Source organism: Mesorhizobium sp. M1307 (assembly GCF_040318155.1).
GTDB lineage: Bacteria > Pseudomonadota > Alphaproteobacteria > Rhizobiales > Rhizobiaceae > Mesorhizobium.
In genome coordinates this window covers 1-56482 of record NZ_JAMYLR010000028.1, presented here as the reverse complement: position 1 = coordinate 56482, position 56482 = coordinate 1, and the positions used below count along the sequence as shown (strand labels likewise).

General features: G+C 61.7%; 50 protein-coding genes and 8 pseudogenes. 37 read left to right on the top strand and 21 right to left on the bottom strand.

What is annotated here, in order from left to right:
- Positions 1-121 precede the first annotated feature (121 nt).
- From NKH16_RS24540 to NKH16_RS24495, 10 genes are all read left to right on the top strand, one after another.
- Positions 122-826 (top strand): gamma-glutamylcyclotransferase, encoded by a 705-nt coding sequence (locus NKH16_RS24540; protein WP_352902266.1) that lies wholly within the window; start codon positions 122-124, stop codon positions 824-826.
- A 273-nt stretch (positions 827-1099) separates the two neighbouring features.
- Complete coding sequence (locus tag NKH16_RS24535; protein WP_352902263.1) at positions 1100-1282, top strand: hypothetical protein; 183 nt, start codon at positions 1100-1102, stop codon at positions 1280-1282.
- A gap of 219 nt (positions 1283-1501) precedes the next feature.
- Complete coding sequence (locus NKH16_RS24530) at positions 1502-2434, top strand: sugar ABC transporter substrate-binding protein (RefSeq protein WP_352529689.1); 933 nt, start codon at positions 1502-1504, stop codon at positions 2432-2434.
- Positions 2435-2501: 67 nt separating this feature from the next.
- Positions 2502-3557: an ABC transporter permease gene (locus tag NKH16_RS24525; RefSeq protein ID WP_352450301.1), complete on the top strand. Its 1056-nt coding sequence runs from the start codon at positions 2502-2504 to the stop codon at positions 3555-3557.
- A 6-nt stretch (positions 3558-3563) separates the two neighbouring features.
- Positions 3564-4343: an ATP-binding cassette domain-containing protein gene (locus NKH16_RS24520; RefSeq protein ID WP_352902259.1), complete on the top strand. Its 780-nt coding sequence runs from the start codon at positions 3564-3566 to the stop codon at positions 4341-4343.
- Positions 4340-5299, top strand: coding sequence for a cyclase family protein (locus tag NKH16_RS24515; protein WP_352902256.1), 960 nt, complete (start codon positions 4340-4342; stop codon positions 5297-5299). The genes NKH16_RS24520 and NKH16_RS24515 overlap by 4 nt, the downstream gene beginning before the upstream one ends.
- A gap of 23 nt (positions 5300-5322) precedes the next feature.
- Positions 5323-6798: an amidase gene (locus tag NKH16_RS24510; RefSeq protein ID WP_352902253.1), complete on the top strand. Its 1476-nt coding sequence runs from the start codon at positions 5323-5325 to the stop codon at positions 6796-6798.
- A gap of 1270 nt (positions 6799-8068) precedes the next feature.
- Positions 8069-8647, top strand: a complete 579-nt coding sequence (locus NKH16_RS24505; RefSeq protein WP_352902251.1) for an OsmC family protein — start codon at positions 8069-8071, stop codon at positions 8645-8647.
- Positions 8648-8735: 88 nt separating this feature from the next.
- Positions 8736-9977 carry an NAD(P)-binding domain-containing protein gene (locus tag NKH16_RS24500; protein ID WP_352902248.1) on the top strand — a complete coding sequence of 414 codons (1242 nt, stop codon included), beginning with the start codon at positions 8736-8738 and terminating at the stop codon, positions 9975-9977.
- Between the two features lie 109 nt (positions 9978-10086).
- Positions 10087-10386, top strand: a complete 300-nt coding sequence (locus tag NKH16_RS24495; protein ID WP_084643204.1) for a YjiS-like domain-containing protein — start codon at positions 10087-10089, stop codon at positions 10384-10386.
- A 17-nt stretch (positions 10387-10403) separates the two neighbouring features.
- Here the strand turns inward: NKH16_RS24495 and NKH16_RS24490 are convergent, their stop codons facing one another.
- The 5 genes from NKH16_RS24490 to NKH16_RS24470 form a co-directional block, all read right to left on the bottom strand.
- Positions 10404-10604, bottom strand: coding sequence for a hypothetical protein (locus NKH16_RS24490; RefSeq protein WP_352902245.1), 201 nt, complete (start codon positions 10602-10604; stop codon positions 10404-10406).
- 553 nt (positions 10605-11157) lie between these two features.
- Positions 11158-15876 (bottom strand): alpha/beta fold hydrolase, encoded by a 4719-nt coding sequence (locus tag NKH16_RS24485; protein ID WP_352902242.1) that lies wholly within the window; start codon positions 15874-15876, stop codon positions 11158-11160.
- A 243-nt stretch (positions 15877-16119) separates the two neighbouring features.
- A complete protein-coding gene (gene cysK / locus NKH16_RS24480) occupies positions 16120-17613 on the bottom strand; it encodes a cysteine synthase A (RefSeq protein ID WP_352902239.1) in 1494 nt (497 codons plus the stop codon).
- A gap of 122 nt (positions 17614-17735) precedes the next feature.
- Positions 17736-18914: an MFS transporter gene (locus NKH16_RS24475; protein WP_352902236.1), complete on the bottom strand. Its 1179-nt coding sequence runs from the start codon at positions 18912-18914 to the stop codon at positions 17736-17738.
- A gap of 207 nt (positions 18915-19121) precedes the next feature.
- The gene (locus NKH16_RS24470) at positions 19122-20408 is read right to left on the bottom strand and encodes an ROK family protein (protein WP_245278794.1); all 1287 of its coding nucleotides are present in this window, start codon (positions 20406-20408) and stop codon (positions 19122-19124) included.
- 324 nt (positions 20409-20732) lie between these two features.
- Between NKH16_RS24470 and NKH16_RS24465 the strand changes: the two genes are divergently transcribed.
- The 10 genes and pseudogenes from NKH16_RS24465 (at position 20733) to NKH16_RS24420 (ending at position 30344) form a co-directional block, all read left to right on the top strand.
- Positions 20733-22136: a recombinase family protein gene (locus NKH16_RS24465; protein WP_352450311.1), complete on the top strand. Its 1404-nt coding sequence runs from the start codon at positions 20733-20735 to the stop codon at positions 22134-22136.
- Between the two features lie 603 nt (positions 22137-22739).
- Complete coding sequence (locus tag NKH16_RS24460) at positions 22740-22973, top strand: hypothetical protein (protein ID WP_352902232.1); 234 nt, start codon at positions 22740-22742, stop codon at positions 22971-22973.
- A gap of 287 nt (positions 22974-23260) precedes the next feature.
- Entirely contained in the window at positions 23261-23830 is a 570-nt protein-coding gene (locus NKH16_RS24455; RefSeq protein WP_352450313.1) for a hypothetical protein, read from the top strand.
- Positions 23827-24534 carry a hypothetical protein gene (locus tag NKH16_RS24450; protein ID WP_352749895.1) on the top strand — a complete coding sequence of 236 codons (708 nt, stop codon included), beginning with the start codon at positions 23827-23829 and terminating at the stop codon, positions 24532-24534. Before NKH16_RS24455 ends, NKH16_RS24450 begins: the two co-directional genes overlap by 4 nt.
- Positions 24535-24921: 387 nt before the next feature.
- Entirely contained in the window at positions 24922-25227 is a 306-nt protein-coding gene (locus tag NKH16_RS24445; protein ID WP_352902229.1) for a hypothetical protein, read from the top strand.
- 434 nt (positions 25228-25661) lie between these two features.
- Positions 25662-26864: a plasmid partitioning protein RepA gene (gene repA, locus NKH16_RS24440; protein ID WP_352450316.1), complete on the top strand. Its 1203-nt coding sequence runs from the start codon at positions 25662-25664 to the stop codon at positions 26862-26864.
- A gap of 74 nt (positions 26865-26938) precedes the next feature.
- Positions 26939-27904 carry a plasmid partitioning protein RepB gene (gene repB, locus NKH16_RS24435; RefSeq protein ID WP_352450317.1) on the top strand — a complete coding sequence of 322 codons (966 nt, stop codon included), beginning with the start codon at positions 26939-26941 and terminating at the stop codon, positions 27902-27904.
- A gap of 155 nt (positions 27905-28059) precedes the next feature.
- Positions 28060-29265, top strand: coding sequence for a plasmid replication protein RepC (repC, locus tag NKH16_RS24430; RefSeq protein WP_352902225.1), 1206 nt, complete (start codon positions 28060-28062; stop codon positions 29263-29265).
- Positions 29266-29441: 176 nt separating this feature from the next.
- Positions 29442-29861 (top strand): antitoxin Xre/MbcA/ParS toxin-binding domain-containing protein, encoded by a 420-nt coding sequence (locus NKH16_RS24425; protein ID WP_352902288.1) that lies wholly within the window; start codon positions 29442-29444, stop codon positions 29859-29861.
- Positions 29827-30344: pseudogene (locus NKH16_RS24420) on the top strand (RES family NAD+ phosphorylase). The gene NKH16_RS24425 and the pseudogene NKH16_RS24420 overlap by 35 nt, the downstream one beginning before the upstream one ends.
- Positions 30345-30476: 132 nt before the next feature.
- On the opposite strand, the gene NKH16_RS24415 reads toward NKH16_RS24420, so the two are convergent.
- Genes NKH16_RS24415 through NKH16_RS24405 form a run of 3 tightly spaced genes read right to left on the bottom strand, consistent with a single transcriptional unit; the run spans position 30477 to position 32250 of the window.
- Entirely contained in the window at positions 30477-31610 is a 1134-nt protein-coding gene (locus NKH16_RS24415; protein WP_352902222.1) for a site-specific integrase, read from the bottom strand.
- Positions 31607-31993: a type II toxin-antitoxin system VapC family toxin gene (locus NKH16_RS24410; protein WP_352467886.1), complete on the bottom strand. Its 387-nt coding sequence runs from the start codon at positions 31991-31993 to the stop codon at positions 31607-31609. The genes NKH16_RS24415 and NKH16_RS24410 overlap by 4 nt, the downstream gene beginning before the upstream one ends.
- A complete protein-coding gene (locus NKH16_RS24405; protein WP_031195575.1) occupies positions 31993-32250 on the bottom strand; it encodes a type II toxin-antitoxin system VapB family antitoxin in 258 nt (85 codons plus the stop codon). Before NKH16_RS24405 ends, NKH16_RS24410 begins: the two co-directional genes overlap by 1 nt.
- 169 nt (positions 32251-32419) lie before the next feature.
- On the opposite strand from NKH16_RS24405, the gene NKH16_RS24400 reads away from it, so the two are divergent.
- Positions 32420-33424, top strand: a complete 1005-nt coding sequence (locus NKH16_RS24400; protein WP_352693241.1) for a DUF1403 family protein — start codon at positions 32420-32422, stop codon at positions 33422-33424.
- Positions 33425-33426: 2 nt separating this feature from the next.
- Complete coding sequence (gene scpB, locus NKH16_RS24395) at positions 33427-34164, top strand: SMC-Scp complex subunit ScpB (RefSeq protein ID WP_352902219.1); 738 nt, start codon at positions 33427-33429, stop codon at positions 34162-34164.
- Between the two features lie 32 nt (positions 34165-34196).
- Here the strand turns inward: scpB and NKH16_RS24390 are convergent, their stop codons facing one another.
- Both NKH16_RS24390 and NKH16_RS24385 read right to left on the bottom strand, forming a co-directional pair.
- Positions 34197-34721 carry an RES family NAD+ phosphorylase gene (locus NKH16_RS24390; RefSeq protein ID WP_352725956.1) on the bottom strand — a complete coding sequence of 175 codons (525 nt, stop codon included), beginning with the start codon at positions 34719-34721 and terminating at the stop codon, positions 34197-34199.
- A complete protein-coding gene (locus tag NKH16_RS24385; RefSeq protein ID WP_352450324.1) occupies positions 34718-35104 on the bottom strand; it encodes a hypothetical protein in 387 nt (128 codons plus the stop codon). The genes NKH16_RS24390 and NKH16_RS24385 overlap by 4 nt, the downstream gene beginning before the upstream one ends.
- 140 nt (positions 35105-35244) lie before the next feature.
- On the opposite strand from NKH16_RS24385, the gene NKH16_RS24380 reads away from it, so the two are divergent.
- Positions 35245-35376, top strand: coding sequence for a CBS domain-containing protein (locus NKH16_RS24380; protein ID WP_352902216.1), 132 nt, complete (start codon positions 35245-35247; stop codon positions 35374-35376).
- A gap of 417 nt (positions 35377-35793) precedes the next feature.
- Here NKH16_RS24380 and NKH16_RS24375 read toward each other — a convergent pair whose 3' ends face one another.
- Complete coding sequence (locus tag NKH16_RS24375) at positions 35794-36966, bottom strand: MFS transporter (RefSeq protein WP_352725954.1); 1173 nt, start codon at positions 36964-36966, stop codon at positions 35794-35796.
- A 357-nt stretch (positions 36967-37323) separates the two neighbouring features.
- On the opposite strand from NKH16_RS24375, the gene NKH16_RS24370 reads away from it, so the two are divergent.
- Positions 37324-38412, top strand: coding sequence for a glycosyltransferase family 4 protein (locus tag NKH16_RS24370; RefSeq protein WP_352725952.1), 1089 nt, complete (start codon positions 37324-37326; stop codon positions 38410-38412).
- A gap of 236 nt (positions 38413-38648) precedes the next feature.
- A complete protein-coding gene (locus NKH16_RS24365; protein ID WP_352902212.1) occupies positions 38649-40817 on the top strand; it encodes an amylo-alpha-1,6-glucosidase in 2169 nt (722 codons plus the stop codon).
- An 86-nt stretch (positions 40818-40903) separates the two neighbouring features.
- On the opposite strand, the pseudogene NKH16_RS24360 reads toward NKH16_RS24365, so the two are convergent.
- Positions 40904-41014 (bottom strand): annotated as a pseudogene (locus tag NKH16_RS24360) (integrase); the annotation flags it as partial.
- Between the two features lie 25 nt (positions 41015-41039).
- Positions 41040-41633, bottom strand: coding sequence for a Crp/Fnr family transcriptional regulator (locus NKH16_RS24355; RefSeq protein ID WP_352450329.1), 594 nt, complete (start codon positions 41631-41633; stop codon positions 41040-41042).
- Between the two features lie 55 nt (positions 41634-41688).
- On the opposite strand from NKH16_RS24355, the gene NKH16_RS24350 reads away from it, so the two are divergent.
- From NKH16_RS24350 to NKH16_RS24340, 3 genes and pseudogenes are all read left to right on the top strand, one after another.
- A complete protein-coding gene (locus NKH16_RS24350; protein WP_352749330.1) occupies positions 41689-42114 on the top strand; it encodes a LysR substrate-binding domain-containing protein in 426 nt (141 codons plus the stop codon).
- 498 nt (positions 42115-42612) lie between these two features.
- The gene (locus NKH16_RS24345; protein ID WP_352902209.1) at positions 42613-44133 is read left to right on the top strand and encodes an FAD-dependent oxidoreductase; all 1521 of its coding nucleotides are present in this window, start codon (positions 42613-42615) and stop codon (positions 44131-44133) included.
- Between the two features lie 306 nt (positions 44134-44439).
- A pseudogene (locus tag NKH16_RS24340) lies at positions 44440-45307 on the top strand (ferritin-like domain-containing protein).
- Between the two features lie 180 nt (positions 45308-45487).
- On the opposite strand, the gene NKH16_RS24335 reads toward NKH16_RS24340, so the two are convergent.
- Complete coding sequence (locus NKH16_RS24335) at positions 45488-45721, bottom strand: hypothetical protein (protein ID WP_352450333.1); 234 nt, start codon at positions 45719-45721, stop codon at positions 45488-45490.
- Positions 45722-45732: 11 nt separating this feature from the next.
- Here NKH16_RS24335 and NKH16_RS24330 point away from each other — a divergent pair, with 11 nt between their 5' ends.
- Positions 45733-46239, top strand: coding sequence for a DUF899 family protein (locus NKH16_RS24330; protein ID WP_352902206.1), 507 nt, complete (start codon positions 45733-45735; stop codon positions 46237-46239).
- Positions 46227-46956, top strand: a pseudogene (locus tag NKH16_RS24325) (cupin domain-containing protein); the annotation flags it as partial. The gene NKH16_RS24330 and the pseudogene NKH16_RS24325, both read left to right, overlap by 13 nt.
- 40 nt (positions 46957-46996) lie before the next feature.
- Here NKH16_RS24325 and NKH16_RS24320 read toward each other — a convergent pair.
- Positions 46997-47887, bottom strand: a complete 891-nt coding sequence (locus NKH16_RS24320; RefSeq protein ID WP_352902203.1) for a LysR family transcriptional regulator — start codon at positions 47885-47887, stop codon at positions 46997-46999.
- A 106-nt stretch (positions 47888-47993) separates the two neighbouring features.
- Between NKH16_RS24320 and NKH16_RS24315 the strand changes: the two genes are divergently transcribed.
- The 3 genes and pseudogenes from NKH16_RS24315 to NKH16_RS24305 all read left to right on the top strand — a co-directional run bounded on the left by NKH16_RS24315 (position 47994) and on the right by NKH16_RS24305 (position 50112).
- Positions 47994-48863: an SDR family oxidoreductase gene (locus NKH16_RS24315; protein ID WP_352902200.1), complete on the top strand. Its 870-nt coding sequence runs from the start codon at positions 47994-47996 to the stop codon at positions 48861-48863.
- A 37-nt stretch (positions 48864-48900) separates the two neighbouring features.
- A pseudogene (locus NKH16_RS24310) lies at positions 48901-49373 on the top strand (SRPBCC family protein).
- A 70-nt stretch (positions 49374-49443) separates the two neighbouring features.
- Positions 49444-50112 carry an NAD(P)-dependent oxidoreductase gene (locus NKH16_RS24305; protein WP_352902197.1) on the top strand — a complete coding sequence of 223 codons (669 nt, stop codon included), beginning with the start codon at positions 49444-49446 and terminating at the stop codon, positions 50110-50112.
- A gap of 304 nt (positions 50113-50416) precedes the next feature.
- On the opposite strand, the pseudogene NKH16_RS24300 reads toward NKH16_RS24305, so the two are convergent.
- Positions 50417-50788: pseudogene (locus NKH16_RS24300) on the bottom strand (hypothetical protein); the annotation flags it as partial.
- A gap of 261 nt (positions 50789-51049) precedes the next feature.
- On the opposite strand from NKH16_RS24300, the pseudogene NKH16_RS24295 reads away from it, so the two are divergent.
- A pseudogene (locus tag NKH16_RS24295) lies at positions 51050-52237 on the top strand (Y-family DNA polymerase); the annotation flags it as partial.
- Positions 52237-53505, top strand: a pseudogene (locus tag NKH16_RS24290) (error-prone DNA polymerase family protein); the annotation flags it as partial. The pseudogenes NKH16_RS24295 and NKH16_RS24290, both read left to right, overlap by 1 nt.
- A gap of 318 nt (positions 53506-53823) precedes the next feature.
- Here NKH16_RS24290 and NKH16_RS24285 read toward each other — a convergent pair.
- Genes NKH16_RS24285 through NKH16_RS24265 form a run of 5 tightly spaced genes read right to left on the bottom strand, consistent with a single transcriptional unit; the run spans position 53824 to position 55104 of the window.
- A complete protein-coding gene (locus NKH16_RS24285; protein ID WP_352596114.1) occupies positions 53824-54144 on the bottom strand; it encodes a hypothetical protein in 321 nt (106 codons plus the stop codon).
- A complete protein-coding gene (locus tag NKH16_RS24280; protein ID WP_352902194.1) occupies positions 54141-54383 on the bottom strand; it encodes a hypothetical protein in 243 nt (80 codons plus the stop codon). The genes NKH16_RS24285 and NKH16_RS24280 overlap by 4 nt, the downstream gene beginning before the upstream one ends.
- A gap of 25 nt (positions 54384-54408) precedes the next feature.
- Positions 54409-54552, bottom strand: a complete 144-nt coding sequence (locus NKH16_RS24275) for a hypothetical protein (protein ID WP_352699084.1) — start codon at positions 54550-54552, stop codon at positions 54409-54411.
- A complete protein-coding gene (locus tag NKH16_RS24270) occupies positions 54527-54844 on the bottom strand; it encodes a hypothetical protein (protein WP_352902191.1) in 318 nt (105 codons plus the stop codon). The genes NKH16_RS24275 and NKH16_RS24270 overlap by 26 nt, the downstream gene beginning before the upstream one ends.
- Complete coding sequence (locus tag NKH16_RS24265; protein ID WP_352902285.1) at positions 54841-55104, bottom strand: hypothetical protein; 264 nt, start codon at positions 55102-55104, stop codon at positions 54841-54843. Before NKH16_RS24265 ends, NKH16_RS24270 begins: the two co-directional genes overlap by 4 nt.
- 493 nt (positions 55105-55597) lie before the next feature.
- Here NKH16_RS24265 and NKH16_RS24260 point away from each other — a divergent pair, with 493 nt between their 5' ends.
- Both NKH16_RS24260 and NKH16_RS24255 read left to right on the top strand, forming a co-directional pair.
- Positions 55598-55912: a co-chaperone GroES gene (locus NKH16_RS24260; RefSeq protein ID WP_352542955.1), complete on the top strand. Its 315-nt coding sequence runs from the start codon at positions 55598-55600 to the stop codon at positions 55910-55912.
- Positions 55913-56024: 112 nt separating this feature from the next.
- A partial coding sequence (locus NKH16_RS24255) for a TCP-1/cpn60 chaperonin family protein (protein ID WP_352902188.1) occupies positions 56025-56482 on the top strand: 458 nt, incomplete at its 3' end.

Genomic DNA, 56482 nt, shown 5'->3' with positions numbered 1-56482 from the left:
TGTCATCGGTGAAGGGGCAAAGACTCATTCACGCCGTGCATCGGTTCGTATCTTGCAACGCCCGTAGTATCTGCCAAGGATACGCGATCCTGATCCGATGGAGCACGGGATGCCGAGCCAAATGAGAAAGCTGACCTTGACCGCGGACCACGTCGCGCGGGTCCACAAGGTCGTTCAGGACCAGGGTTTGACGCCAGGTGCCGAGCTACACACCGATGCCGACTACGACAGCTGGGTCGAGCAAATGATCCGAACTCATCCGGCCCCGAAAGCACCGACCCGCCTGTTCGCCTACGGCTCCTTGATCTGGAAGCCGGAGATCGAGCATGTCGGTGAGCAGGTAGGCCTCGCTCGTGGGTGGCATCGCGCTTTCTGCTTTCGCATGACCCGTTTTCGGGGCACGCCGGAGCAGCCAGGCCTTATGATGGCCCTCGATCGTGGGGGGCAATGCAGCGGCGTCCTGTACGACCTGCCAAAGGACAACCTCGAACGCCAATTCGGCAAACTCTTTCGACGCGAATTCACCTACAAGCCGGCCAACAGCATGCCCCGGTGGATCACGGTGGCGACCGCCTCGGGAGCCACGCCGGCGATGACCTTTGTTATGAACCGCGCCTCGCCTCTTTATGCCGGTCGTCAGTCGCTTGAAGCCGTTGCCGATGTCCTGGCCCTGGCCTGCGGTCATTGGGGAAGCGGGGCCGAATACCTGTTCAACACGGTTTCTCACCTCGAAGCCAAAGGCATACATGACAGCAGCCTCTGGCGGCTTCAACGCCTTGTGGCGGAGTTGATAGAACGAAACCCGGCGGAGCGGAACGTTCTTTGAGCCGACGGAGCGGTCGCTTCAGACATCCGCAGTTGGCGCGAACATGACCTCCAGCATTGTCACCCGCGATGTCCGCTTCCGGGCGGAGGCTGAAGAGACTGCCACCGCACTTTTCAACAAGGAACACCTCGAACAGATCAATGCGAGGCCATCGACTTAAGCCTAGCTGTGCGTGTTTCGACATTTCGACGTCGCGGTGTCGGATTATTTGCATGCAAACCAGTTTTACGACGCTGTCCTCCCATCCTCAACGGAAGGTTCTGGGAGGAATGCATGGCTGCGCTTGAGCAACATGCCGTTGAAATCATTAGGGACAAAGAGTGGTCGGTTCGCGTGACGGTCAACGGCACCACCACCACGGTCCCTTTTACATCTGAGAGCTACGCGCGTTCGTTCGCAGACGGTCAGGCGTTCCGACTGGGCGTTCAGGTCGCGGAGATCAAGAAGGCGGCCTAGCTGCGCGCTTGCCCCAAGAGCCCCACAGCGATTGAACCTCGAGTGACCAAAGCCGGTTGAAATTAGCCGTTGCGCGGCATAAGAGCTTGTGCCTATAGTTAGTACGTGGCTCGCACGAACAAACAGACTGACTGTGACGACCTGTAGATGGCGCCCAAGCTGGGCTGCTGCGCGGTCTGGAGGTGAGCCGGAACACTCGGTCAACAGGGGATACGCACAGTGAACCGCTTTCAGAAACTCTCGACCGCAGCGCTCGTCGCAGCATCCTTCACGTCGGCCGCCCTCGCCGCGAATGACAAGCTGACGATCGGCATCGTCACCTTCTCGACATCCGACGTCGACACAAACCAGATGGTCGACACGATGAGCCAGGAAGCCAAGTCTAAGGGTTGGTCGGTGGAAACGCTCAATGCCAATGGCGATCCTTCGCAAGCGATCACCAGCATCAAGCAGCTGGCAACCAAGAAGGTGGACGCCATCATCGTCACGGTCTTCGATTCGACGGGCCTGGCGGCCGGGCTCCAGGCGGCGGCGGACGCAAAGATCCCCGTGCTTTCGGCCGGCGGCGGCATGGCAGACGGGATCGCGCTATCTGCAAGTACCGGTGCTGCGCAACCGCTGATCGACTTGATGCTGAAGGACATCGGCAAGTCCGGAACTGTACTCGACCTCACCTACCATCCCGGCATTCCGTGCCGCGAACGAGCCGACGCCTTCGATGCGGCGGTCAAGGCAAATCCGGGGCTCAAGGCGACCTCGCACGAGATCAGCATCCCGGGTGCTGCCGAATCCTCGCAGGCCGCGACCAGCGCCTGGCTTGCAGCCAATGCCAACGCCAAGGGGCCGTTCGCCATCTTCAACTGCTATGACGACAACGCTATGGGCGCGATCGCGGCGCTGAAGCAGAACGGCCGCAGCGACGTGAAGGTCTATTCGTTCAACGCCACGGCGCCCGCTGTCCAGGCTGTCAAGGACGGGACGATGACCGCCACGCTCGGTGTCGATCTGACTTCGGCAGGCAAAATGCTAGTCGATCAGATTCCCGACATCCTGGCAGCCGGCGACCAGTGGAAGCCCAAATCCTTCGTGCCAGGCTATACGCTCGTCACCAAAGAGAACGTCGACAAGTTCATCAAGGACAATCCGCAGTAAGGTCTCCTGATTGTGGGTCTGGGCCGGACGTGCCTGGCCGGGCCGGAGTGCTGTCATGAGAGCCGCCATGTCCGCTGATCATTCCCTGCCCGAAACCCACGCTCCGGCAGAGGCGCCCCGCGTCCTGCCGTCAACGCAGACCGGCTATGCCTCGCCCAATGCCCGACAGCGGCGCGCGTTGCTCATGCGCCTGCTTGGAACCTACGGCACCATCATCGTGCTGGCGTCGATGCTGGGAATCTTCTCGGTGCTGGAGCCGGGGACCTTCGCAACCATCGGCAATTTTCGCAATATCGTAAACGACATGGCGATCGGCACCATTGTCGCGGCCGGCCTCACCGTGCCACTCGTCGCCGGTGATTTCGACCTCAGTATCGGCTATGTCGCGAGTTTCTGCGGGCTGCTCGTGGTCGGGCTGTTGAGCAGCAGTGGCTTGCCGATCCTACCCGCCATCTTCCTTGTCGTCGGCCTCGGAACGGTCATCGGCATTGTCAACGGCATTGTCGTTTCGAAGATCGGGGTGAACGCCTTCATTGCCACGCTTGGCACGGGCACCATCGTCGTCGGGCTGAACTACGCCTATTCGGGCGGAATTCCGCTGCAGCTCACCCAGTCGCGCGAATTCACCAATATCGCGATCGGCCGGATTGCCGGAGTGCCGCACCTCGTCATCATCATGGCCGTCGTGCTTGCGCTGCTGTGGGTGATCCTCAACCGAACAGTGCAGGGCCAACACATCAAGGCCATCGGCGTCAGCCCGGAATCAGCGCGCCGCGCCGGCGTCGCCGTCGATCGCAGCCGCATCGTTGCCTTCGCCATCGCCAGCACCTGTGCTGCTATCGGTGGCGTGCTGATGGCCTCCAATCTCGGCTCCGGCCAGGTGACGGCGGGTGACAGCTTCATGCTGACGTCGTTCTCGGCCGCCTTCCTCGGCTCGGCGGCGCTGCGAGAGGGTCAGTTCCATATCCTCGGCACCTTGATCGGCGTGCTGACGGTCGCCGTCGGCAACAATGGGCTGGCCATGATCGGCGCGCCGATCTTCACGCAGTTCCTGTTCACCGGCTGCCTTCTCGTCGTCGCCGTAGCGCTCGGCGGTATTGGCCGCCGCTATGCGAGGGGATAGGCCGCCATGGCGCAGAAGATGCTGCTCAGCCTGAGCCGGATCTGCCGCAGCTTCGGCGGCATCCAGGCACTCGATGACGTTTCGCTGGACATCGCCAGGGGCGACATACTCGGCCTCGTTGGCGACAATGGTGCCGGCAAGTCGACGCTGATCAAAATCCTGGCCGGCGCGCATGACCCGACTTCCGGCGACGTGATCCTCGAAGGGCGGCCGCAAAAGTTGTCGCCGCCGTCCGAAGCGCAACGCCTCGGCATCGAGACGGTCTATCAGGACCTGTCGCTGATCGGCACGTTCACTGCCGCCGAAAACTTCTTTCTCGGCCGCGAGATTGCGCTTGGCCGCGGCCCGGCGCTGCTGCGCTGGATCCGCCGCAAATCGATGGGCGACATCGCGATGCGCGGCCTCGAGGAACTGCACATCGATATCCCCGCGGTGCGCAGCAAACCGGTGGATCGCATGTCCGGCGGCCAGCGCCAATTGGTGGCGATCGCGCGCGGTGCCTTTTGGGGCCACAAGCTGCTGCTGCTCGACGAGCCCACCGCGGCGCTCGGCGTACGCGAATCCCGTGAGGTGCTCGACCTCATCAAACGACTCGGCGCCCAGGGGCTGACGATCGTCATGGTCACCCACAATCTCGATCATCTCTGGCAGGTGTGCAACCGCGTGGTGGTGATGCGCAGGGGCCGCAAGGTCGCCGATCTCGCAAGTTCCGGCACCAACATGGAGGACGTCGTCGCTTATATCACCGGCGCCAGGCAGCCGGCGACCGCGCAGGCGGAAGCATGAGCGCGACTGAAACGATGACGCTGCGCCGGCTGCTGGGCAATGCGCCGAGCCGCTGGGGGCATTGGGGTGCCGACGACGAGATCGGAGCGCTCAACTATCTGACCGCCGACGAGGTCAAGCGCGGCCTGGCGTCGGTGCGGGACGGCCGCACCTTCACCCTCGGCGTGCCGGTCGGGACCTCTGAGGGCGATGCCGTCTTTCCCGGCCGCTGGCCGGCGAAGCATTTCATGGTCGCCGACAAGGCCGGCTTCGAGAACGGCCACTGGCAACCGCTTGCCGGCGGCCTCGAATTCGCAGACGACTATGTCACCGGCTTCGCACAGGCCGGCACGCATTGCGACGCGCTCGGCCACATGTGGTTCGACGACACGCTTTGGAACGGCTTCGCGGCAAGCAGTACCAATGGCGGAATGACCAAGGCCAGCATCATGCCGATCGCGGAGCGCGGGATCGTCGGACGCGGCGTGCTGCTCGACATCGCCCGGTTCCGCGGCAAACCGGCCCTGGAGCGCGCTGAAACATTCACGCATCGCGACCTCATGGAATGCGCCCGGGCCCAGGCGGTCGATATCCTGCCGCGCAGCATCCTTCTCGTTCGCACGGGCTGGGTCGGCGCACTGGCGGCGGGAAGCCAGTGCGTCGGCGATGGATATTGGGAACCCGGACTGACCTTCAGCCTCGACCTCGTGCGCTGGTTCGACGAGATGCAGATCCCCTGTCTAGTTACCGACACACTGGCCAACGAGACAACCTACGAGCCCGAGACCGGGTTGATGCTGGTTCTGCACGCCGCGCTGATGCGCAATCTGGGCGTGGCGTTCACCGAAATGGCATCGCTCGACCTGCTGGCCGCCGACTGTGCCTCGGACCGCCGCTACGAAGGCTTCTACTGCGCCAGTCCGGTCAAAGTGAGCAAGGGCACCGGCGGCGCGGCAAATCCAGTGTTCATCAAATAGCACCCAACAAGGTGGAACGGCTTATGACTTCTGCAGACGACCAGATCTGTTTCCTGCCGGCCACGGAACTGGCCCAGCGCATCCGGCGCCGCGACCTGTCGCCGGTCGAAGTGACCGAGGCCTATCTGCGCCGCATCGAGGCGCGCAACCCGGTGGTCAACGCCTATACGCTGGTTCTTGGCGACCAGGCGATGGAAGCTGCGCGGGCCGCCGAAAAGGCCGTGATGGCAGGCGGTCCGCTTGGACCACTGCATGGCGTCCCCGTCGGCATCAAGGACCTCGACGATATGGCCGGCGTGCCGACCTCGATGGGATCGTGGGCGGTGCACGACCGGGTGCCCAAAACAAGTGCCGTGGCGGTCGAGCGCCTGCTCGACGCAGGCGCCATCGTGCTCGGCAAGACCAACACGCCGGAGTTCGGCCATAAGGGCATCACCGACAATCTGCGCTTCGGGCCGACCAGCACGCCCTTCGCGATCGGCTACAATTCCGGCGGCTCGTCCGGCGGCAGTGCGGCAGCGGTCGCCGACGGCATGGCGGCCCTGGCGCAAGGCACGGACGGCGGTGGTTCGGTCCGCATCCCCGCCTCGTTCAGCGGCACCGTCGGCTTCAAGCCCTCTTTCGGCCGCATTCCTTCGGTGACTCGCCCCGACGCCTTCCTGTGGGGACATCCTCTGGTCCATATCGGACCGCTGACCCGCACCGTTGCGGACGCCGCGCTGATGACCAAGATCATGGCCGGGCCACACAACCGCGACCCGTTCTGCCTGGCGGATGACGGCGTCGACTATGTCGGCGCCGTTGCCGGGTGGACGCCGAAACTGCGCGTCGCCTACAGCCCGCGACTAGGCAATTTCCCGGTCGACGCTGAGGTCGCCACCGTCGTTGCCCGTGCCGTCGATGTCATGCGAGGACATGGCATTGAGGTTGATGAGGTCGAGCTCGATTTCAGGGCCGATCACAAGGAACTGGCGGCGCTTTGGGTGCGCACGATCTCGATCCACTATGCTGCCATCGCCGTGTACTTGAAACAGGAGGACATCGACCTGATGGGCAAGCACGCCAAGGTGCTCACCCCGCAGTTCCTCGCCATGCTGGAGGGCGCCTACAAGGTGTCCGCCATCGACCATGCGCTCGACGATCTTTTGCGCACCGGCGTCCATGAGGGCCTCGAGGATGTATTCGAAACCCATGACCTGATAGTCTCGCCGACGCTGGCCGTTCCGCCCGTCAAGAATGCCACGGACGGCAACACGATCGGGCCGACATCGATCAATGGCGAGGCGGTCGATCCGCTGATCGGCTGGTGCATGACTTATCCGATCAACTATACCGGCCACCCGGCGATTTCGGTTCCGGCCGGCCTTACGGCGCGGGGCCTGCCGGTCGGCCTGCAGATCATCGGGCGGCGGCACGCCGACGAAACCGTTCTGGCGATGGCGGCTCAGTTCGAAGGCATGCAGCCCTGGTTCCTAAGCTATCCGGGGCTCGCTGGATAGTTGGGTGTCGGAATACCCTAGGTCGTGAACCCATAAATCTGAGAGAAGGATGGGTTCACGCTGTTGGCGTAAAAATAGGCCTCAAGGGGGAACCGATCTCCCTCGCACATCAGCTTTCCGCCGCTCTCTTCGGCCGTCGGCTGGGATTTCGAGTTCCACGGCCGCTGATACGCTGATATCGGCCCGCAAGTGCGGGCTGATACATACTTGCCTGAACTAAGTAATCGCAGAGGCAGACCCCCCTTTACCGGACTGGTCGGCGTGCTAAGCAAAGCCCCCCATATGTTACGTTGAGTCAGCAGCCCACATCAGCTCCTCTGATAACAGTATTCACCTCGTCGACTGAGCTCGCATCGGCGGGCGTACGTCGGAAACCCACCGCGAACCCGAGAAGCGAACAGGCGGATAACGGGATGAGAACTGGCCCGACTAGCGAATAGCTGGCGAAGCAGCTTGGTAGGCCGTTGCCAACCTGACTGCGAGGTCATCCAGCGCGACCACATCGACTTCTGTGGGAGGCGTGTCGGTCGACGACCTCGGCGTTGGAGCCACCACCTCCAACTCGGGTGACCGAGTTGAAACCGGACAGAGCGGCAATCTCAGGTTGGGCGCCGAGCATCTCCGGGAATTTTGGGCAAGACCGGGCACGACGCAAGTTGATCGTAATGCGGTCATTCCCGAGTGCGGGCTGGCTCCTCGAAGCAGGCGTCGAGCGAAAATCCCGACATTCGCCGGACGTGTTCGGGCGCGGTCTTCTTTGCCTGGCTGGACGTCGACCGAAAACATTATTCCGACAAGTGTTGTCGAGGGGGCCGATCGGCACTCCCGCCGCAACAAGCCTCATGTGGTTTTTTCGCGGCCGTGCCGATTCAGGGTGCTCGCGTATGTGTGAGTCTTCGCGATATGGGCAAGCACCTCGGCTTTGCTTGGCCCGCGAACTATCACTGCCCAGTCGGTCGAGGACGGGCGGGTATCCATTCCAAACGAACGAGACATGGTCTGATCTCCTGTGGTTTCGGTTGTGACGCCTTCTCGGCGCTTACGGGAGGATCGCAGCGTGGCGGCGAAGCAAGCGTTTGAAGGCCCGTCGTTTTGCTGACTGCAGACCAGCGCGGCTCACCGTTGGCTGACGCAAAAAACCTCTCGTTTTCCCACTGTCGTTCCCACTGCACGTCAAACGCTGCCGCCCGAGGGTTAGCCGTCCGGGACGATCCCGGTCGCGCAACATCCGAACCCAGGAGTGAATGACATGCACGACGATACAATGGTCATGGAAAAGTCTGCCGTTAAGAAGGCGCCGCGGGAGCCAAGGAACGGCGTCGACACGCCCACCCTTCTGGCCACCATCAACGCCGTCGCGGGGCAGCCCGAGCTTGCCAAGTTCCAGTTCCGTGCCAAAAGCCGCTGGATTGCCGGCACGCACAGCAGCAGCACGATGGCCAACTTCTTCGGCGCCGGCACCGAGCAGTCTCACAAGACGGCATACCAGGCCGACAGCGATCATCCGGCGGTCCTGTGCGGCGAAGACAACGGCCCGACGCCGATCGAATACCTCCTCCACGCGCTTGCTTCATGCCTCACGGCCGGCATCGCGAACATCGCGGCCGTGCGCGGGGTGACGCTGCATGAGGTGGAATCGACCGTCGAAGGCGACATCGACCTTCGCGGCATCCTCGGCATCTCGAATGAGGTCCGCAACGGCTACCAAGGAATCCGTATCTCCTTCAAGATCAAGGGCGATGCTCCCGCTGAGAAGCTCGAGGAAATCGTGATGCAGTCGCGCACCCGTTCCGCCGTGTTCGACATGCTGACCAACGGCGTGCCGGTCTCGGTTGCCGTCAAAGGCTGACTTCGGTCCGCAAGAGCAATATCGCCGGCCTCGTCCTGGAAAGGATGGCGCCGGCGATCTGTTGCCCCTGCTTACAAGGCGCGAATCCATGCAGCGTACAGACGTAGCCATTATCGGCGCCGGACAGGCGGGTCTCGCCATGAGCCGGTGCCTGTCCGAGCGCGGAATCTACCACGTCATTCTGGAGCGCGGCCGGATCGCGGAGCGCTGGCGCAGCGAACGGTGGGATTCCCTCCGCCTGCTGACGCCCAACTGGATGACGCGCCTGCCCGGCGGCGGCTATCGCGGGGCCGATCCCGATGGCTTCATGACAATGGCCGAGACCGTCGGGTTCCTGGAGGACTACGCGTGCTCGATCACCGCGCCGGTAGAGGACAGTCTGGAGGTGCTTTCGGTCGAAAAGATCGAGGGAGGCTTCCGGCTGCTGACCGATCGTGGCCAATGGAGCGTGCGTGCGGTCGTGGTCGCGACCGGAAACAGCGACCGGCCCCGAATTCCATCAATCGCAAAGCACATCTCCTCCCGTATCAGGCAGATCGTGCCGCGAGACTATCGCAATCCTCGGCAGCTGGTTCAGGGCGGCGTTCTCGTGGCCGGAGCCTCGGCGACGGGAATACAACTTGCGGAGGAGATCCATCGCTCCGGGCGCCCGGTAACCCTGTCGGTCGGCAGCCATACACGCCTGCCTAGGCTATATCGCGGGCATGACATCCTGTGGTGGCTCGACCGGCTGGGAGCGCTTGTCAAGCCCGTCGCCGAAGTCTCGGATCTCGCCGCGGCACGGCGGCAGCCCTCGCTGCAGCTCATAGGGACACCCGAGCGCAGGTCGCTCGATCTCGCCGGCCTTCAGGAGCAAGGCGTTCGTCTTGTCGGTCGAGCCATTGCCGCCTGCGATACACGCATTCGGTTCAATGGCGATCTCGCCGACACGACCGCGGCGGCGGAACGCACACTGAGGCGCGTACTGGCCAACATAGACCGCGCGGCCGTCGCCGAGGGTCGTGACTCGATCGATCCCGGTTCCATTCCGAGCCTGATCCTGAGCGCCGAACCGACCGAAATCGACCTCATCGACGAGGGTATCGAGACCATCATATGGGCCACCGGCTATCGCCGCGAATACCCATGGCTGAAGTTGGATGTGTTCGACACCCGGGGCGAAATCCTGAACGATGGCGGCATCTGCTCGTATCCGGGACTTTACGTGCTCGGCCTCAATTTCATGCGCCATCGAAGCTCCAGCTTCCTCGACGGCGTCGGCCGCGATGCCGAGGCTTTGGCGGCTCACATGGCAATGTTTCTCGACGCCTCCCGCCGAGCCGCGGCCTGACCGTCGAATACAACGTTGGCGCGGCAAAAATCGACGTTGACTTCAACGCTGACGCTCACGCCCGACCACGACAAGGGCTCCACTGGCGCCGTAGTCAGCGCCCGCAACCATGGAGAAAATCAAAATGAGTGCAATGGTGAACCCATCCCTCTCGCTCACCACAACGCGAGGTTTGCGCTGGGCCGGCGGAACAATGCTGGCCGCAGTCTGGCGTTTCATTCGCATCCAGCGGGACCGTCGACAGCTTCATGAGCTGCCGGACTACCTCCTGCGCGACGTCGGCATCACCCGCTTCGAAATCAACTCGATCACTTGGTTTGCTGGGCGTGATACCAGCACGCGTTCAGGCGTGTTTGAGCGCGAAGGGGGAGGTCATCCGATGACGTATCGACGTTCTGCGTCTCGCTAAGGTGTGCCACGCGCTTGTCATCGTCCTGTACTGCTCCCGGCGGCAGCGGACGGCAATGGCGCAACCTGGCGGAGCGGCTCGATGACGGATACCGGTTCATCCCACCCGATCTGATCGGGGCGCCGGGCGGCGGCACCTGGACTATCGCCGGCGCTTTCCATCTGGCCGACGAAGCCGCCGGGGTCCTGGAGATGATCGACCACCATGACGGAGTGCATCTTGTTGGCCATCCTATGGCGGTGGATTGGCCCTGCATACAGCGGCGATGCGTCAAGACCGGCTGGCCGGCCTCTCCCTTTATGAACGCGTTGCCTTTCGCCGGCAGCGTAAGCTGGACTCTGAGGGCCACGAGGTGCTCGGCGAATGCCGGCGGTCGCAGCGCGATACACGCGCGATACACGACGGCTTGATCGGCGGTAGCCATCTCTCCGGACAGCTCGTTTCATCGACCACTGGAGCGGAGCCGGCACCTTCGACGCGATGAGCCAAACTTCAGACTGCACTCGTACAGTTTCTGCGGAGCAGGCTCGACTTCCACACGTCCATGCCGGCTCGGGAATATGCCCGATTTGGCTTTCGGGTCTTGGTGTTGTGCGGCGAAGTTGCACCGGCTCCGACTCGGCTCATCATCCGTGAGCTGGTTTCCGCATTCCGGCCGCGATTGGGCGATTGTTCCCGGCGCTGCTGACCCATGCGCGAGCTGCGTGACCGCAACTTGCCTGCCCTACAGGCAGCGTAAACCTTCGAGGCAACTGCGTGGATGCGGAGGAGTCACACCGTGGCGGCTATGCGATCGCGCACGATATTTCCGGCCGGATCCTCCGTTTCGAAGAAATCCTCCCGCATCTGCATTTCTGTGTAGAGCTTGGCCGCTTCCGCGAGAGTGGCATCCGCGCCAGCGATCTTGCCGCGCCGCTTCGCAAGCCCGAGAGCTAGCAAGGAGCGGGCAAGCTCCGGCCGTAGTTCAACCCGCCTGGCAAGGCTGCAGGCCTGTTCGAGCCAACTAATGGCCGATCTGGAAGTTTTCAGCTCGGCAAGGCCGCGCAGTGCGACGATCTCGCTCCACGGATCGCGGCGTCCCCGTGCAAGCTCGAGCGCATGGCCGAGATTGGCCGCGGCTTCCGGCTCACAGAGGCGCGCACGCACGCATGCGAGTACAGCGCGCGCGTGACATTCGAACTGGGCAAGATCGAGCCGCTCAGACTCGGTCACCGCCATCTCCAAGGTGGCGCCCGCGTCGTGGTTGCGGCCTAGCAGGAATTCCGCATACCCGAGCACCGTCAACAGCCATGGCCGGAGTAGGATAGATCCGCTGGTCGCGGCTTCGGAGGACCACAATTGCAGCGCCTCGACAAGCGTCGGCTCGGGCCCGCGCAGGACGCCCACCACACCGGTGAAATAGGCGGCCGCGCAGCTGTCGATCGGGCGCGCCACTTCGGCGGCGACCTTCTGCAACTCGCCAAGCGAGCGCTCCGCATCGTCGAACCGGCCAAGGCGCGCTTCCGCCTGCGCGCGGTGCCCCAGGTACCAAACCGCACGAGCACCGAGCTGTCCGAAACGCTCAAGACGCCAAGCTTTGGTGAATCTCTCCTCATGCGGAACAAGCCGCTCCAGCACCTGCCGCGCCTCGCTGCGGATCAGAAGCGCCTGTGAGGCGGCCAGATCCGACTCGCTTATGCAGCGCTGCACGCCGTTTGCCGTCGCGCCGCGCTTGAGTGTATCGGCCGGTTCCAGCGCCTCCTCGTAGCGGCCGTGGGAGCTGTTGAGATAGCTCAAGTGGAGCAACACGTCGGAAATGAGTTGCGGATCGCCCAGTTCCATGGCCAGTTCGCGCGCTTCCAACAGCTGCGGCAGCACCTTCCGATAGGCACCGAGGGCGCCGTAGGCGGGCCGCATCCGCACCCGCAGGTTGATCGCCTGGGCGAGGGTTTTCGGATTTCGGGGCAACGCGGCGACCGCTTTGCGGGCGCTTTCGAGGAACTGGACCGCGGCGGAATAGGCCGAGCGTTCCTCGGCCCGACCCGCCGCTTGCAGCAGATAATCCGCGGCAGGTTCCCATGCCTCGGCACGAAGCGCGTGTTCGGCCAGTTGCTCGATGTGGTGGTTCAGCGATCCGGCATAGAGTCTTTCCATCGCAACCAATGCAGCCCGATGCAGCCTTTTTCGGTCCTCTGCCAGGAGGGATTCGTAGGTCACCTTCAGCGTCAGCGCGTGCTTGAACGTATATTCCACGTGAGGATAGCTCTGGACCTCGAACAGGAATTCCAAAGTCTGCAGTTTGGCCAGGCATACCTCCAGCTCCGCCTCCGAGAGCGGCGAGAGCGCCCGCAGCAGCGGATACGGAACATTCTTGCCGATAACCGAAGCGAGTTGGAGTGCCTGCCTTTCCGAGTCACCCAGCTGCTGGATGCGTGCGGCGATGAGCGATTGAACCGTCGACGGGATGGTGATGGATTCCACCGGTCTCGTGAGCTCGTAGCGGCCCGACTGGCCGGCAAGGACGCCGTCCGCCACCAGTCCGCGCACCATTTCTTCCAGGAATAGCGGGGTGCCCTCGGCCCGCTCGGCAAGTGATTTCCGCAGTTCCCCCAAACTGGGATCGAATCCCAGCAATTCGGTGAGGAACTGCTCCATTTCGTCCCGCGCGAACCGCTCGAGCCTTATCTGCTGGAAATAGCCGCGGCGGTTCCATTCGTGCCGGTACTGCGGCCTGTAGGTGGCGAGCAGCATGATACGGTTGGCGCCCATGACTTCGACCAGCCTGTTCATTACGGCCTCGCTCTCGGCATCCATCCAGCGCAGATCCTCGATAAGCACGGCTACGGGCGCGGCCCGGCTCAAGGCAACGAGAAAGGCGCTCATCGCCTCGGATACCCGTGAGGTCCGCTCTCGCGCATCGAGATGCTGCCAGGAAGAATCGTTGATCGGCAGGTCCGCGAGGAAGGAGAGCGGCGCGGTGTGACGTGGATCCAGGTTCAGCTCCGCCTGTTTGAAGGCAAACAGGCGCTGGGCCTCCGCCAGGCCGTCTTCGCCGCGAATGCCACAAGCCGAGAGCAGCAGTTTCTTTACAGCGCCCAGAGTAACTGACGAATCAAACTCCAGACCGCCGCATTCAAGCACAGTAAAACCAGCCACCTCGTCGAGGGAGAGAAATTCATGGGCAAGCCTCGACTTGCCCATGCCGGGGTCGGCGACGATCCCGACGACCTGGCCGTGGCCCTCCCTGACCCTGCGCCAGGTTGAAAGAAGGATTTTGAGCTCGAGCTCGCGCGCCACCAGTCCGGTGAGGCCACGGTTGGCCCTCAGGTGCCAGCGCGACAGCGCGTAATTTTCGCCCAACAGCTCGTAAATGCGTTCGTCGCGGCCAAGGTGCGGATGCTCCGAATGCGCCAAGCGGTGCATCTGCACATAGCCCCCCGCGGCTGCGCGCGCTCGGCCTGTCGCGGCGATCGTCGCACGGTGCAAGGCACGCATCAGCCGGTTGGCTGCACGCGGCGCGGCTCCGGCCAGTTCAACCTTACTGGCTTCGGTCGTCCATTGCTGCCGTACGATCACCTCGCCGGTGTCTATTGCGGCCCTCAACTGGATCCCGCCCTGGGAAAGCTCCTCCACTGCCAGCTTGGCCGCAAGCGCGGCGCGGCACGCAAGATAAGCGTGATCCTCGGTGGCGCGAGCGAGGCCGAATGCTGCGGTGATTGTCCCGTCAGCAGCCGACGTGACGACGCCGCCGTGGCTTTCCACGACTTCTATCACCCGATCCTCGACGGGCTGGAATTCGCGAATTGCTACTTCCGGATCCGCCGTTTCGAGGAGATGCACGGGACTGATCACTTCCGCGGCCAGCACTGTTATGTACTGCCGAGAGCGGTTGATTCCCAAGGACGCCGGAGGGCCTGCCAGTTGCTGCGTCTGTTCGGGGTCGGCGAGGAAACGACGCGTTTCTTCCACGAAGGTCGCGAATGCCGGTTCATGGCCAAGCAGCACGTGGTTGACGCTGTCGAGCGCGACGAAACGCGCGCCGGGGATTTTCCCAGCCATCGCCTGGCCATGATCGAACGGAATGACTGCGTCCCTCGTGGCATGCATCACCAGGGTCGGAACGCGGACCCGCGGTAACAGCTCGTCCACGTCGATGACGGCGCCTTCCTCGAAGATGCGATGGGCAATCTCGGGCGAGACGGTATTGCGTTGCAGCTCGTTGTACCAATTCCTCTGTTCCGGCGTTGCTTGCGGAATGAAGAGAGAGGTGAACATCTGCCGGAACACCGGGTCGTCTTGGCCCCAGCCTTCCTGTATCAGCGCTCCCATCGCTTCGCGGCGGGCTATTTCGCGCTGATTGCCCCGTTTGCGCCAGCCTTTGGTAAATCCGCCATACAGCACCATCCCGGCCACGCGCTCAGGATGCCGGACGGCATAGGCTATCGAAACGGCGCATCCCTGGGAAATGCCAAGCAGGGAAACGCGGCGCAGACCGGCCGCATCGATGATGCTCTCCAGGTCGGCGACCATGGCCTCGAAGGATAGGTCGGCGGGATGCCGATCCGATAGGCCGTTCCCGCGCTGGTCGTAGCGTATCAGCTGGTAGTGCGCGGACAGGCCCTCGATCCAATGCTTCCATACCGGACTGTCCCATTCGAGCTCGAGATGGGACATCCAGTGGGCGGCCCTTACCAAAGGGGGGCCTTGACCACTCAAGGAATAGGCGAGGCGCGCGCCGTCGGGCGTCGTGCACCGCCGGATCTCCTGCGCAAGGACCCGCTCCGGCGCAGGGGGGAGCTGTATCTCCGCCCCCGGCCAAACCTGGGTCGGAGTGACGCTCTCACCGGCGGGAGCGACCTCCGTGTCCGTTCTCGAGGCGCGGCTCTGGACCATGGCGGATTGCCGTGCTGCCTCGCTCAGCCGACGGATGTCTGCTCGAAGAGCCTCGTCTCCGGGCTCCAGCCCGTGCAGGACATGGGCGTACGGAAGCGCCCGCGCCGGCTCATCCGCCAGCCGGTCGACGAGCACCCGAAGGATGCGCAGATGCGTCACGTGCAGTTCGTCGGCGGTCGCAATGCGCCAGGCTTCGAATTCCGGACAGCGCGGCAGTGAGAGGTCATCCAGGAAACGTCCGCGAAACGCTCCGGCGAGGGCTTCCAGCTTTTCCCGTTCGAGAGCCTCTATGTCGCGAGTGCCAAGGCCGCGGAGCGGCGCGATGTCCAGCACGATTTCGCTGGTGTTCAGGCGAACTGCGTTGCGGTCGGCTTGCAGGATCTCGCCGTCCCCGAGGTCGACGACCTGTCGGATCTTCGAGAGACTCCAGCGCAGGGCGCCGCGAGGATCGTCCGGTACCTCCCAGAACATTTCGCAAAGGCGCTCGCGCCGCTGCGGGCGCTCTACGACCGCAAGATAGGCCAGCAGCGCCCGCGTCTTTTTCGAAGGCGGCAAGGAAACGACCTCGCCAAGGCGAAGGACGGTCAGATCTCCGAGAACGCGAATTTCGAGCGACACTTTGTTGATCCTAGTGCGCCTGCTAAATTAGCGATGGATTGTATCAAGTCCGTGCCGCTGCCGAAAGCGTTCGTTTCCGGAGCGCGAGGTTTCCGCCTGCGCTGATTTGCTCTTCTCTTGGTGGGAAGGCCGACAAGGCCGACACGGACAAGTCCACATGAATGCCGAGCCGGAACGGGATCACGCCCGTTCCGCTCGCTTGATGGTGGCGACGGCACTCTGAAAAGACCCGGAGGCGGGATCTCACGCTGCCGCGCGCACCCATCGAGGCAGCAGGCTCTCGGGATTTGCGCATGCGCCGGGCGTGTAGTTTGCGCCGACAAACTCCAGCCGGGCGGCGAGCGTGCCGTCCCGCCAGGCCGCAAGCGTATCCATGCAGCCACCGATATGCTCGCCGCCGACAAAGACCTGCGGAATTGTAGGCGAACCGATCCGGGCCCTCAGAGCCTTGCGGATTTCCCCGTCCCGGCCGTTCTTCTGGAATTCCGGAGCATCGATTTCGATGGACCTGTAGGCGATTCCGGCACGGTCGAAAAGCTTTCTTACCGTCCAGCAGAATTCGCACCATGTCAGGGCGAATATGACCACCGGATGCTCCGCATCATAGATCGCCTCATCGACAAACGCATGCGCCGACTGATCGATTTGGATTTCGTTCACGGGCGCCGATGAAAGGGCGAAGGACGGCGGCCGGTCGAAGCGGTAGCCGGGTGTGGAGCGAGAGATCGCCTCTTCGGCGGGCGACATTTCCTCGCTGATGTGATCGAACAGAATCGTGCTGAGATACCGCTCGCCCGTGTCAGGCAACATACACAGCACGTTCCGATCCGGGCCGACGCGTCGAGCGATTTCCAGTGCCCCGCTCAAAGTTGCTCCGCCGGAGATGCCCGCCAGTATTCCTTCTTCCGTCGCAAGCCGGCGCGCAGCTTCCAAAGCGCTGGCGCCTGAAACGGGCAAGATTTCGTCCACAAGATCGTCAGCCATCGCGTTGCCGACGATCTGCGGAATGAAATCAGGGCTCCAGCCTTGCATCGGGTGTGGCCGGAAGCGAGTGTGCGCCCGAGTGGGCAGTCCGTGTTCGTCGAAAGTTTGGGGAATGCCACTCGACAGCAGCGCCGAATTGTCGGGCTCGCAGACGATGATCCGCGTTTGCGGGCGCTCGCGCTTGAGTACTCGCGCCACACCGGCCAGCGTTCCGCCGGTCCCGGTGCCGGTGACCCAGTAGTCGAGTGGACGGTCCTGGAACGCCGCGAGGATTTCGAGCGCTGTCGTGCGGGCATGGACATCGGCGTTGACGGGCGTCTCGAATTGCCGGCAGAGGAACCAGCCGTGCGCTCCGGCCAGCTCGACCGCCTTGGCGAGCATGCCGCTGCCGCGCTCGACGGCAGGGGTCAACACGACCTTGGCACCGAAGAAACGCATCAGCTTGCGGCGTTCGAGGCTGGCGTTCTCCGGCATTACGATGACGAGAGGATAGCCTTTCCGCGCGCAAACCATGGCAAGTCCGATGCCCGTGTTGCCGCTCGTCGCCTCGATCACCGTCTGGCCAGGCCGAAGTGCACCCGAACTCTCCGCTTCTTCGATGATCGCGGCGGCAAGACGGTCCTTGATCGAGCCACCAGGATTGAATGCCTCGATCTTGGCATAGAGCGAAGCGGCACCATTGTTGATGCGGGAAAGGCGGACGACCGGCGTGTCGCCGATCGTGTCGAGAATGCTGTCGTAGATACTGCTCATCTCAGCTGTCCTTGCCTGGTGATGACGGTGCTCCGCCCTCTTCGATCTCTGAGTTTGGCAGGAAGGCCGTGGTTTGCAGCGTTCGAACCAACGTGGAATTAAGCCGAATTTCAACGTTTGAATCAGCGCCTCATCGCAGGATCCGCAAGGCGGCCGCATAATGGGACCTGCGCTCTTGCGCCGGATGATGCCGCCAACAGGCCCAGAACCACGAGATTGGCCGCGCCTGCGACAGATGCCACCAGGAAAGCAGGCCCATAGCTGCCGAAGCTGTCATAGACGAAACCGCCGAAATAGCCGGCCACGCCCATGCCCACCCAGGCGATCAGCATGACGATGCCGAGTGACTGGCCAAAGCGTTCGGCTGGCGCAAACTGGCGCACGCAAAGGATCAGGCACGTCATGTTCCCGGCAAAGCCGAAGCCGAAAACCGCCGACAGCGACAGCAGGCTCAATTGCTGGTCAAGCGCGGGAAAAATCGCAACGCATGCCGTCTGAATAAACGACGCCAGGGCGTAGGCAGAAAGGTTGCCTGCCCGGTCGGCGAGGAGCCCGAATGCGATCCGCCCGATGGCGCCGAACAGCATGGCGATCAACACGCTAAGCGATCCGACATCCGAAGACCCGCACACGGCCGTGACGAAACTCGTGAGGTGCATCAGCGGGACGCCCATGCAGGCGCAGCAAAGGAAGGCTGCGGCAGATAGCAGCGTCACCGGGGAAAGATGGCCACCTTGGAAGCCTGGCGTCGCTGAAAAACGCACCGGTGCGGCAAGGATCCGATCGACGGGCGGCGCCTGAACCGCCGGCATGAAGATCGCCAGCGCAGCCGTCGTCGCCACAGCCATGATCGCGTATGCGAGGCGCCAGCCGACACCGTCGATCAATGCATTTGCGGCGTAGGGCAGTATGCCCTGACCAAGGGCTCCGCCTGCTGTGACGATCCCTATCGCCAGGCCGCGCCGGCGGTCGAACCAGAGTCCGGTCACTGCAAGTACCGGCGCGTACAGACAGGCAAAACCTAGCCCGCCCAAAGCGAAGTTGGCCGCATAGATCTGCCAGAGCGAAGTGGCGAAGGAAAGCGCGGCGAGCGCGATCACCATGCCGGCCGAGCCGATGAATAGCAGTGTTCTGATATTCAAACGGTCCGCAAGCCGGCCCCAGAACAGCCCGCCCAGGGCCATGCCGACGCTCGATAGCGTGTAGGCAAGGCTTATATCGGCTCGCGACCAGCCAAACTCCGCCTCAAGCGGTCTGATGAAGACGGATGTGAGCGCCAGGCTGCCAAATCCGAAAGCCATGGCGGTCGTGGCGCCGGCCGCAGCCAACAGGCCGCGTAGCCGTCTTGCGCTGTCGGGAACCTCCCTGCCTCCAGTTGGTAATGATTGACGATTCGACATGTTCCTGCCCTCGAACGACCTCTTCGAGGCTGTCATCGGCCAGCGGTATGGAAGCAGGCGTGTGCGTCAGCGTGGAAAGCTCCAACGCGGGCCGTGGAAACGGCGGTACTAGATCGGAAGCTGCAGCAGCTCGGAAATCACCAGACCGGCTGCGCCAACGAGGGCGGCCCGGTCGCCTGCATCGCCGGCAATGAATTCGATGGCGCCGCCCGGTCGTGTCGGAACCATGCTGCGCACATGCTCCGCGATTGCGCCGAGCAGGCAATCGCCGCCGAGCACGACATCGCCATGCATGATGAAGATGTTGGGCGCCACCGTCTGCTGGAGATTGGCGATGCCTACGGCGACGTTGCGGGCATAGCGGTCGAGCAGCTCAGCCGCTCCCGGCAGCCGCCGCGCCGCCATGTCGACGAGGCGGGCCGAGTCGATCAGGTCTGGCTCGGGCAGAGCCGCGCGGGCGGCCTCGCGCCGGAGCCAGCTCAAGGTGGCAATGGTGTCCCAGCAGCCGCGCCTGCCACAGCGGCAGGGCTCGCCGTCGAGCTGCACGAAAGTGTGTCCGAGTTCGCCGCCTGCGCCTGCCGTGCCACGATAGAGGTGCCCGTCGAAATAGAGTGCGCCGCCCAGCACCTCGCCCGTGTAGACGACCGCGAATTGCCTGACGCCGCGCCCGGCGCCGAACCAGCGGTCGCCGACCAGCAAGGCGCGCGGATGATGGTCGAGTTTGACCGGCAGGCCGAAGCGTCGCCCGAGATCGTCGGCGAGCGGGTAGCGGTCGAGCGCCGGCGCGAGATTGACAGCGACGATCGACCCGCGATCGGTGTCAACCATGCCGCCGACGCCAACACCGATCCCGAGAGGCATGCGCCGCGCCCTGGAGAGAGTGTCGCCGACGCATTCGGCGATCGCCTCGATGATTGGCCGGACCGGCCCCCTGCCGTCCGGCAGGGCCATCTTGCGTTCCGATTCGATCTTGCCGTCGAGCGTCGCCACGCATGCATGCACGGCATCCGGCATCAGCAGCACACCGCAGATCGGACGGGCATTGGGCGAGAACCACAGCGGCCGGGCCGGCTTGCCGCCGCCCGGACTGGGAGGAACCGGGTCGCTCTCGACCAGCACCTGATCGTCGATCAGCGGCTGCACGATTCCGGAAATGGTGGTGCGGTTGACCCCGGCCAGGCGGGCTAGTTCAGCCCTGCTCGTCGGCCCAAGATCGAACAGGGCCTGCAGCACACGGCCGCGATTGGTCGAGCCGACCATCGAGGAGGACAGCAGCGCCTTGCGCCGGCGCGAAACCCGCTCCGCGCCGGACGCATCGCCGGGCGGCGTGAACAAAGCGCTGCGTCCGCCATTCGGGCGCCCATCGTCGGTATCGTCCATCGTCGGATTTTTCATACGGGGCATCCTGCCAGCTCTTCTAACCCAGGACCTTACCGGTTTCGAGCCCTTTGTGCGAACAGGGAACAAACTCGTGCATTGCCAGGAAGGCAAGGACTTGCGCGAGTGCGGGGAAAAGCTGCCCCTTGATTCTGCTGCCAAAACCCCTTGGGCGCCCGCACCTCACCGCATCCCTTTTCCGGTCGTTGCGCTGTCCAATCATCCGTTTGCTAGGAGATCTGCGCTCCCAATTTCGTGGCCGCCGAATGGCAATTCACAGAATGCGACAGAGTTCTGAAAGACATTTCGTGTCTCTGGGGTGTTCAAGCCCAAGGAGACCCCATGGCTTTCGAGTTGCAGACAGCGCCCCCTATCCGTGCGGCGCAGTACATTCGTATGTCCACTGAACATCAACGCTATTCGCTGGAGAACCAGGCGATGGCCATTACAGAGTACGCGGAGCGGCGCGGATACACTATCGTCCAAACCTACGAAGATGCTGGGAAAAGCGGCCTGAGCATAAGAGGTCGCGACGGACTGAAGCAGTTACTGGCCGATGTCATGACTGGCCAAAAGACTTTCTCGGCAATCCTCGTTCTTGACGTCAGCCGCTGGGGCCGCTTTCCGGATACGGACCAGTCCGCTCATTACGAGTTTCTCTGTCGTGACGCAGGCGTCGCGGTGGAATATTGCGGCGAACAATTCGAGAACGACGGCAGCATGGTCTCTGCAATCCTCAAGAATATGAAACGGGTGATGGCAAGCGAGTACAGCCGCGAGCTATCCGCAAAGGTCTCCAGAGCGCACCTGCAGCAGGCTCGTCTCGGATTCAGCCAGGGCGGACCTGTGCCCTACGGCGTCAGGCGACTGTTGCTGGATAAAGATGGGGAGCCCCGTTACCTTCTCGGCTCTGGAGAACAGAAAGGGCTCGCTGGCGACCGCGTTCTCCTTGTGCCCGGCCCGCCAAACGAAATCGAGCTTGTTAGGCGCATCTTCAACATGTTTGTTGCTGAAGGGCAGAGCATGGCCGGCATATCGGTTCGTCTGAACAAGGAAGGAGTGCCCTCCACATACGGCGATGTGTGGACGACCGGGCGCGTCGCATCCCTCCTCAAAAGCGAGTTGATGATAGGCTACTATGTCTACAACCGAACGTCGCACAGTATGAGTAGCCAATCCAAGCCAAACACTCCCGATAAATGGGTCCGAATCCGGGTCATGGAGCCGATTGTAACGGTTCAAATATTCGAGAGGGCGCAACTCGCAAGGGGAAAGCGCGGGTACACCTATACAAAGCTCGAAATGCTCAAAAACCTGAAGCGGCTATTGAAAGAGAAGAAACGACTCAGCCTCACCGTGATCAATGCTTGTCCGTATACTGCGTCGGGACAGTGCTATGTCCGGCTTTTCGGCAGCTTGAAGGCGGTCTATGCGGCGGTCGGCTACGTACCGGATCGGCGGGGAGCTCTGCGAAAGTACTCGGACGAAGAGCTTCTAGACGGATTTCGGCGGCTGCGCGCCGCTCACGGGCACCTCACATTGTCGCTGATTAATGCGGACTCCGATCTGCCCATATCTCGTGTGTTCAAAAAGCGGTTTGGCTCGATGGCCGCGGCCTATACGCTGGCTGGCTTTCCAGGACTGGAGTCGGAGCTAAAGCTGAGCGCGGTAGCGCGTATACGGCCCAGCGGCCCGGAAAGGCTGCGACGCGACGTCTCAAATGCTCAGGGCGAAAAAGGCGCATGATACGAACAGACCGAAGCTGCGGCTCTTCAATGAGGAGCCCCGACTCTGTTCCTCACGCAGCCGTCCCGCCGCTCCCACCTGATCTCGACTAGGGCGGCGGAACGGACGGTGCCAGCTCCTGCCCTACAGGCCCGCACCTCTCCCATGCGCTCTGAACGGATCAAACCGAAGCGCCATAACATCTGAACATAGACGGATTGGGGAGATCCCAGGGAGCGGTATGCTGAGATCGTGGCGGGGTCGAGCGGGCCATAGCTGGGAACCTTACCTGGATTGCGATATTTGCCTGCTCCTAGCGTCGAAGAGCCGTCCGGTTCACCAAATGCCAGGAAGATGGTGAAGCGTTCCTGCGCGGTCGTCTGCCCTGTGGAGAGGCCTTGCATGGAGAACCCGAGAATCAATGCAAGGTGCGCCGCACACCTGATGGCGCATTGCGATATGTCTGCGAGAGCCAGGCGCGGCCGCGAGACAACATGGCGACCGCGTTGACGCTCGCCTTCTTGCGGAGCGTGGCGGCAGATTTCGCCTGAGGCGTCAATACCGATTTCTGAGGATAGAAATCTCAGGGCGGATAGGCAAGCTGGCGGTGAGGAGTTGCCTGCCATGAGCACACTGACCTACCGACTTGCGGGGGACCCCAGCGGAAACTGGATGGTTGTCTTTGAACCAGACGAATTGCATCTTTATATTGAATGTGTGGCACCGGGGACGAGCACCGACGCGACCAACTGGATCAGCGTTGATGATTTTTTCGCACGGCGGCCGACCGGCTCTGCTCACAGCCAAGCGATCGAACGCCTGGTCGAATTGCTGCGCCGCGCGCTCGACGGGGATTAGCTTCACTTCGCAATAATGCATTCCGCAACGTTGCCAGAACTCGATATTTTTTTCGGGAAAAACAGTAGGCGGAACTGCAATGTTTTTCGATGAAAGCGCCGAAATTCAAGACGGATCAGCGCAGCGGGATCGCCTTAAATTAAAACGCGGACTGCTCTATTCTGAATGCGGTCGAATTCTTATTGGGCCACGTAAGCTGCAAGGATTCTTGATTACTCTTTGACAGAACCGCACTCCCCGTGTAGGTGTCCGTGGTCCTCGGACAACGGACAGCGGATCGGAATCAAATGAAAAGCCAGGACATCGTCGTCCTGCTCAAGCTCATCAGCCTTCAGGAGCAGGAGAAAGAAAAAGGTGTCGAAACTCTGCGCTCAGAAGCGCAGGGCCAGGATCCATACTCGGTCCGCAATCTGGAGTCTTCTCTTGGCATAAGCAAGACGGAGGTCAATGCATCCATCAATCGAAGTCTTGCCTCCGGTATCGCCGCCAGGGATAGAGATACGGGCAGAGCGAAGCCGAGCCGCAGGAACCTGCAGAATTTCATCGTGCACGGGTTGAAGTTCGTTTTTCCAGCGAAGCCCGGAGCAATGCAGCGCGGAATCCCGACCGCTTTTGCGGCGCCCATCCTAAAGAACGTGCTAATAAGCGCTGGCAGCTACATCTATGTGTGGCCCTATGCCAGCGGCCGCGACATGGGACAATCGGTGACGCCGATGTTTAAAAGCGTTCCTGAAGCCGTTCAAAGGGATGATCGGCTGTACGAGTATCTTGCCCTTGCGGACGCAATAAGACTCGGAAACCAGCGCGAGGCTGGCCTCGCGGCGGAGCGTCTTGCGGAAAGGCTCGCGCAGAAATGACCAGCATCCAAGGCCAGCTACTAGCAATGCTAAGGGCTGTCGCGGAAGCTCTAGGCGATGACCTGCGCAAGCGTCTTGTGTTCGTCGGCGGATGTACGACCGCTCTTTTCATCACCGATGCCATCACGCTCGAGGATGTCAGGGCGACTGACGACGTCGACCTAATTGTCGATCTGGCCGGCTTTTCGGAATGGGCGCAACTCCTGGAACGGCTTCGAGAGCGGGGTTTCTCGGAGTCACCCAACGACAGTGTCATTTGCCGAATGCATCTTGGCCGGATCAAAGTCGACTTCATGCCGGACGATCCCAAAATCCTCGGATTCAGCAATCGTTGGTATGAAGCGGGTATTGAGACGGCGGTCGATTGTCCGTTGGACGATAAGCTCATCATCCGTCGCCTGACACCGGCACTCTTCGTCGCGACGAAGCTGGAGGCATACCTTGGCAGAGGTGGAAAGGATCTGCTTTCTAGCCGGGATGCCGAGGACATACTCTTGATCGTCGACGGTCGAGAAGAGTTGGTTGCTGAGCTGGGAGGCGCGGAAGACGAGGTCCGTACCTATGTCGGCGACCAGGTCAAAGACATGCTTGCAGCCCCAGATTTCGACGACTTTCTGGAAGGCAATATCAGAGGGCCGCAAGGCCGGGTCGAGATTGTGCGCCAGCGATTCATCGCGATAACCGAATATGCCAGCGGTGGCTGACCTGGTCTTCGAAGTCGACTGGACACCAAGCAAGACACAAGAACTCCGGACAACCGCGACCATGGTCGTGTCGGTACACGCGCTGGCTCCGCCCTATGATTCGTACTGGCAGCGATTCTGGTGCCTCGAGCCAGCTGCTCGTAGCGGCCTTAAAGCGCCGGCTGATGCGCTGCTTCGGGGCCGTTGACTAAGGACGAAAACGGTCCTGATGCGCAGCTTGAGGTTTCCGGCCTGTGGGCTGCGGATGTGAACGCGTGCCCGACGCCGTGGCGGCCCTCGCCGATCCGGTCGCGGTATCCTTCTGACGGCCCGGCGTTTATATTCACTCAGTTTGCAACTGGGCTTCTCCCGCACTTCTGCCCAGGGGAGCAGCACCGGTAGCGTGGTATGTTGAGCGATGAGGAGGACGACACCGAACTGCCGTGGGACCGGCGAGTCGGTGCTTTCGCCGGAAGGCACGGCGAACTCGACGACGCCGCTGCTGCCCTGCTGACGCAGGTGCTCGAAGTCCAGTGCGCCACGGTGTTGAGAGAGCGAGCTTTGCCGCTATGGAGCGGGGAGCGTTCTCCGCATGAACTCGAGGCTGTCTCGTTCCGGAAAGTATGCTTCCAGATGTTGATCGGGCTTAACCTCGGCCTTGAGGAGGGCTTCACCCACTCCGTCAACGGTCTCCCCTCACGGTCTTCATTGTAGTCGCCTATTCCGATATCGGCCTCGCCCCCAGCCGGTCCGCTCCTCGAGCTGAAAGAGTCAGTCTGGCGTTGAGCAGCTTACCCTAACCGACAACGAACCCAACCGGCCACGTGCCATCGGATCCGGTGCCCTGCCCTGCCCTGCCCGCCGGCACTTGCATCCCGCCTCTGAGTGTGCCCGATTTACTGCCGTAAAATATGATCCTTATGACAGAGAAAACATGCCGTTAGCTTGGATAGCAAGACAGTACCGCGCTCAAAAAACTGAGCAGCTGCCTTCGTGATGGCAAGAGCAGCTGGCAGCAAGAAAAGCCGGTCAGTGACGTTAACCTTTTGTTAACCCAAAACTTCTTGCCGGAGCGGGCCGAATCGGAGCTTAATGGCGCTTGTTGAGTGAATTGCTCACAAAAAGCGCCAATTCAGGTTTCGACAGAAATGAACATCTCCATGCGGCTGCCACGCTTCGAGTTCGATGACAAGATCCTCGAGCAAGGCGCAGAGATATCGCGGCGGCTTAACCAGCTCCGTATGGAGAAGTTTCCGCCAAATGCGACAAAGACACTTCGCCCTTTTTCGCTGGCGGAAGTGGCCCACTACCTTGGGGTCTCGCAGAACAATCTCAAGCGCCTCCATCTGGAGGGCAAAGGCCCCCTGCCCGAGCAGATACCTTCCGGACGCCGTTCCTATACCGCCGAACAGATGCTTGAACTGCGCCATTTTCTGGATCGGCATGGCAGGACCGAGGTAAAAAAATACGTCCCGCACCGCAAGCCTGGAGACAAGCTCCAGGTGGTTGCTGTCGTCAATTTCAAGGGCGGCAGCGGCAAGACAACAACGGCTGCCCACCTCGCCCAGCACCTTGCGCTGACCGGGCACCGCGTGCTTGCCATCGATCTCGACCCGCAGGCGTCACTTTCGGCCCTGCATGGCTTCCAGCCGGAACTCGATCGCAATCTCTCTTTGTATGAGGCGATCCGGTACGACGACGAGCGCAAGCCGATATCCGACGTGATCGTGCCTACCAATTTTCCGGGCCTGGATATCATCCCGGCCAACCTCGAGCTGCAGGAGTATGAGTACGACACGCCGCTTGCCATGCAGGACAAATCGTCCAGCGTTGGCCGCCAGTTCTTCACCAGGATTGCAAAGGCCTTGTCCGAGGTCGACGAGCGCTATGATGTCGTCGTGGTCGATTGCCCGCCGCAACTTGGCTATCTCACCTTGACCGCCATGTCGGCGGCGACGTCGGTTCTCATCACCGTCCACCCCCAGATGCTCGACCTGATGTCGATGAGCCAGTTCCTGCTGATGCTCGGCGGCATATTGAAGACCATCAAGGCCGCCGGTGCTGCGATCGAGCTGGATTGGTTCCGCTATCTGATCACGCGCTACGAACCCACCGACATTCCCCAGGCACAGATGGTCGGCTTCATGCAATCGATGCTTGCCGGCCAGATCCTTGAGAATCCCATGCTCAAGTCGACGGCAATCTCGGATGCAGGACTGACGAAACAGACGCTCTACGAGGTGGAAAAGTCGTCTTTTACCCGTTCGACCTACGAACGGGCACTCGAATCGCTGGACGCGGTGAATTCCGAGATTGTCGCGCTCATCCATCGCGCATGGGGACGGTCATGACGCATTTTACGGCAGTAAAAAATGGGGATTGTGCTCGTGAAATCAGCCGACTAGCTGCGAATCGGAGTGATTGAATGGCGCGCAAGGATGTATTCGGCAGCGTGATGGGCCCCGCGACGTCAGTCGCCGACAGCGGGGATGTCTCGGGCTATGCGGTTCGCGGGGCATCCCGGTCGATCATGCAGTCATTCGAGGAGCTCTCTAAGAGTTCGGTCGTCGATCTCGATCCGGCGTTGGTCGACACCTCATTCGTCTCGGACCGCATGGACGATGACGATGAAGCATTTCATGAGCTGCTGGCGGCGATTCGCGAGCGAGGGCAGGATTCTCCGATTCTGGTCAGGCCCCACCCGGATAGTTCCGGCCGGTTTCAGACCGTGTTCGGCCACAGGCGCGTCAAGGTCGCACGCCAGCTGGGCAGGCCCGTTCGTGCAGTCGTCAAGAAGATCGGCGATGAGGACCATGTCATCGCGCAGGGCCAGGAGAATGCTGCCAGGGCCAACCTGTCCTTCATCGAAAGGACGCTTTTTGCCGATCGCATTCTCAAGCGGGGCCATTCGCCGGACACCGTGAAGTCGGCCCTTGCGCTCGATGATACGACCTTCTCGAAAATGCGCTCCGTGACCAACAATATTCCCGAGCAGGTCATTGTGGCCGTCGGCTCCGCCAAGAGCATAGGCCGGGACCGCTGGTGGCAGCTTGCCAAGCTCATGGAGCATCCCGGGACCGCCGAGCGGGCGGCAGAGTACGTGACAAGTGCCGATTTCGCCGAACCGGGCAGTGACGCTCGTTTTGCTCGTCTGTTCGACTTTTTGAATGCGCCGGTGAAGCAGCCGCGAGCCGCATCGAAGCCTCAGGAAAAGGCCTGGGTGCCCCAGGACAAGTCGGTCCGGGCCAAGATCACCGATACGGGAAAGGTGTTTACGCTTGCCTTGAAGTCAAAGGATGCATCGCCCTTCGGCGCATTCATCGCCGACAAGCTCGACGAGCTTTTCGACGCTTTCAGGGCATCGGAAACGGCAAAGAAAACAGGAGACTGAAACCGCAAAAGAAAAAGGCCCCCGAACGTCACCGTCGCGGAAGCCCTTCTCAGGTCTGTAGCAAGCTGAGAATCGCATTTCCCCGAATCACTGTCAAGAGTCGTTGGCGTCGTTTCGACGAGCAGTTTTTTTTTGCCTGATTGAAAGGCGAGGAAATGGAGAGTGGTTATGCGACGACGCCCTTTGGGCGGCGGCCGATGACGCTTGCCTTGGTGCAAGCGAACGCGGCATCACGGAAGATTCCTGAAGGGGCCGCCGTCGAGAAATGGCAGGTGTATCGCTGGCTTTGCGAGGGCAAGACGATCATAGGCGTGGGAGATCGCGCCCTGGCCGTCCTCAGCGGACTGCTGTCGTTCTATCCGGACGATCAGATCAGCAAAGAAAACGGGCTGATGGTCTTTCCTTCGAACGCGCAGTTGTCACTGCGGGCGCACGGCATGGCCGATTCCACGCTGCGCAGGAACCTGGCCGAACTGGTGAATAGCGGACTGATCATCCGTCGAGACAGTCCAAACGGCAAACGGTTCGCTCGGAAGGCAAAGGGCGGCGCAGTCGAGGAGGCGTTCGGGTTCTCGCTGGCGCCACTGCTTGCACGCGCCGCGGAGTTTCAGCAGGCTGCCGAGCAGGTCCGCGCCGACAGCCGGGCGCTCAAATTGACGCGGGAGCGGATCACCCTCCACCGGCGCGACATTCACAAGCTGGTCGAAGCAGCGATCGACGAGGGCGCTCCTGGCGACTGGGGAACCATTTGGAGGCGGTTCAGAGCAATCGTGGATGCTATTCCTCGGCGGGCAGGGCTGTCGGAGCTGGAAGCGATTGTCGCGGAGCTCTCCTTGCTGCACGACGAAGTGGATATGATGCTGGAAAGCTTCATGAATTCCACGAATCCTAGCGGCAATGAGTCCCAAAACGAGCGGCAGCGATCTGATTCAAACACAGACTCCACTTTTGTATTTGAACCAGCTTTAGAACAAAGCAGGGCGACGGTCGAACCAAGAACGGCCTACGCCGAGAAGCCGAAAGGCTTCCCGATAGGACTTGTGCTGAAGGCCTGCCCCGAACTTGCCGACTATGCCGCCCACGGAATCGCAAGCTGGCGCGATTTGATGATTACCGCCGCCCAGGTGCGCGGCTACCTTGGCGTCTCGCCCTCGGCGTATGAGGAGGCTTGCCATGTGATGGGCCAGGAGGTCGCCGCGATCGTGATTGCCTGTATCCTGCAAAGGGCGCAGCATATCAACTCGGCCGGGGGCTATCTACGCGTGCTGACCGAAAAGGCGAGGGCAGGACAGTTCTCGGTCGGACCGATGCTGATGGCAGCACTCAAGGCCAATGGCACGACGGCAAGAATGACCGGCTAAGGGCTGAAAATTCTTGTGCGTAATGCTGCCGTTGCTGGTGGTCCGCGCGCGGTCAATGAGGCGGATGGCAAGCGGGTCGTACGAAATCAGAAGCACGCCATGCGCCTGCGGGCTTGAACCAGTGGAAAAGCGCCCTTTGCACAGTGAAGGCGGCTGCTAATATGACAAGGAACTCGATGGGGCAGGCCCTCAAGAAATCCGGGCAGAATGAACCCCTGGTTTTGTCCTATATGGACCGGGCCGGGAAAATTGCTGTTGGCCAGGTGGCCGACAGCTTTGGAATGTCCAAGGGTCAGTTGGCTCAGACGGTCGGGCTTGCCCGTGAAACCCTCTATCGGCTGGAGCGCAGCCGCACGGCCAAGACGCAGGGCCGTCTGCGCGAGATGCTCGAGATCATCACTCGCGTGACGGAATGGGCCGGAGGCAAGGAACAGGCCATGGCCTGGTACCGAGCCCAGCCGCTGCCGGCATTCGGTGGACGCACCGCCGAAGCCCTCGTGAAGGACGGCAAGGCCGCTGCCATTCGCGACTACCTCGATCACATGGCCTGGTTGGCTTTGCTTGAGGTTTGTCGGAACCTGCTACAGGGCGCATGATCCACGTTTGGCATTCAAGCCGAGTTCCGGTGATGGAGCGGCGATCAGGGTGCTCGGTTCAATCCCAAAGGTGTGCCCGCGCTCTATCTGGCGCTGACCGTCATGACGGCAGTCAAGGAAGCCAACCAGGGCTTCGCGCATCGCATCGACCCCTGCGTGCTGTGCTCTTATGAGGTGGACTGCGAGGACATCACTGATCTGACGAGCGAGCAGGGCAGGGGAGAATCTTCTGTCACGCTTGCGGACATGGCCAGCGCCTGGGCCACGGCACTCAGTAACGGCGAGCGACCTGAATCCTGGTCCATCTATGACCGGCTGCGGCCTCAAGGCATCGCTGGAATTCTGGTGCCGAGTTTCGCTCCGGGCGCGGAGACGGAGGACCGCAATCTGGTGCTATGGGACTGGGGCCCGGATCTTCCGCACAAGGTGAACGTGTTCGATCCGAGCGGTCGGCTGCCGAAAGACCAGTTGTCCTGGCGATGAAACAGGCCGGATGGGCAGGGGCGGTCCCGAACGACAGAAGTGACCAATTCATTTAGCGAAAATGCCTGGTCAGGGTGCAAGGCCTGCGCGGATCCCGAGAGGCAAGAACGGCAGGGGAAGGGCTTTGCCTCCTTAGAGGCCGGACGCCTTGGTCAGGTTGATGCGGAAGCGATCTCTGCGGCGCTGATAGCGGCGGGTCATCTCCGCGGAGGCATGGCCGAGCTGTTTTTGCACATAGCGTTCGTCGACCTCGGCCGACGAGGCGAGGCCGGCGCGCAGTGAGTGGCCGGCGAATTTCTTGGCCCGTTCGCCCTCCGACAGATCGCCGCGCACGCCGGCGGCGAGCGCCGTGCGCTTGACCAGGCGTGCGACCTCCTGGTCGTTCAAGCGATCGGTACCGACGGCTCTGCCTTGACCAGCAACGCGCCGAAACAGCGGTCCGTGCGCAATGCGCGCCAGTCTTAGCCAGGTCTGCAGAGCGACCACAGGGCAGGTGGCGTCGGAGGAGCCGCGGCCGATTTCGACCTCGCGCCAGCCGGTTTTGCCGCGCAATGTGACAAGCAGACCCTTATCGGCAAAAATCTCGACCCAGCCGCGTCCGTCCTCGGTCTGATCCCTGCCGAGGTCGAGGCCGACGATTTCGGATCGGCGAAGGCCGCCGGCGAAACCCAAAAGCAGCATGGCGCGGTCGCGCAGACCACGCAGCGTGCCGCGGTCGAGGGTCTCGAGCATGGCAATCAGATCCTCAGGCAGGATCGCTTCCTTCTGCCGGGGAGGGGAGGCGTGGGTGTTGCGAACGCCAGCCATCACCGTGGCGATATGCCAATCCTTGCGGTCCAGCGGCTGGCCGCGCTGGGCAAAATTCCAGGAGAGCGACGAAAGCCGGCGCTCGATGGTTGAAACGGTGTTGGGCTTTTTGTCGCCAGTGGCCGTACCTGACGCGCAGGCGGCGATATAGAGCCCGACGACCTGAGGATCGGGCGGGAACATCTCGATGCCTTGGCGCCGGCACCAGCTCGAAAAATGCTTCCAGTCGGCTGCGTAGGCGCGGCGCGTGTTGGCCGAACTCGCCGCCTCGATATAATCGCGCGCGCGGCCGGCGAGCGCCTCAAGATGCGCAGGCAGGCTGGGATTGGCAATGGCTGGAAGGGGAGGGGACGAGGCTAGGTCGGCATCGCCCATCTGCATGACGATATCGATGATGTCGGGCATGTCGTCCTCGCCGGAAGCAGCGGATGATCGTTGCGCGTCGCCAGCCATGCTCATGCCGCTTCGATATCCGTTTGGGAGAAGTCTTTGCCGACGAAAAGCAGCGGTTCATCCGCACGCTTTGCCAAAGCATAGGACAGGCAATCGGCAAAATTCAGCGCCGCCGGGTGGTGGCCCTTGCCGTAGGTCAGCCAACCTTGGGTCGCCAGATCAACCAATTCGGAGTCGACAGGAATGATGTCGGCCTCGATTTTGCGCAGCCAAAGATCGATCTCGGCCAATGCGTGTTCGCCGCGCCTGCTGACCAGCACCATGCGTGCCTCGAGCACGCAGGTTGCCGGGACCAGACGGATTGGGTCCAAGACCAGCGCTCGTTCCAGCCTTGCTGCCTCAGGCTCGCTCCGAAGGATCGCTACAACAGCTGAGGTGTCGATCACCATCAGTTAGGGATTCCATGCTCGTCATACCCGATGATCTCCTCGTCGCTGCGACTATCCAGTTCAGGCAATCGTGCCACTCTTTCTCGGATGGCGCGCAATTCTGCCAGCAGACGCTCCTGAGCGGTCTCTCCAAAGCCCAAGCGATGCAAGCGCTCGCTCAGGGCCTGATGAATGGCTGCTGTCTTACTGATACCCTGGCGGCGTGCGAGTTCATCGGCGAGAGCAACGGTGGCCGGATTTTTGATGTTCAGGGACACGAAAGACTCCAAAATTCTACCTTTCTGGCCAATTCTACCATGGACCCCTAGCCTCGTAAAGGACGAATGATAATGCAACATTATCGTTCGTTGTGGAGCTACGACGGGCGCGGCGGTTTGTTCGCATTATCGTTGCCAGAAGCGCCGCGCTCGTTCATCCTCATTGACAATGATTCTTCGCCCCAAGCCGTCGCTCCGCCACAATGCTCACCCTGCCGGGATCGAACTGGTCACCACCGTGGCGCCGGTGCCGTCCTGGTTGCGACGGGCGGTCGACGGCCCGCAAAGCCTTGACGAGGCTGCGGTTGTGGCAGGCGCAACGATCGGCGCGCTCGACGCTGTCGTGCGCCGGCAGGAGCGGTGGGCCGGGGCCTGGCGGCAGCGCTTGGCGCTCGCGGCGGCAGCTTCGACGTCGCGAAAGGCGGGCCGCGTCGAGGATGACGGCGCCCTGCGTGACGCGGTGTGTCTGACCCGTCCCGGCGATGACGTCGGGCCGGCCGGCCGCATCCTGCTCGCCTGGCGCCGGCTGACTTTGCTGCCGGCAGAGGATCTGCTGACGGAAGCTGTGCTCGCCGCCGCGCTGGACGAACTCGGTCACGGAGGCGACGACGAGGCGGTGAGCGATCTGATCGAGGATCTCCGCCAGCTTTCCGGGGCGGAGGGCGTTGTCGCGGTGCTGACCGGCGCCTTCGCGGCTGCTGAGCGCCATGGCTTCGGACGCAGTTTCGGGTCCTGGCTCGCCGACGTCCTGCTCGCGCAACGGCTGGGCTGGCAATATGCGGTGCCGCTGCTGGGAGCGCAGTCAGGATCGGGCGGGTACACGCGTGGCGTGCGACCGAGAATAACCAGCCTGGCGGAGAGGGACCAGGGGCCAGGCCGGGAGAGCGTGCAGAGCCTCCTTGTGGCTCAGGCGCGCGCCGCGCTGCGGGCCGTCGAGCTTTCGGCCGAGCTCGATCGTCGTGCCCAGCGGCTCATCGCCGTTGCACCGAAGCTGCGGGCAAAGGGATCGGATGCTGTAGTCGAAAAACTGCTCTCCGACGATGCGATTGTCGCGTCCCAGCCCATTCCTGGCATGAGCGAGCGAGGTCTGCGGCGCCTGTTTGACAGGCTGGTCGACTTTGGCGCCGTGCGAGAATTGTCGGGTCGGCCGACCTTCCGGCTCTATGGGCTGTAGCGATGGCGGACCGGACGGGAACTCAGCGAAAGGATAACCAGCGCTTGCTGGTCGATACCGAACTCGAGCACCTGCCGTCGGAGCTGCGCTGGCGTGAATGGATGGGCCGGATTGAGGCGGTCATCTTCGCCGCCAGCGAGCCCGTCATGCGTGAGACGCTGGCGCGGGTCGTCGGAAAGAGCTGCAACGTCGATCTGATCATCGACGACATTCGCGAGGAACTGCGCAACCGGCCCTATGAGCTCGTGTCGGTCGCCGGAGGATGGCAGCACCGAACCAGGAAAGCGTTTGCCGACGTCATTCGCGGTGCATTTGGCACAGCAACGGGCCAGGGCGCGGATAGAACGCGGTCAAAACCCCTGTCGCAGTTCGAGGCGCTGGTGCTGATGTGCATTGCATACTTCCAGCCGATCACCCGTGGCGAGCTGTCATCCTTCTTCGGCAAGGAGGTTTCACGCGATCTGATTGGCGTACTGCGCGAGCAGGAATTCATCACCTCGGGACCGCGCAGCCCACAGCCCGGCGCCCCCTACACCTACGTGACGACCAAAGCCTTCATGTCGCACTTCGGTTTCGACACGCTGCGCGACTTGCCCGATTTCGAGGCGCTCGAGGACGCCGGACTGCTCAGCAAGGAGAAGCTGCTGGCGGGAGAAATTCCGGCCGGGCTGGCGAGCGAGGAGGAGGAAGGCGAAGAGGAAGAATTAGAGGCTGACCGCGTTGAGGACCAAGTGCCCTAGAGGTCGTTGCGCCCTTGGCGAGAGGCGGCAATTCAGGACCAGGACGACTGATCGTGCGGCAGCCGATGATCGGGATCATGGACCGCGACGCGATCCTCTTCGACAAGATTGGCCGAGAAGATCGCCAGATTGGTGCCGCCGGCATGGCGCAGCGACGGAAACAGGATACCGCGAAGCCCAGCCGTGATGACCAGGTCCGCGAGCTTCCACGATGGCGGGACCTTCCTGTCGATGCGGGCGATCTGGCGCCACGCACAATCCCATCCTTGCCAGATGTCGTCCCAGACGTTTGGGTCGAACCCCTGCGAAAGGTCGGCGACCTCGGCGAGCGTGATCTTGTAGGCTGCAAGGGTGGCCGGCGGGATGATGCTGGCGCCCTGCTTGTATTCATCGAGGGCCGTTTGCGGCGCGCGTGACAGGTAAAGCGCCTCGACGCCCGGTCGATTGAAGCGGCCGCCGTCGATCGCCGCGCCCGCACCGCTGATGGGCAGGAATGCCCATTTGGGTGTAAGATAGCGGTGAAAGATCTCGTCCGGGCCGACGTGGGTGATTCTCACCCGCGCGCCCCGTTCTCGAGATCCCTGATGAAGGCCAGAACCGCCTCGACCTGGCCGTCCGCAACGAGCTCGGCCGCCGTGCGATGGCCATAGTCGGCGATGGGCTCGTTGCGATACCAGTAGATCGCCTTGTCGACGTTACCGGTGAGTTCCGTCGCGGCCGAAATCACCTTCACCATTTCGCGCATCCGGCCCTGCAGGCGTTCCGATGCGGGATTGCGCAGCGTGTTGCGATGAACACCGGTTAACTGCGCCAGGTTGGCCACCTTCACGCCGAGGGCCTGCGACAGGCGTTTCGGCGAGATATAGGGCGTGCGTGGTTCCTGCAAGCTATCGACAAAGCCTGAGACCACCGCGGAATGTGCGAGCTGTGCGTGGGTCATGGCAAATCTCCGACCTCTCATACGCACAATATATGCACATTAAAGCGCATAGCAAGTGAACAGAGGCCTTTCCTCATAGCGGTTGCCGCCCGGAAAATGCGGGCCGACTATCTCGGCGCCCTTCCGGTCGGGAGAATGACATGCTGGTCGGCATGGTGACCGACCGCGATATCGTGATGCGCGGTGTCGCCGAGGAGCGCTCAGCCGGCAACACGACCGTTAGCGAGGTCATGTCCGAGCATGTCTATGCCATTTGCGGATCAAGCGGATGATGCGCTTGTTGCCGATCCTGTGATGAAGCGAACCAGCCTTTCCTGACTGACCGTCCCGAAGAAGTTCTGGCTGTCGGCGTCTACGATCCAGTTCACCTCCCGTTGGTCAATCGCGATGTACAGGGCATCCAATGCGCCGTGTGGTCCTCTTCCGGGCCGGAACCCGTAGGAGAAACCGCAGAAGTCGCCTTCATAGATGCATTGAGCACCGTGACTGTTGCATCCTGAACGATCTTGTCTTCCAGTCGCTGTTTCCCATCCGCCTTCGGTATAACCCCCCCGCTGGACTCGTTTGTGCAAATACTCAAGCCGAAGCTCGAGGGCGCTGACGAGCCCCTCTGGCATCTTCCCCATTCCGCCGCTACCACCCCTTGGCTGAGAAGCTCGCACAATCGGCGACCATCGCCCTCATACGCGTCAATCCGATGGTGGGGGCCTTTCACGAAGTCCAATTACTAGCGGGAGGGACAGCACACAGAGTCCCGCCATCATGAGGAACCCGGGCGGGCCATAGGCTCCATAAAGCTGACCTGATACCCAGACAAGGCCCGCGGTGGCCAGCCCCGGGCCGATCGCGTAAAGGGCCTGCGCCGTGGCGGCAAGATGTGCCGGCACGCTGCTGGCGATAACACGCATACAGGCAAGATGCAGCAGTGCGAAGGTAATGCCGTGAAGCGGTTGCACGAACGCAAGCATCCAGATCGCCGCCGTTTCCGCTTCCACGACCCAGCGCAGGATTCCGGCCACCGCGGCCAGAGCAGCGGCCCCGGCCACGCCAAGCCGGCGCAGCAGGATCGGCCCGACCACAACGAACACCACCACCTCCGCTCCGACGGCTTCCGACCAAAGTATGCTGCTCGCCGCCGTGCCGACCCCGGCCGCCGTCCAGCGGATGACCGAGAAGGTGTCATGCATTGCATGGCTGCCATAGATCAGCGCCGCAATCATGACGATGCGCCGGAAAGTCGGGAGACCGAGCAGCTCGCGCAGCCCGCCGATTACGCTTTGCCCGACCGGGTCCGCAGCCCGCTCGGCGCCGGTGTCTGATTCCGGCACCAGCGCGGCGGCAGCCAACGCTCCGGCGAGCAGCGCGGCGTACATCCATATAATCGCATCCAGCTCGAAAACTCCGAGCACCTGGCCAGCCGCGAGGGTGCCAGCAACGAAGGCCGCTGATGCCGCACCTCGCACCCAACCATACTCAAAACCCGGCTCGCGCACCGATGCGCGCGCCGCAAGGGCGTCAGCGAGGGTTGTGATCGGTGCCAGCCCGGCTGACTGGGCCAGATAGACGACCAACAGAAGAAAGACGCCTTGCACGGCAGCCAGCCCAAGCGTCGCCGCTGCCGCGATCCCGATGCAGACCGCCAGGGTGATGCGGAGGGCACCGAGAAGATCTGCAATTCGATTGGCGAGCGGTCCGGCAATCAGCCGGGCTGCGTTGCCTAGCCCGAACAGAACGCCCAGCTCTTCAGGTGTCAGGCCGCGCGCCTCAAAATACCGTGGCCAGAACGGGGACGCTGTCCCGAATGCAGCATACATTGCGGCATAGAGCGCTAAAAATGCCAGCAGCGGGCCAAGGCGTGCCATGCCAAAGTTCTGCCACGGACGCGCCTCGCGCTACAGGGGGGATCTGGAGAATGATGCTTCTTCTGCGAATAAACTCGGCCCCGCTGAAGCGGCTTCGACACGCCACGTTGACCCAGAATATGATCACCTTGATGCCGGCGCTCGATGCCATGCCGGAATGCCCGCACCCCGCGAACATTCCGCAAAGATCAGGACCTAGGCCCTCAAGCCTTGCCTAGCCCGAACGTCACGATGGGTGATCTTCCCGGGAACATATTAGCAATTCGAGAGTTGGCGTCGGTGCAATACAAGGAGAGGTGTGCGCGTCGCCCGCTTTCGTTGAAGGCCGACTTTTCACTTTCACGATGTCCTGCAAAAATGAAGATCGCCCAGATTGCACCTCTTATCGAATCTGTACCCCCCAGGCTCTATGGCGGGACCGAGCGCATCGTTTCATATCTGACGGAAGAGCTGGTTCGACAGGGCCACGAGGTGACCTTGTTCGCCAGCGGTGATTCACGCACTTCGGCCGAACTGGTGGCGTGTTGCGATGTTGCACTGCGCCTGAATCCCAAGTCCCAAAACCATATTCCCTACCACATCATGATGCTTGAACAGGTCCGCAAACGGGCGGATGAATTCGATGCACTGCATTTTCATGTCGATGTTCTCCACTTTCCGATAATTCGAGAGTTCGCGCAGCGAACCGTTACCACGCTTCATGGCAGGCTCGACCTTCCGTTCCTGGCGCGGCTTTACGCGATGTTCGACGACATTCCGCTGGTCTCGATTTCCGATGACCAGCGCCGGCCCATGCCGCCGGTCAATTGGCTCGGAACGGTCTACCATGGCCTGCCGCGTGATATTCTTCCATTCCGGCGGAAAGCCTCGGGATATCTGGCATTTCTTGGCCGCATCTCACCGGAAAAGGGCCCGGAAGTGGCGATAGAAATCGCCGCCCGCGCTGGAATGCCGCTGAAGATCGCGGCCAAAATCGACGCGGTTGACCAATCATTTTGGGCGGAGCGAGTTGAGCCCCTGGTGCTTCGATATTCGAATGTCGAGTTCATTGGCGAGATCGATGAGCAGCAGAAGGCGGAGTTTTTGGGCAATGCGACAGCGCTGCTGTTTCCGATCGACTGGCCCGAACCGTTCGGCCTTGTAACCATCGAGGCAATGGCCTGCGGCACCCCGGTGATAGCCTTCAACCGCGGCGCCGTTCCAGAGGTCATCGATGATGGCGTGTCCGGATTGATAGTGGACAGCGTCGACGAAGCTGTGGAGGCTGTACGGCGGATAGGCGGTCTCGATCGCGCACGGGTACGGGAAACTTTTGAAAGGCGGTTCATGGTCGGGCGCATGTGCAGCGACTATATGGCGGTCTACCGCTCGCTCGCCGGCAACAAGCGATTTGCATTTGGCTCTCGAAATGGCCGCGCTGAAATGCAGCTGGTCAGGCCTGTTTGATCGAACCGGCCTAGAACCGATCGGCTTCGAGCCGCTTTTGATCGCGCTTTACAGCAGAATTCGCCAATCATTCGCCAAGAATTAGAACGAGGCTCTCCGCGATCGCGCGCCGAGTGCGGGATCGACGCGAGACACTGTTGATGAGGATGGTTCGGCGCCGGCCTTATAGGGAAGCATGTGTGCCTGCGCAGCCCAAGTCTCCACCGCCCAAGTCTCTTTCGAACAGGAGGGCTGAATTGACCACTGAAGTCGAAGCACGCAAGCTTGATCCCGCTGTGGCTCTCCCGGCGCTCGACGAATCGGCGCCGCGCGAGCCGCATAGGCAATTTGCTCTCAAGCACGAGGACTGCTTCATCGTCGCGGACAGCTACGGCGACATACGCGGCACCGGCGACGGGCTTTTCCGCGACGATACGCGTGTGCTGTCGCGCTTCCGTCTGTTCGTCGGCGGCCGCATGCCCACACTGCTTGGCGCCTCGCTGTCGCAAGATAACATCCTATTCACCGCCAATCTGACAAATCTGGCCACCATCGGGCCGAACGGTAGTGAAACGCTGCCGGGTGTCGTGCACATCGATCGGACCCGGTTCATCTGGCAAGACCGCATGTTCGAGCGCGTCATCTTCACGAACTACTCCGCGCGCGATGTGCTGCTGCCGGTCCGGTTCGACTTCGACGCCGATTTCCGTGACATGTTTGAGGTGCGCGGCACTACGCGCAGCCGGCGCGGTCGCGCGCATGAAGCGCGGGTGGGCGAGTCAAGAGTGACGTTTCGCTACGAGGGCCTCGACAATGTGGAGCGCCAATCCGTCATCGCGTTTTCGATGACGCCCCATCAGATGCACCCCAATCACGCCGAGTTCCTCATTCTGGTGGGGATGCGCGACAGCAGAGCGCTCCATCTGGAGGTCGGTCACAGCGAGGAAATCCCGTCCAGTGATCGCTTCCGCGCGGCCGCGGCGCGAGCGCGGTTTGCCATGCGCTCAAAGCGTCGACAGGGCGCCACCGTCTTCAGCTCCGGCCGCGTGTTCAATGACTGGCTCACGCGCACCCGCGCCGACATAGCGTTGCTGACCACTGATCTGGAGACCGGGCCTTATCCGTACGCCGGTATTCCCTGGTTCTCGACAGCCTTCGGCCGCGACGGCGTCATTTCCGCCTTGCAAATGCTGTGGCTCAACCCTGACCTTGCCCGCGGGGTCCTGGCGTTCCTTGCCCGCTATCAGTCGACAGAGACTTCGATATTTGACGATGCCGAGCCCGGCAAGATCATGCATGAAACGCGCAAGGGGGAGATGGCTGTGCTGCGAGAGCTACCGTTCGGCCGCTACTACGGCGGCGTCGACACCACTCCGCTCTATGTTTACCTGGCCTGGTCCTATGCCGATCGCACGGGCGATGACGAGTTCGTCGATCGCATGTGGGACTCGCTGTGTGCGGCCATCGCGTGGATGGAGGAGGTAGGAGCCCGCAACGGAGAGGGTTTCGTGACCTACAGCAGGGCGGCAGATACGGGGCTTTTCAACCAGGGCTGGAAGGACAGCGCAGACGCTATCTTCCATAGCGATGGGACGATACCCAGGGGACCAATCGCACTGGTCGAGGTGCAAGGTTACGTCTTCGCAGCCTATCAAGGCATGGCTGCGCTGGCCGCCAAGCGCGGCGATGTCGCCAAGGCAGCGCACTGGAGCGGCATGGCAGAAAGGATCCGCAACGCAGTGGAGACGCAGTTTTGGATGTCAGACCGCAATTTCTATGCCTTGGCAATCGACGGCGAAGGCAAGCAATGCGCGGTGCGCGCCTCCAACCCCGGTCACCTGCTTTATGTCGGGCTACCGTCAGCTGAACGGGCGCAATCAGTTGCCGAGCAGCTGTTATCAGCCCATCTCCACAGCGGTTGGGGCGTTCGGACTTTGGCCGACGACGAGCTTCCATTCAATCCGATGTCCTATCACAACGGCTCGATCTGGCCGCACGATACGGCAATCTGTGCCGCTGGGCTCGCCCGCTACCAGGAGCGCACCAGTGTCGTGAAGCTTATGAGCAGCATGTTCGAGGCGGCGGTCCGTTTCAACATGCGGCTCCCGGAGCTATTCTGCGGGTTTACGCGTGCGATCGGTGATGCGCCAGTGGCCTATCCCGTGGCTTGTCTGCCACAGGCATGGTCCGCCGGATCCGCCTTCATGATGCTGCAAGCCTGTCTGGGGATTCGGATCGATGGTTGGAAGGGCGAGATCAATGTCGAACGCCCTCGGCTGCCGATAGGCATCGACAACATCGTCCTCCGGCACTTAGCGGTCGGTGACGTGAAGGTCGACCTCACTTTTCAGCGCGTCGGCGACCGCATCGTCTGCTATCTCGACGAGCGACACGAGGGCCTCGTGCCGCTGGTTGTGCGCTCTTAACTGTGGGCGGCTGCAAAAAAAATGGTCGTGCATCAGGCAACCGAGCCCCACCCGACCGGGCTCCAGAGCGGTTGTACGTCTTTTTGGCGAAGGGCGGTTTCGGTAAGATAGCCGGAGCGCAGGCCGTGGGCGGAGAAGGCTTGCGGGTCGAGCCCGGCCTCGGCGACGCGGCGCTTCAGCACCAATTCGGCAGCCTGCAAGGGTTTGTCCGATTCCGAACAGTTAGGCGGAGGCTAGGCCGAAGTGACTTTGCTCCTCCTCGCCGTAAGCACCGTGTGTGAGTTTTATCATTCCAACGCGATCGACGATTGCGATCTCGCCGCGTTTGGCGTGAACCAGCCCCCGATGTTCAAGCATTTGGAGAGCGGTGGTAACGCCGGGGCGCCGGGCACCAAGCATGGTCGCCAGAAATTTATGCGTCAGGTAGATCTTGTTTCCTTCGGCGCGGTCTTGGACCATCAGCAGCCAGCGGGCCAACCGCTCCTCGATTTTGGAATGGCCGTTGACCAGCGCGGTCCGGGACGAGTGCACGAGGAACGCGTGGGCATAGCGAAGCAGCGACTCGCGAAGGGACTGGCTTGCTGCAATCGCAGCGCGAAGGTCTTCAACGGGCAGAATCCAGCCATTGCCGGCGACCTGGATATAGGTTTCATTGGGAGATCTGTCTTGGCCGAGGATAACGGCAACCCCTGTCATGCCATCGTGGCCGACGATGCCGACTTCGCTTTGCCGCCCACCGGTCATGGTGGCGACCACCGATGCAATGCCCATCTCTGGAAAATACACACGCTCGATCGGCTGATATGCGACCTCCAACTGGTCTTTGATGTCGAGTTCGACGTGATGTTACCCGGACACCGATTGCAGGCCATTGCTAACGACCGCTCCTTATGATTGGGAAATTTTCTTCGGAGGTGAGTTCGATCTCGCCTTTGACTGCGGTAATCCAAATGGGCCGAAAGATATCGACGCGGTGCTAGTGTTGCAATCGTTCGGCACCCCAGTTTGCTCTCCAAAGCTGCTGGAGAGAGGGGTGCCACTAACCTCTCCTGCCGACCTGGTTCACCATAACCTGCTGCATGAAACGTCTGATCGGCACGATTGGAAAGTTTGGGCTGGGCGATTTGTGCCGAACCTTCTTGACGTGAACTCGGGTGAGGTCTTTCCCAGTGCCGATATGGCCTATCGTGCCGCGGCCATGGGCCAGGGCGTCGCGATCGGAGACCTTCTCTGTGCTCCACGAAGAGATCACCAAGGGAGAACTGGTCCTGCCGTTCAAGGATATGCAGATCTCTGACGACACGGAGGCCTATTACTTGTGTTGCAGAAGAGATTGCTGGACCGACCCTCGTATCGCCGCATTCCATCAGTGGGTATCGGCCGAGGCAACGTGGTCCTGAAGGCCGGGACGGTCAGGCGCGCCCCAAACGGCGACAATCGGGCGCGGCCATTTAAGTCGCATAGCATCGTATCCTGGAACTTCGAGGTGTCTACTCATAGAACACTGCATGGGGATGCCTTCAAGATCGTCCAGACACTACACGGTCACGTACTGGTTGCGCCTTGTCAGATGTGGCCAGCGTTCTCGCTGTTGGCGGACCACGGCAATTGTCCGCGAATGCGGCTAACGCTTCGAACTGGCGATTGAAACAGCTGGCCTGGAAACCCGCGCGAAGGGGGTGCTTCCCACCTGCGCAGTCCGTGGAGCTTAGCGCATTAGATCGGCGTACAAACGCAGCGGGAACTTTTAGCCCCTCGCGTCCATTTCCTGATCGATGCCCTGGAGAGTTCCGCCATGAATGTCAGCGATGAAAGGACTGTATCGCTTTGGGCGGCAACCGAAGTCGCGCCTGAGGCGGTTCCGCTCGAGCGGAGTGAACAGGTCGATGTCGTGGTCGTCGGATCTGGCATTGCCGGACTGTCGGTCGCCTACGAACTGGCCGTCGCCGGGCAAAAGGTGGCAGTGCTTGATCGCGGCCGGATCGGAAGCGGCATGACGGCACGCACCACCGCGCATCTGTCATCGATCTGCGACGATTATTTTTCGGAACTGATCAAATTGCGCGGCGAGGAACTGGCGCGGATTTACTACCGAAGCCAGTCGGCCGTTATCGCCCGTATCCAAGCAATCCAAGAGGCGGAGGGTATTGCGTGTGATTTCCGCCGCCTCGACGGCTTTCTGTTTCCGGCGTCAGGCAGAAAGGAATCCGTCATCGAGCGCGAACTGGACGCCGCTCTGAAGATCGGAGTCGACGTCGAGAAAATCGTGGGCGTGCCGCTTGCTGGGTTTTCGGACGCGCCCGTCCTTCGTTATTCCAATCAGGCGACATTCCACCCGCTCAAATATCTCCGCGGGCTGGCTGCCGGCATCCGCGCGCGCGGCGGCGCGCTTTATGCGGATACCATCGTCGACAAACTCGAGGAGACTGACGGCGGCGTGCGCGTAACCACGGTCTCAGGCTTTGCCGTGTCTGCCAAATCGGCCGTTGTCGCCACCAACTCGCCGATCAACGATCGGGTCGCCCTTCATACCAAACAAGCGCCCTATCGGACCTACGCAATGTCATTCGAGATCGCGCGCGATATCCTACCGGATGCGCTGTATTGGGATACTGAAGACCCTTATCACTACGTTCGGCTTCAGCCTGGCAAAGGTCGGACCGACTTCCTGATCGTCGGAGGTGAAGACCACAAAACAGGACGGGCCGATGATGCCGGCAAACGCTTCGCGGCCCTGGCGGCCTGGACCAAAAGGCTGGTGCCCGATGTCGGCATGGAAACCAACCGTTGGTCCGGGCAGGTGATGGAGACCGTCGACTATGCCGGGTTCATCGGTCGCAATCCCGGTGACCGGCGTGTCTTCGTTGCTACCGGCGATTCCGGCCAGGGCATCACCCATGGGGTCGTGGCAGGCCTGTTGATTTCCGACCTGATTCTCAAGGGGGAAAGCCCCTGGCGGGAACTTTACGAACCCTCCCGCAAGACGGCACGCGCGATCGGCGATTACCTGGCGGAGAATGCGACAGCGATCAAGAGTTTTGCCGAGTATATCGCGCCTGGCGAAATCGATTCCGCCGACAAGCTGCGGCCGGGAGAGGGCGCTATCGTGCGCGAAGGGCTTACCAAAGTCGCGGCTTTTCGCGATGAGGACGGCACGCTCCACAAGCGCTCGGCCGCATGTACTCATATCGGTTGCCATGTTCATTGGAACTCGCTGGAACGCTGCTGGGATTGCCCCTGCCACGGCTCGCACTTTGCCATTGATGGCACCGCCTTGAACGGACCGGCCGTGTCGCCCTTGGCTTCGATCGAATAAGCCAATCGGCGTTCGCTTGTGTATTGGCGCCGAAGCACCGGCCAGCGCAAATGACGCCTATGACGTAGATATCACTGGTCATAAAAGGCTACATCGATGCAGTTGTGATCTCTAGCTTCTCGACAAGACGAGAGACATCAGTCGCCCATAATCAGCTCAAGGTCATGGCTCGGATTCGAAGCACAACATTTGGCGAAAATGCGCGACAACCGAAGGAACATTTATCGAGTTTTACGGGGTTAGAAAGGCTGGCCCGCGATCAGGTGCCAACAGGTGATACCGGCGGGCTTTTGGGAGGAAGTCAGGATCCGTGTCACGCCTTCAATTCATATTTCGCGCCGTCGCGCGTTGCAGTTCGGCTTGGGAGCAACCCTCGCCACCACCACGGGCCTGACGCCGGTTTCTCGCGCCTATGCCCAGGAGGACGTGCAGGACGAAGACATTTTCCGCTTTGCGCTCAACCTCGAATATGGAGGCTGAATACTATCTCCGCGGCACCACCGGAAAAGGCATCGACGCAGCCGATGCCGGCTCGAAATCCGGCGACGTCGTTGGCGGAAAGCAAGTCTCGTTCGAGACGCCGGCCATCGGCGAATTCATGCAGGAAGTTGCGGAAAAGGAACTCGCGCACGTCCGATTTTACCGCAAGACGCTTGGAAAGAACGTCGTCGACAGGCCGGCCATCGATTTCGACGCAGGGTTCAAAGCCGTCGCGGAAGCGGCTGGTCTCGGTGCGGACTTCGACCCCTTCGGCAATGGGACGAACTTCGTTCTCGGCGGGATGTTGTTCGAGGATGTCGGCGTCACCGCCTATGCGGGTGCGGCGACAGTTCTAAAGAACAAGGATTTTCTCGCCGCCGCTGCAGGCATTCTTGCGGTCGAAGCCTATCACATGGGAATGGCGCGATCGACGCTATACCGGAAGGGAGAGGAAGCCTGGAAGGCCGCCAACGCTGTCTCCGAGGCCCGAGACAATATCGACGGATCGGACGATAAGGACGAGGGGATCCAGGTGGACGGAAAAGCCAACATCATTCTTTCAACGCCGGACGCAATCGCCTTCACCAGAAAACCGCAGGAGGTGCTCCGGATCGTCTATCTCAACGACAAGGACGGAGTGAGCAAGGGCGGCTTCTATCCGGAAGGGATGAGCGGCACGCTCAAAAGCACCTGAGCCGCTCGCGACAGGCGATCAGATCGCCGGAAGACGCGGGGCGGGTTCACGAGCGCAATGATCGTGGCAATACGTCTGCATGACGATCCCGATGCAAAACCTGCCGCTGGAGCCCAGGACAGGATCGGATGACCGTCCGGTTTGATTTCGAGCCGCGACCTTGCGGCGTAAACGGCAAAGTCAGGAAATGGCGCGTCCCGCGGGTAGCAATCGGCTCGATGGAACGACCGCTTCGGGACCAACCAGACGATGCTGCTCTTGTGCTCGTCGGGTGAGCCGGGCTACCGTCCGCTCGCCCTGTCCGTCCTGCGCCTCGAGGCCCTCGAGGACGGACGGGTCGCGGAGGTCGTCGACTTCGAGGTGCCGATGAGTTTTCCGCTGCCGCGCGGTTTCAACAAGGACGAGGTCGAACATAGGGAGGTCGGATGGAGGTCGCGACTGAGCAGGAGTGGCAGGCCGCCCGCAAGGAGCTGCTGGCGGCCGAGCGGGAGCTGGCGGCGCACGAACGGCGCGTCACCAAGCAGCGGCGTGAGTTGCCCTGGGTTCCGGTCGAGAAGCACTACGCTTTCGCCACCGACGACGGGCCGAAGTCCTTGCCGGAGCTGTTCGATGGCCGCGCGCAGCTCCTCATCTATCACCTGATGTTCGGGGAGGACTGGAAGATGGCGTACCCGGGCTGCACCTCGGTCGGCGATGGGCTGGGCGGCATGGTCACGCACGTGAACGACCGCGACGTGACGCTCATCGCGATGTCGCGGGCGCCGCTGGAGAAGCTGGTGGCGACTAAGGCACAGCGCGGGTGGACGATGCCCTACGTGTCGGGCTACGGCGACGACTTCCTGTTCGACTACGGCTTCGCGTTCCGCCGGGAGGAGATGTCCGGAATCGTCCGCGACGAGTTCGACATGGGGCAGCTGCTCCGATGTTGCTGATGGCCGGCGACTTCGTGCTGGTTCCGGAAATCTTCTCGTTCACGATGAGCAGCCTGGAACCGCCGCCTCGCGGAGCCCTTGCCCAACGTCTTGAGACCAGCCCGGGTGTCTTCCGGCTCGGTGACCCAGAAGCGACCGCCGAAATCAAGGCGATGGTTGGCCATTGTGCCTTTGGCTCGGATGACAAGACTCTTCTCGTCTCGTTGCTACCAGAGGTTACCCACGTCCAGGGCGAAGAGCGGCTGATGATGCTGGTCGGGATGATAAACGACGAAACGAGAGCCGACCGGACCGCCCGTGAGATGGTGCTTCACCGGTTGTTGGAGGTGCTGTTGATCGAAGCTTTGCGTTCAACGGCAAGCGCCGCGGCCCCACCCGGTCTCCTGCGCGGTATGGGCGATCCGCTGCTGGCACCGACCTTGCGCCGGATTCACGCGGATCCAGGTCGCAGCATGACGGTGGAAACACTCGCGCGGGATGCTGCCATGTCCCGTTCGACCTTCTTCGATCGTTTGCGGAGGGAGGTTGGCGTGGCCCCGATGGAATACGCGATCGGCGGCGCATGGCGCTGGCGAAGGAATTCCTTCGCAAGGATGTTGCCACGGCGGAGATTGCGCAACGCGTCGGTATGGCTCGGCAAGCGCCTTCAGCGTCGCGTTCAGTCGGCATGTGGGAATGCCGCCCGGCGCCTATTCGCGGGTAAACACCGCTGGGTAACGCCGGCCCGATTGCAAAATGTGGAGGCTGCTTTGGCCCCTCACTTGCCCATGTAGGTCGCCAGTTCATCGGGCGTTCCGTTGGGAAAAGCCTGCTTCAGAAAATCCAGGAAGGCAGAAACGCGCGCGCTCAACAGACGCCGCGACGGGTAAAGCGCCCACAGCGCGATCTCGGAACCTTCGATATCACCCCAGTGCAGCAAAGTGCCGTCGGCCAGGTCGTGACTCACCAGCGAAATCGGCATACGAGCAGCGCCTACGCCGGTTCGCACGGCATCCCGAACCATGATGAGGGACGACAGTGCGAGAATGGGCTCGATCCCGATCGTCGCGGATCCTTCTGAAGTTACGACGTTCCAGGTCTGCCGATCGCTGGCCCCACGCACGACACCTGGCACCGAGAGATCTGCGGCCGGCCGGAGCAGATCGGGGCTTGCCACGACGACCAGGCGATCATGCAGAAAGGCTCGGCCGACAAGACTTTCGTCTGGGTCTGGATTGACCCGGATGACCAGATCATAACCTTCCTCGATCATGTCCACGGCTCGGTCCTCTGTCGTGACTTCCAACCGCACGTCGGGATATTTCAATGCAAAGCTCGCCGCGATCCTGCCCATGGCTGTCTGCGAAAACAGCAGCGGCGCGCTGATCCGTAACCTGCCGCGCGGCTTGTCCCCGCCCGCCGCGATGGTGGCCGCCGTTTCGTCGAGCTCCGTCAGCAGAGAGGCTGTCCGCTCATGAAGGGCGCGTCCTTCCTCAGTGAGTTTGAGGTTGCGCGCGCCACGTTCAAAGAGCCGAAGTTGAAGGGCAGCCTCCAGTTCCGTAACCCGTCGGGACAAGGTCGCTTTGGGACGGCCGGACGCCCGCGACGCTTTGCCGAAGCCACCGTGACGCGCGACAAGGTTGAAATCGGCAAGGGCGACGAGATCCATAATCGTTCCACCTGTGAGACGAACTGTCCAAATTAGCAGCCTATTGGTTTAAGAATGAACCAGTCATATTCCGGGTGTCAAGCAACACCAACCCGGAGAAAATCCAATGACCATTCTCGTTACCGGCGCCACTGGCAATATCGGCGGCCAAGTCATCCATCACCTCGTCGACCGCGGCGCTGATGTCCGCGCTCTCGTCCGCGACCCCTCCAAGGCCAATTTCCCGGCAGGTGTTGCCGTCGTCAAAGGTGACTTCCTGGACGTCGACTCCCTACGTACCGCCTTCGACGGTGTCTCGACGCTCTTCCTGCTGAACGCTGTCGCACCAGACGAGTTCACCCAGGCTTTGATCGCCCTCAACGTCGCCCGCTCGGCTGGCGTCGAACGGATCGTCTACCTGTCAGTCATTCACCCGGACGTCTACGTGAACGTGCCGCACTTCGCCGGTAAGTTCGGCGTCGAGCGGATGATCGAGCAGATGGGCTTTCACGCTACCATCCTGCGTCCGGCCTACTTCATCCAGAACGATCTGACGATCAAGGACGTCATCGCTGGCTACGGCGTTTACCCGATGCCCGTCGGCGACAAGGGGCTTGCCATGATCGACGTTCGCGATATCGCCGAGGTTGCTGCCCTTGAGCTGCTGCGCCGCGAACAGGCCGCACAGCCGCTCCCGATCACTCGCATCAACCTGGTCGGTCCCGATACCCTTACCGGAGCGGATATCGCCGCGATCTGGTCGGACGTGCTCGCTCGCCATATCAACTATGGTGGCGGCGATACGGCTGCCTTCGAGCAGAACCTCAAGCAGTTCATGCCGCCATGGATGGCCTACGACATGCGCATGATGGGCGAGCGATTTTTGACCGATGGCATGCTGCCCGAGGGCAGTGATGTCGAGCGCCTGACGACGCTTCTTGGACGTCCGCTCCGCTCCTACCGCGACTTTGCTTCGGAAACCGCTGCCTCTGCCTGAGGCAATCAGCCACAATTTCAAACAAAGGACCATCAACATGATCTATTCGACCGCAACCGTCCCGGTGAATCCGGAAGGCGAAGCAAAGCTCACCCGGGAGCAAGTATGGAAGGGTTTGGAACTGAAGGCGCGCGACGCGCGCCTGTTCCTCCCGCCGGGTCTCTGCACCCGCTGCGATGTCGTGGAGGAAAGTGATACCCATTTCGTGCGCGAAGCCACCATCGCCGGCTCTGACATCAGGGAGATCATCACCCTCGAGCCGCAGAGCAAGGTCACCTTCTTCCAGGCGATCGGCCCACGCGAAGGCGCCATTATCAATGAGCTTTTCGAGGACAAGCCGGCGCACTGCAGCTGAAGTTCTACTGCTACCTCGGCCTGCGCGGCAAGGAGGCTGATGGCCCAGAGGAACAGGCCGAGCAGACGCAGTTCGACAGCGACAAGGGCTACAAGTCGGCCCTGCTGTCGACGCTGAAGCGGACCCGCGAACTGCTCGCAGAGGGCCGCCTCTGATTATCACCAGCATCCAAACCAACAGGGCGGCCTCCTGAGGGCGCGCCAGGCTTTCAAGAGGACCAAAATCATGACCACACCCGTCCCTGAAACACGTTTCGCCGCCGTACCGAATATCCTGGTGCTCGGTGCCACCGGGCCGACCGGCCGCCATATCGTCAGCCAGGCCGTAAGCCGTGGCTACGATGTCACCCTCCTGGTGCGCTCGCCGGAAAAGGCCGCAAACATGAAGGGAGTGAAGATCGTCGTTGGAGACGCCCGTGACGAGAAGGTGTTGCGCCAGGCCGTCAAGGGTCGCGATGCCGTGATTAGCGCGCTCGGCACACCCGCAAGCCCATTTCGCGAAGTCACCCTTCTTTCGACCGCGACCCGAGCGCTTGTCAGCGCCATGAAAGCGGAACACGTCTCGCGTCTCGTCGCCATCACCGGTATGGGCGCGGGCGACAGCGCAGGGCACGGCGGTTTCCTCTTCGACAAGCTGATCTTCCCTCTGCTCCTGCGCAAGATTTACGCCGACAAGAATCGTCAGGAGGCAATCATCAAGGGCAGCGATCTGGATTGGACTATTGTCCGTCCTTCAGTTCTCAACAACAAGCCTGCACGCACCACGATCCAGACGCTCACGAACTTGAACCAGTTCCGCGGAGGCTCCATTTCGCGCGAAAACGTTGCGGCCTTCGTGCTGGATCAAGTCGCCTCGGATCGGTGGCTACATAAGTTGCCGTTGATCACCGGGTAGGGTTGGCTTGAACGGCCTATCAAAGCGAAAACCGCCAGCGCGACGATTGCGGTCAAACGAGCCGCGAACGCATAGCTGCCCTGCACAAAAATTAAGTGCAGCGTGATTCGTGCATACAGACTTCAGTTGATGCACATGGCGGCTTCCTCCCAGTTCCGCCGCAGCAGCTGTTCCCCTCTGGAGGTCCATGACCTTCACACGTTATGGGCCGCGGTTTGCCGTCGGCCCTTTTTTCTTTTTCAGACCCAGGTCGCAATGGCGTTGCGGACGCTGAAGGAAGGCGGGGCAAAGCCCCGCGATCGTCCTATTCGAAGGCTGCCATTTGGACCCGTTGCGGCCTTTGGTCGACCGAGTTTGCAGGCTGCTCGACCGGGCGAGCGTAGGGCTTCCAGGTTTCGCCTGTGATGTCCTCGTAAGCCGAGACGGCACCTTCGGCTGCCATGCGAAGCACGTGGGCCTGCAGGCCGCCCATGTCGGCTGCGAACTCGCGCCTGCGTTGGGCGCGATTATCGAAGCCTACCGGGCCGTCCAGGTCCTCGTCTCTGGTGTCGTTGGAGAGTTTCGTGGTCAGATCACGAGCCTCGGTGACCGCGCGGCTGTAGAATTGCCCGGCGCCGTAGGCGGAGCCGACGAACGACCCGACGATGCGCTGCATGTGGATCTGCATGGCCCTTTCCAAAAATGGAACTCGCATTTTGCATTGAAGATGTGGCCCGAGCATCGAATGCCTCCTTCCGTAGGGGCACGACATCATCCCGGTTGACTCTTAGCCACGACGAGAACAAATGTAGAACATATCTCAGGCTTTCCGCGTTTCAAGGGTCAGATGAGTGTATCGGCGCCCCCTGCTGCCATTTCCGAGCTTCGAGAGCGCATTGCGCGTCTCGAAGGCGGAAACGCGCGCGCTCGCACCGTTTTGCCGTTTGGAGTGACCGCAATCGACAGGGTTCTGCCGGGAGGGGGACTGGCTCGGGCGACGCCGCCTCCGCCTGAGACGCCGCTCGTCCTCATCGGCCGAAACGGGCGCCGCCGTGTCGTGCTTGCCGCTGATGCTGCAGCACACGCAGCCGGCCTGCGCATCGGCATTCCGGCGAGCAAGGCGCAGGCGCTGGTCCCGGGCCTGATCGTCCATGATGCCGAGCCCGATGCCGACGCCATGGCGCTCGAGCGGTTGGCGCTGCGGGCTCTGCGCCGCTACGCGCCGATCGTCGCTGCCGATGCGCCGGACGGCATTGTGATCGATACGACCGGCGCCGACCATCTGCACGGCGGCGAGTCGGCAATGCTCACCGGTATGGTGGAGCGACTTGGCGGCTCCGGTCTAGCCGCGCGTGCCGCGGTCGCTGATACCTGGGGTGCAGCCCACGCGCTGGCGCGCTTTGGCACGCGGCAGATCCTTGCGGTTCCATCTGGTGAGATCGCACAGGCGATCCAGCCTTTGCCGATCGCGGCGCTTCGCTTACCCGCCGTGACGATCGATGGTCTGCGTCGGCTCGGCTTCGAGACAATTGCGGACCTCGCCGCTACGCCACGCGCGTCGCTCGCCTTGCGTTTCGGACCGGAACCCGGTCGCCGCCTCGACCAGGCCTTTGGACGAGTGAGCGAACCGATCGAGCCGATCCGGCCGCAGGAAATTGTCGAGGTCCGCCGCAATTTTGCCGAACCGATCGGCGCGGCAGAGACGATCGCCCGCTATACCGGCAAGTTGGCGGCCGAACTCTGTGCTGAACTCGAGAGGCGAGGGCTTGGGGCGCGCCGGCTCGATCTTCTGTTCTTCCGCGTCGATAACCGCATCGAGGCGATCCGTGTCGACACTGCATCGCCGGTGCGTGACACGAAGCGCTTGACCCGGCTTCTCACAGATAAAATAGAAACTGTCGATCCAGGGTTCGGCATCGAGCTGATGCGGCTTGCCGCGACCGTTGCCGAGCCGCTGCGGGCGAAGCAGACAATTTCTTCACTTACCGGGCCGCCGGAGCCCGACGTCTCGGATGTCATCGACATCCTCGCCAACCGTGTCGGCGAAGACCGTCTCTATCGCTTCGCCCCGGTGCAGAGCGACGTTCCCGAACGCTCGGTTCAACGCATTGCCCCAATGGCGCCTGATACCGGCGAGGGCTGGCCCTCCTGTTCGAGAGGTTCGTTTCGCAGGAACGGCGCGAGCCGCCCGACATCGATGTCGACTTCGAGCACGAACGGCGCGAGATCGTCATGCAGTGGGTCTATGAGACCTACGGCCGCGACCACGCAGCGCTTTGCTCCACCGTCATCCGTTATCGCATCAAGGGCGCCGTTCGTGATGTCGGCAAGGCGCTCGGCCTGCCTGAGGACATGACCAAACTTCTGTCCTCGCAGGTCTGGGGCCATGGCGAAGCGGTCGATGAGCGCGCCGGCGAGCTCAATCTCAATCTCGGCGATCGCCGGCTGCGGCTGACCCTTAAACTCGCCGCGCAACTTGCCGGCACGCCGCGTCATCTCTCGCAACATCCGGGCGGTTTTGTGCTGACGCACGATCGGCTCGACGATCTCGTGCCGATCGAGCCGGCGGCGATGAAGGATCGCCAGGTCGTCGAACGGGACAAGGATGATATCGACGCCCTCAAATTCATGAAGGTGGATGTCCTGGCCCTGGGCATGCTGACCTGCATGAAGAAGTCATTCGATCTCCTGTCCGAGCACAAGGGCATCGCCCTCGACCTGGCGATGATCCCGGCCGAGGACCCGCGCACTTACGTGATGATCCGCAAAGCCGATACGCTCGGCGTCTTCCAGATCGAGTCGCGCGCGCAGATGTCGATGCTGCCGCGCATGAAGCCCCGCACTTTCTACGACCTGGTCATTGAGGTTGCGATCGTTCGACCTGGTCCGATCCAGGGTGACATGGTCCATCCCTATCTTCGCCGGCGCGACGGGACAGAAGAGGTGACGTTTCCGACGCCGGAGCTCGAGCGCGTGCTGGGCAAGACGCTAGGCGTGCCGCTGTTTCAGGAGCAGGCGATGCAGGTGTCCATGGTCTGCGCCGGCTTTTCCGCCGGCGAGGCCGACCAGCTGCGGCGCGCGATGGCCACCTTCAAGCACACCGGCGGCGTCTCGAAGTTCCGTGACAAGCTCATCAACGGCATGATCGCCAACGGCTACACGCCAGAGTTTGCCGAAAAGACCTTTTCGCAGCTCGAAGGCTTTGGCAGCTACGGCTTTCCCGAAAGCCACGCCGCCTCCTTCGCGCTGATCGCCTACGCCTCATCCTGGATGAAGTGCTGGCATCCCGATGTCTTCTGTGCCGCGTTGCTGAATTCGCAACCGATTGGTTTTTATCTGCCGGCCCAAATCGTGCGTGATGCTCGGGATCATGGCGTCGACGTGCGCCCGGTCTGCGTCAATGCCAGCCGCTGGGGGTCATAGTGTGAATGTCCCATTTCGTTTCTCCTTCGGCCATGATTGGCCACCGGAGGAACGCCCGGGTACTGACTCGGTTGGGATTGGGCCGGAAACAGACGGTCCGGGTCTGGAAGCCAGAAAGGCGCCATTCCGCTGGCGACCTCCATCTTGGCCGCAACGACGCTGCTAGCTGTTACTTGACTGTGGCACCGCGTGCCCGCTTGCTCCAGGAGGCGACATTCCGGTCTTACCAGAACGTTCGTGATCGGGTGCCTACCTACCGAAAATCGCGCACTTCATCGAATCTCCGGCTGGGGTTGGGAAAGGAGAGCATCATGATTGGCCCACCACTGCCTCGTGTGGGACAATTGGCGGCGCCGCAACCCGCGCCCTCCGGCACTCGGCATTGCGCTGATTGAGGGACAACATGCTGCGCGTCGCATCCGACCGGCTGAGGCCGGTCATGGCACCACCGTCGATCAGCGCCGGAATTCCGCTGAAGACATGATAGACGGTCCAGGACCGATCCGCCTCGACGCGGCGGCCATATTGACGGTCCGCGAAGTCGCGTCCCGATGTCCCACCCTCATTTTCCCAGACCGCAAGCCCGGCGGCGTTGCACTGCCGATCGGTTTCGTTGCTACGGGCACTCATGGCGTTGGCCTTTCCTCATTGATCGCTTCCGTGGCCAGAACGCCGGAATAGAGCGTTGCGCCCTTCGCGTCGGCGATCGTCATGGCGTCCGGCCGCTGCGGCATGTTCAAGGTTTTGGCCAAAAGCCTGGCGATCTCGATCGCATGGTTGAGGTTGGCCGCTTGCGCCGTCTCGCGCCCGACTACGGCATGCGCGTCGTCCGAGTTTCGGGTGCGATAGAATTCGATCACGATCTTCATCGTCATCCGTGCCCGTGTCGCGACGTCAGTTCTTGCCCTTGCCGCGCAGGGCACTGATGTTGGCGGCAAGTCTGGTCTGGGCGCCGAATACGCTTTCAGCCTTGGGCGGGACCTTTTCCTGCTTCGGCTTCCTGATCTCCCGGCTAGATCGTTTCTGTCCCTTTGACATGTTCGAAGATCCTTTCGCTTAGCGTTATGCTGTCACCCGGCGACGTGTCGACCGGTTCGAGACTGTCCTGCGTCGCCACCCGTTCATGAAGTTCGACGTCGCTGCGGATGCGGTACTGCAGCGAATTTCCGCTCGGCGGGAGCGTTGCTGTGACGCGGTAGATTTCCGCGGCCTTTGGAAACGTGCCGATGCCGCTCTTCAGCCGGATAGCCTGTCCGACGGCGAAGAGATGCGTTGCGGCTTCGCGGCGGACCGGGCGTGCGTTGCGTTGCATGAGGGTTGTGGTTCTCATGATTGTCTCTCGTCCAGCTCCAGCGAGGCTTGAAGCAATGCCGGTTCGATCGGCACCATCTGCTGCGTAGCACCGCTCGCGGTGATCGCCGGCAGGTGAATGAAGGTGGCCACGCGGCGCCATGCGATCTGGGAAGTCCCTTCGAGGGCCTCCTCGTCATGGTCGACCCGATACTCTCCGGGCGGTTGCGGTGTATCAAAGCCGGGCAGCGAAAACGCCGACTTGAAGCGAACGACTGTATTTGTGGTGCGGCTGGTCATGAATTGCGGCTTTCCGCGGAAACGGGCGGCTGCGCCTTTCCGTATCATTCCCACTCGAACCGCCGGGACGATGCCCGACGCTGCCAGTACATCCGTGGTCAGCGTCGGTTTCATTCCAGGGTCCGAACGGAACGAGATGTGCGCCGGACCGGCGCATGCACTCATTTTCGAGAATTCGGTGGTGAATGGCGGGGCTCTGACACAAAGCCAACTCGACCCAAATCAACGAGTTTTACCTATGCGCCTCAATTGAGTTCCAAACAAGGTCGCGGCCTCCTTTATTTGATCTTTGAAATAATAACCCGCATCCGCGAAATTCAAGCCGGCAGAAAGTTTTCCTCACATCCGAACGAATTTCTGCGCGTCTCGAATTATATCATTCGAATTCTTGGCCATTGGCCAGAAATAATTCTGGCACTCCTATCTATCGAGTGCCAACGCGCCTATATCAGGGGTAGCGGCCGCCTATGCTGGCCCCAGAAAGAAGTTCCCCATGAAATTCCGGCCACTCCACGATCGCGTCGTCATTCGCCGCGCCGAAGGCGACACCAAATCCAAGGGCGGCATCATCATTCCCGACAATGCCAAGGAGAAACCACAGGAAGGCGAAGTGATCGCCGTCGGCCCGGGCGGACGCGACGAGAATGGCGCGCTTGTTCCGCTCGACGTCAAGGCCGGCGACCTGATCCTGTTCGGCAAATGGTCGGGCACGGAGGTCAAGATCTACGGCGAGGACCTTCTGATCATGAAGGAGGCCGACATCATGGGCGTCATCGACAAAGCTGTCGAAGCCAAGAAGGCCGCCTGACTGGAGCGGCGCGTGTCCCTCAAGGCGCGCAAAGGTCGCTCCAGTATTTGAAGAACAAGCGCAGCGCGTTCCGCGCGGCGACCGTTCCACTCCAAATTCGACGGGATAAAAAATGTCTGCCAAGGAAATCAAATTCGCCACCGATGCCCGCGACCGCATGCTGCGCGGCGTCGAACTCCTCAACAACGCCGTCAAGGTGACGCTCGGCCCCAAGGGCCGCAACGTCATCATCGACAAGGCCTATGGCGCGCCGCGCATCACCAAGGACGGCGTGACGGTGGCCAAGGAAATCGAGCTCACCGACAAGTTCGAAAACATGGGCGCACAGATGGTGCGCGAAGTGGCCTCGAAAACCAACGACCTCGCCGGCGACGGCACCACCACCGCCACGGTGCTGGCCGCTTCCATCCTGCGCGAGGGTGCCAAATTCGTTGCCGCGGGCATGAACCCGATGGATCTCAAGCGCGGCATCGATCTTGCTGTCGGCGCCGTCGTCCAGGAAATCCAGGCGCGCGCCAAGAAGGTCAAGTCCTCAGGCGAGATCGCGCAGGTCGGCACCATTGCCGCCAA

Bases quoted from the DNA above. Each gene is read 5' to 3' on its own strand.
- NKH16_RS24540 (WP_352902266.1), top strand. From the start codon at position 122: ATGAGAAAGCTGACCTTGACCGCGGACCACGTCGCGCGGGTCCACAAG.
- NKH16_RS24535 (WP_352902263.1), top strand. From the start codon at position 1,100: ATGGCTGCGCTTGAGCAACATGCCGTTGAAATCATTAGGGACAAAGAG.
- NKH16_RS24525 (WP_352450301.1), top strand. From the start codon at position 2,502: ATGTCCGCTGATCATTCCCTGCCCGAAACCCACGCTCCGGCAGAGGCG.
- NKH16_RS24520 (WP_352902259.1), top strand. From the start codon at position 3,564: ATGGCGCAGAAGATGCTGCTCAGCCTGAGCCGGATCTGCCGCAGCTTC.
- NKH16_RS24515 (WP_352902256.1), top strand. From the start codon at position 4,340: ATGAGCGCGACTGAAACGATGACGCTGCGCCGGCTGCTGGGCAATGCG.
- NKH16_RS24510 (WP_352902253.1), top strand. From the start codon at position 5,323: ATGACTTCTGCAGACGACCAGATCTGTTTCCTGCCGGCCACGGAACTG.
- NKH16_RS24505 (WP_352902251.1), top strand. From the start codon at position 8,069: ATGGAAAAGTCTGCCGTTAAGAAGGCGCCGCGGGAGCCAAGGAACGGC.
- NKH16_RS24500 (WP_352902248.1), top strand. From the start codon at position 8,736: ATGCAGCGTACAGACGTAGCCATTATCGGCGCCGGACAGGCGGGTCTC.
- NKH16_RS24495 (WP_084643204.1), top strand. From the start codon at position 10,087: ATGGAGAAAATCAAAATGAGTGCAATGGTGAACCCATCCCTCTCGCTC.
- NKH16_RS24490 (WP_352902245.1), bottom strand. From the start codon at position 10,604: ATGCACTCCGTCATGGTGGTCGATCATCTCCAGGACCCCGGCGGCTTC.
- cysK (WP_352902239.1), bottom strand. From the start codon at position 17,613: ATGAGCAGTATCTACGACAGCATTCTCGACACGATCGGCGACACGCCG.
- NKH16_RS24475 (WP_352902236.1), bottom strand. From the start codon at position 18,914: ATGGCTTTCGGATTTGGCAGCCTGGCGCTCACATCCGTCTTCATCAGA.
- NKH16_RS24470 (WP_245278794.1), bottom strand. From the start codon at position 20,408: ATGAAAAATCCGACGATGGACGATACCGACGATGGGCGCCCGAATGGC.
- NKH16_RS24465 (WP_352450311.1), top strand. From the start codon at position 20,733: ATGGCTTTCGAGTTGCAGACAGCGCCCCCTATCCGTGCGGCGCAGTAC.
- NKH16_RS24460 (WP_352902232.1), top strand. From the start codon at position 22,740: ATGAGCACACTGACCTACCGACTTGCGGGGGACCCCAGCGGAAACTGG.
- NKH16_RS24455 (WP_352450313.1), top strand. From the start codon at position 23,261: ATGAAAAGCCAGGACATCGTCGTCCTGCTCAAGCTCATCAGCCTTCAG.
- NKH16_RS24450 (WP_352749895.1), top strand. From the start codon at position 23,827: ATGACCAGCATCCAAGGCCAGCTACTAGCAATGCTAAGGGCTGTCGCG.
- NKH16_RS24445 (WP_352902229.1), top strand. From the start codon at position 24,922: ATGTTGAGCGATGAGGAGGACGACACCGAACTGCCGTGGGACCGGCGA.
- repA (WP_352450316.1), top strand. From the start codon at position 25,662: ATGAACATCTCCATGCGGCTGCCACGCTTCGAGTTCGATGACAAGATC.
- repB (WP_352450317.1), top strand. From the start codon at position 26,939: ATGGCGCGCAAGGATGTATTCGGCAGCGTGATGGGCCCCGCGACGTCA.
- repC (WP_352902225.1), top strand. From the start codon at position 28,060: ATGGAGAGTGGTTATGCGACGACGCCCTTTGGGCGGCGGCCGATGACG.
- NKH16_RS24425 (WP_352902288.1), top strand. From the start codon at position 29,442: ATGGGGCAGGCCCTCAAGAAATCCGGGCAGAATGAACCCCTGGTTTTG.
- NKH16_RS24415 (WP_352902222.1), bottom strand. From the start codon at position 31,610: ATGAGCATGGCTGGCGACGCGCAACGATCATCCGCTGCTTCCGGCGAG.
- NKH16_RS24410 (WP_352467886.1), bottom strand. From the start codon at position 31,993: ATGGTGATCGACACCTCAGCTGTTGTAGCGATCCTTCGGAGCGAGCCT.
- NKH16_RS24400 (WP_352693241.1), top strand. From the start codon at position 32,420: ATGATTCTTCGCCCCAAGCCGTCGCTCCGCCACAATGCTCACCCTGCC.
- scpB (WP_352902219.1), top strand. From the start codon at position 33,427: ATGGCGGACCGGACGGGAACTCAGCGAAAGGATAACCAGCGCTTGCTG.
- NKH16_RS24385 (WP_352450324.1), bottom strand. From the start codon at position 35,104: ATGACCCACGCACAGCTCGCACATTCCGCGGTGGTCTCAGGCTTTGTC.
- NKH16_RS24380 (WP_352902216.1), top strand. From the start codon at position 35,245: ATGCTGGTCGGCATGGTGACCGACCGCGATATCGTGATGCGCGGTGTC.
- NKH16_RS24375 (WP_352725954.1), bottom strand. From the start codon at position 36,966: ATGGCACGCCTTGGCCCGCTGCTGGCATTTTTAGCGCTCTATGCCGCA.
- NKH16_RS24370 (WP_352725952.1), top strand. From the start codon at position 37,324: ATGAAGATCGCCCAGATTGCACCTCTTATCGAATCTGTACCCCCCAGG.
- NKH16_RS24345 (WP_352902209.1), top strand. From the start codon at position 42,613: ATGAATGTCAGCGATGAAAGGACTGTATCGCTTTGGGCGGCAACCGAA.
- NKH16_RS24335 (WP_352450333.1), bottom strand. From the start codon at position 45,721: ATGTTCGACCTCGTCCTTGTTGAAACCGCGCGGCAGCGGAAAACTCAT.
- NKH16_RS24330 (WP_352902206.1), top strand. From the start codon at position 45,733: ATGGAGGTCGCGACTGAGCAGGAGTGGCAGGCCGCCCGCAAGGAGCTG.
- NKH16_RS24320 (WP_352902203.1), bottom strand. From the start codon at position 47,887: ATGGATCTCGTCGCCCTTGCCGATTTCAACCTTGTCGCGCGTCACGGT.
- NKH16_RS24315 (WP_352902200.1), top strand. From the start codon at position 47,994: ATGACCATTCTCGTTACCGGCGCCACTGGCAATATCGGCGGCCAAGTC.
- NKH16_RS24305 (WP_352902197.1), top strand. From the start codon at position 49,444: ATGACCACACCCGTCCCTGAAACACGTTTCGCCGCCGTACCGAATATC.
- NKH16_RS24285 (WP_352596114.1), bottom strand. From the start codon at position 54,144: ATGAGTGCCCGTAGCAACGAAACCGATCGGCAGTGCAACGCCGCCGGG.
- NKH16_RS24280 (WP_352902194.1), bottom strand. From the start codon at position 54,383: ATGAAGATCGTGATCGAATTCTATCGCACCCGAAACTCGGACGACGCG.
- NKH16_RS24275 (WP_352699084.1), bottom strand. From the start codon at position 54,552: ATGTCAAAGGGACAGAAACGATCTAGCCGGGAGATCAGGAAGCCGAAG.
- NKH16_RS24270 (WP_352902191.1), bottom strand. From the start codon at position 54,844: ATGAGAACCACAACCCTCATGCAACGCAACGCACGCCCGGTCCGCCGC.
- NKH16_RS24265 (WP_352902285.1), bottom strand. From the start codon at position 55,104: ATGACCAGCCGCACCACAAATACAGTCGTTCGCTTCAAGTCGGCGTTT.
- NKH16_RS24260 (WP_352542955.1), top strand. From the start codon at position 55,598: ATGAAATTCCGGCCACTCCACGATCGCGTCGTCATTCGCCGCGCCGAA.